This is a genomic window from Variovorax sp. UC122_21, from assembly GCF_044056785.1.
In the GTDB taxonomy this organism is placed as follows: domain Bacteria; phylum Pseudomonadota; class Gammaproteobacteria; order Burkholderiales; family Burkholderiaceae_C; genus Variovorax.
In genome coordinates, this window is the sequence record NZ_CP172004.1 from 3,374,488 (window position 1) to 3,428,045 (window position 53,558).

The following is a 53,558-nucleotide window of genomic DNA, read 5'->3' on the forward strand; positions in this document are numbered from 1 at the left end:
GCATCGCGCGCACGGCCGAGGAAGCGCTCGACCTGCTGCAGCAGCGACTGGGCTGACCAGCGGCCGCCCGCGGCGGTCGTGATCATGCGCTCCATCAGCGCGAGCAGCGGCTGCTCCATCATCGGCAGCACCAGCGCGATGCCGGCCAGGCCCGCGGTCAGCGTGACCGGGAAGCCGATGGCGTAGATGTTCATCTGCGGCGCCACGCGCGAGACGATGCCCAGCGTGAAGTTGACGAACAGCAGGAGCCCGATCATCGGCAGCGCGATCCACATCGCGCTCGCGAACAGCTCGGTGCCCAGCTCGTGCATGCGCGTGCGCGCCAGCGCCTGCAGCAGGCTGCCGCCGACCGGGAAGGCCTCGAAGCTGCGGATCACCGCCATCAGCACCGTGAGGTGGCCGTTGATCACGACGAAGAACAGCACCGCGATGTTGCCGAAGAAGCGCGACACGGCGCTGGTCTGGCCGCTGCTCACGGGGTCGAAGAAGGAGGCGAAGTTCAGCCCCATCTGCAGTCCGACCAGTTCGCCCGCGAACTCCACCGCCGCGAACACCATGCGCACCGAGAAGCCGATCGCCATGCCGATGCCCACCTGCTGCACCAGCGTGCCGAGCATCGCGGCGTCGTTGAGGCCGATCATCGGCGGCGTGTCGAGCGTGGCCTGCGCGCACAGCGCGATCATGAAGGCCAGCCCGATGCGCGCGCGCACCGGAAAGGCACGCGAGGAGAAGACCGGCGCGGTGGTGAACACGCCCAGCACGCGCAGGAAGGGCCACAGCACGGGCGTGACCCAGGCCATGAGCTGGGCTTCGGTGAAGGTCAGCACGGCAGGCGGGGAAGGCGCGCTACAGCACCATCTGCGGAATCGACTCGATCACGCGGCGGATGTAGTCGACCAGCGTGGCGAGCATCCACGGCCCGGCCAGCGCCAGCACCGCCACGGCCGCCACCAGCTTGGGCACGAAGGCCAGCGTGGCCTCGTTGATCTGCGTGATGGCCTGGAAGATGCTCACGACCAGCCCCACGACCAGCACCACCAGCAGCACGGGCAGCGACACGGTCAGGAGCATGACCAGCGCCTCCTGCCCCATGGTCAGGACCATCTGCGCGTTCATGTGGCGAAGCTCGCGGCGAGCGAGCCGATCAGCAGGTTCCAGCCGTCCGCGAGCACGAACAGCATGAGCTTGAACGGCAGCGCGACCAGCACCGGCGACAGCATCATCATGCCGAGCGACATCAGCACGCTCGAGACCACGATGTCGATCACCAGGAACGGGATGAAGATCATGAAGCCGATCTGGAACGCCGACTTGAGCTCGCTGGTCGCGAAGGCCGGGATCAGCACGCGCATCGGCGCGGTCTCGGCCTTGACGTCGGCCGGCAGCTTGGCCAGCCGCGCGAACAGCGCGAAGTCGCTCTGGCGCGTCTGCTTGAGCATGAACTGGCGCATCGGCGTCTCGGCGCGCTTGAGCGCCTCCTCGAAGCCGATGGCATTGGTGCTGTAGGGCTTGTAGGCCTCGTCGTAGACGCGGTCCAGCGTCGGCCCCATCACGAACACCGTGAGGAACAGCGACAGGCCGATGATCACCTGGTTGGGCGGCGCCGACTGCGTGCCCAGCGCCTGGCGCAGCAGCGACAGCACGATCACGATGCGCGTGAAGCCCGTCATCATCAGCACGATGGCCGGCAAGAACGACAGCGCGGTGAAGAACAGCAAGGTCTGCACCGGCACCGAGAAGCTGGTGCCGCCGCTGCCCGAGCCCACCAGCAGCGGCAGCTGGCCGCCGGCCTCCTGCGCGAAGGCGAATGCGGGCGCGGCCAGCAGCGCGACGGCCGCGAGCCCCTTAGCGCGGCAGCTGCGCATGCGGCACCTCGGAAGACGCGGCCGGCAGCGTGTGCAGGCAGGTGATCGACTGGCCCGTCACGCCCAGCACCAGCCAGGTCCGCGCGCCCTCGGGGCCGACCTCGACCGTCACCACGCGCTGCTGCGGCCCGACCGCCACCGCCGACAGCAGGCGCGAGGCCGAACCGCCCGCGCCGGCCGCGCCGAGCCCTCGGCGCTGCTGCAGGCGGCGCAGCACGAAAGGCACGGCGCAGATCAGGCCGATGAAGACGACGATGGTGAGCAGGCTCTGCGTCATGAAGGCAAACGGAGGAAAAGCCGCCTCAGACCCGGTTGAGCCGGCGCAGCCGCTCGGCCGGCGCGACCACGTCGGTCAGCCGGATGCCGAACTTGTTGTTGACCACCACCACCTCGCCCTGGGCGACGAGGTAGCCGTTGACCAGCACGTCCATCGGCTCGCTCGCGAGCGTGTCGAGCTCCACGATCGAGCCCTGGCCCAGTTGCAGGATCTGCTTGATCGGCACCTTCTTGCGGCCCAGCTCCACCGAGAGCTGCACCGGGATGTCGAGCACGCGCTGGATGTCCTGCAGCGGTGCCGCGCCCGAAGCGGCGGCGCCCGCGGGCACTTCCTCGAGCGCCTCGGCCCAGCCGCCGGCGGCGTTGTCGGGAGTGGCTTGATCAGTGGACATGTGAACCTCCAAGCCAGTGCGGGTCGTCGCCGCGCAGGCATTCGTCGATGCGCAAGGCGTAGCGCGCGTTGTGGGTGCCGTAGTGGCAGATGAAGACGGGAGCGCCCTCGACCGAGGCCACCAGCTGTGGCAGGCGGTCGAACTGGATGAAGTCGCCGGGCTTCATGCTCATGAGCTGCGCCACCGTGACCTCGGGATGCGCCAGCTCGGCCACCAGCGTGACCTCGGCGGCCTGGATCTCGCGCGTGAGCATGGTCACCCAGCGCCGGTCCTCGGCCATCTCGCGCGCCTGCTGCGCGCCGTAGAGCACCGAGCGGATCGGCTCGAGCGAGGCATAGGGCAGGCACACGTGGATGTGGCCGGTGACGCCCGCCACGCTGACCTTGATCAGGTTGACCAGCACCGTGTCGCCGGGCGCGGCCACGTCGACGAACTGCACGTGCGTCTCGGAACGGTCGGGCACCAGCTTGAGCGGGTACACGTCCTGCCAGGCGGTGTTGTAGGCGTTGCAGACCACGCCGAGCGCGCGCTGGATCACGCGCTGCTCGGTCGGCGAGAAGTCGCGGCCCTCGATCGGCGCATGCACCGTGCCCGAGCCGCCGTACAGCGCATCGACCAGCGCCGAGATCAGCGTGGCCTCGCAGACCACCAGCGCGCGGCCGCGCAGCGGCGGCATCGCCACGATGTTGAAGTTGGACGGCAGCGGCAAGGCGCCGAGGAAATCGGAGAAGCGCAGCAGCTGCACCGGCTCGATCGCGATGTCGGCGCTGCGGCTCACGAGCTGGAACAGGCCCTGGCGCAGGTTGCGCGCGAAGCGGTCGTGCACCACGTCGAGCGTGGGCATGGGGCGGCGCACCAGCCGCTCCTCGCCGGCCGTGATGTCGTAGTCGCGCGCGGCCGCGTCGGCCAGGCGCTCGGCGCTGTCGGCGGGGGCGGCCTCGGGCGCGGTCGCGGTGTCCTGTTCGCTGCTGCTCATGGGCGCTTCGGCTCACTGCACGATGAAGCTGGAGAACAGCACGCCGCGCACCGGGCCGTTGGCGCGCGGCTTCCTGCGGCGCGGCGCCTCGTCGTCGTCGCCGCGTGCCGATTCGGGGTTGAGCACGCGCGTCACCTCGATCATCACGTCCTCGGCCAGCTTCTCCTTGCCGTCGCGCTTGAGCAGTTCCTCGGAGGTGCGCTGCGACACCAGCATCAGCATCCGGCTGCGCACCACGGGCATCAAGGTCTTCAGGCGCGCGGCGGTCTTCTCGTCCTTCACGTCGAGCGTCATGCCGATCTGGGCCACGCGCTCGCCGCCCGGGTCGGCCAGGTTCACGATCAGGTTCTCGAGCGCCAGGTAGGTGGCGTCGGCATGCTTGGCATCGGGCTCGGGCTCCGACTCGGCGGCGGCGGCCGGCGCAGCGGCGCCGTTCTTGTGGAGGAAGAACCAGGTGCCGCCCGCGGCCGCGCCGCCGGCCAGCAGCACGGCGACGACGATGCCCAGGACGAGCTTCATCCTGCCCTTGGGCGGCGGCGCGGCATTGGCCATGGCGGGGTCGGCGGCTTTGGCGGACACGGTGGATTTCCTTCGGGGCACGGACGGCGGCCATCGCCATCCTCGTGCGGTCGATTATTCGATCGCGAGGGCCGCGGGAAGGGGCGGATAAAAAGGGGGGAAAACCGCTCAGACGTACAGATCGAGCGCGCGCCCCGCCGGCAGCGGCGCGCGCACGACCGCCGGCGCGGGGGCCGAGGCGGAGGCCGCGCCGAGCCGCGCGACGCCGCGCACCACGCCGCGCGCATCGGAACGCCCTTCGCCCTCGCCGCGCTGCTGCGTGCCCGCGGACTGCGCATCCACGGTCACGCCCGACAGCAGCAGCCCTTCCTGCCCGAACAGGTCCTTGAGCTGCGCCGCGGCCTGGCCCAGCATCTGGCGCACCTCGGGCTGGTCGCTGCGGAAGGCGATCTGCGCCTCGTTGCCCTGCACCTGCACGCTGAACGACACGGTCTGGCCCGGCGCGAGCTCGAGCGAGACATCGGCGCCCTGCGACTTCTGCGCGAGCCACCAGCTGACCTGCTCGGTCATTCGATCGGCGAGCACGGCGCCGCCGGCCGAGGCCGCGGCGGACGCGGGATCGACGGGGGCCATCCAGGCCGACGATGCCGAGGCGGAGGAAGACGTGCCCGCCGTCGCGCTGCCGGGATCGACGAGCGTGCCCGTGGCGCTGCCGCGCTCGGTGCTTTTCTCGGCACGGCGCGGCGCGGCCACGGTGGCGACGGTTTCCGTCACCGCGGCCTGGATCGTTCGCGCCTGCGCGGAGAGCGAGGCGGCGGCGAGTTCTTCCTTCGGCGGCAGGGCCTGCGATGGTGCGGTGCGTGAGGGCGCTGCCGCGCCATCGGCCGCCGCGAGGTTGGCCAGGCGCTGCGCCATGCTGCGCGCGGTCGCCGCGCCATTCGACTTGGCGGGAGGCGCGGCGGGCGCATCGGCGGCGGCATCCCGCGCGGTGCCAGGCGTGGAAACCGCCGGCGGCGCGGGCATGCCCTTGGCCGGCTTCGGTCCCGCGCCGCCGCCGTTCACGGCATCGACCGCGACCTCACTCGTTGCAACGGGCGCATACCCCGCCTTGCCCTCGCGACTCACGAAAGCGCCCTGCGCCAACAGCATCCAGGGCTCGACGGCCGGCTGGGTGGGCGCGATCGCGGTTGCGCCGGGCGTTGCCTCGTCGGCCTTCTCGTCCTCTTTCACGGCCCCCGCGGCCGGCGTCTTCGCCGGCACGCAAGCGCCCTCCTCGTCCGCGGCTTCCGCCGCCTCCGAGGCTTGCGATTCATTCGCGCCCTCGAGCGCCCGATCGAAGGCATCGGCCGCGCCACCACGCTCGCGCGCGGTCGGCGCGCGCACGGGCATCAACGGATCGGCACTCGCCCGCGCGACTTCGACGCTCATCGCCATTCCTCCGACCGTTCGCCGTGCCGCCGGTGCTGCAAGGCCGCCTGTTCGTCCGTCTGCTTCTGCGCGCGCCGGTCGGCCTGCAGCTGCAGCTCGCGTTCGCGCGAGCGCACCAGCTGGCGCAGGCTCTCGAGCCGCGCCTCGGCCTCGCGCACCGGCACGGCCGCGCGCTCCACGCCCTGGCCGAGCTCGCGCACGATGCCGGTCTGCAGCGCGATCGCGTGGTCGAGCCGCTCCATGAACTGGTAGTGGTGGCGCATCAGCTCGGGCGTGCAGTTGAGCGAGCGCGTGGCCCAGCGCGCGGTGCATTCCTGCGCGTAGCTCTCGAGCTGGTCGAGCTGCACCTGGCCCGCGAGCCACTTCTGGCGCGCCTGCGCGAGCACCTGCACCGCGGCATCGCGTCGATCACGCGCCATGTCGGCCGCGATCTCGAGGCCGCTCATGATTGGCGTCCCTCGAGCACGTCCGCCATGCCGCCGAGGCTGACATCGAAGGGTGCGCTCTCGTGCATGCGCTGCTGCAGGAACGCGGTCATCGCGGGCTGCAGCCGGATCGCCTGGTCGAGCGCCGGGTCGCTGCCCGCGGCATAGGCGCCCACGCGCACCAGGTCACGGCTCTTGCGGTAGCGCGAGTAGATGGCGCGGAAGTGGCGCGCGCATTCGAGGTGGCCGGCCGAGGCCACGTTGTGCATCACGCGCGAGGCCGACTGCTCGATGTCGATGGCCGGGAAATGCGCCTCCTCGGCCAGCGCGCGCGACAGCACGATGTGGCCGTCGAGGATGGCGCGCGCGGCGTCGGCGATCGGGTCCTGCTGGTCGTCGCCCTCCGACAGCACGGTGTAGAAAGCGGTGATCGAGCCCACGCCGTTGAGGCCGTTGCCGCTGCGCTCCACCAGTCGCGGCAGCTTGGCGAAGCACGAGGGCGGATAGCCCTTGGTGGCCGGCGCCTCGCCGATCGCCAGTGCGATCTCGCGCTGCGCCATCGCATAGCGCGTGAGCGAGTCCATCAGCAGCAGCACGTGCAGCCCCTGGTCGCGGAAATGCTCGGCCACCGCGGTCGCGTAGCTCGCGCCCTGCATGCGCAGCAGCGGCGGCGAATCGGCCGGCGCCGCCACCACCACCGAGCGCGCGCGGCCCTCGGGACCGAGGATGTCCTCGATGAATTCCTTCACCTCGCGGCCGCGCTCGCCGATCAGGCCGACCACGATCACGTCGGCCGCGGTGTAGCGCGCCATCATCCCGAGCAGCACGCTCTTGCCCACGCCCGAGCCGGCGAACAGGCCGATGCGCTGGCCGCGCCCGACGGTCAGCAAGGCATTGATCGCGCGCACGCCGGTATCGAGCGGCTCGCGCACCGGGTCGCGGTCCATGGCGTTGATCGGCGCGCGGTCCAGCGGCTCGGCGCTGACCTCGGTCAAAGGGCCCAGGTCGTCGAGCACATGGCCCTGCGGATCGACCACCCGGCCCAGCAGGCCGTCGCCCAGCGGCAGGCGCAGCGCGCCCACGCGCGGCGCGATGCCGGGATCGGCCTCGCCGAGCCGCGGCACCGGCACATAGGGCGCGGCGGGCACCACGCTGGCGCCGCTCGACAGGCCCTGCACCTCGCCGGCCGGCATCAGGAAGGCGCGGTCGTTCGAGAAGCCCACCACCTCGGCCAGCACCGCGGGCTGGCTGCCCATGCGCACCAGGCACTGCGAGCCCACGGGCGCTCGGATGCCCGAGGCCTCGAGCACCAGGCCGGTCAGCCGGGTCAGCGTGCCGCGCGCCTCGAGGCCGGCGTCGTGCGCCAGCCGCGCCTGCGCGTCGGCCATGAACTGGCGCCAGTCGAGCGGGTCAGCCAGCCGCATCCGGGTCCTTCGGCGCGGCGTCGTCGTGCCACGGCATCGCCAGGCCCAGCGCCGCGACCGCACGCGACCAGCGCGTGGCCACGCCGCCGTCTATGACGGTGCCGGCCGACTCGACCAGGCAGTCGCCGGGCGCGATCCCGGCGTCGGCCACCACGCTCACGGGCTGGCTCTCGAACTCGGCGCGCAGCGCGACGCCCAGCCGCTCGAAATCGGTGGGCGACAGCCGCACGGTGCTGGCCTTGCCATCGACCGCGAGCATGGCGAGCGCCTCGCGCACCACCGGCTCGAGCACGGCCGGCCGGGTCGCGATCTCCTGGCGCAGCACCTGGCGCGCGAGCGCGCAGGCGATCTCGAGCGTGCCGCGCGCGAGTTCCTGCTGCACCTCGGCCAGCTGCGCCTCGGCGCGCGCGAGCAAGTCGGCCACGCGCTGCGCGGCCTCCAGGCCCTCATTGGCCTGGTAGGCCTCCATCTGTTCGCGCGCCTCGGCCTGCGCGGCGGCGCGGCCGGCCGCATAGCCCTCGTCGCGGCCCTGCTGGCGCGCCTCTTCGATCGCCTCGGGATCGACCACGCCGCCGAGCACGTTGCCCTCGGCGCCGACGGCTGCGAACTGCCAGCGCGCGAAGCGCGCGACGTCCTCGCCGCGGATGAAGGCGCCGCGGCTCATCGGCTCGCTCCGGTCGGTTCAGCGACGGCCATGCGCGCGCCCATCAGACGAACCCGCCATCGCCGCCGCCCAGCATGATCTGGCCTTCGTCGGCGAGCCGGCGCAGCGCCTTGAGGATTTCCTTCTGCTGCGCCTCGACCTCCGACAGCCGCAGCGGACCGCGCGCCTCGAGGTCCTCGCGCAGCGCCTCGGCCGCGCGCGAGGACATGTTCGAGAGGAACTTATCGCGCAGCGGCGGCGCCGCGCCCTTGAGCGCGACGATCAGCGTCTCGGACGCGATCTCCTTCATCACCAGCTGCAGCGACTTGTCGTCGAGCTTCATCACGTCGTCGAAGACGAAGGTCAGGTCGGCGATCTGCTGCGCCAGCTCGGCATCGTGGTTGCGGATCGCCGCGATGGCCTGCGCATCGGCGCCGCTGCCCAGCAGGTTGATCATGCCGGCCGCGGTGCGCGGGCCGCCCAGCGAGGGCTTGCGCACCTTGGCGCCGCCCGAGAGCACGCGGAACATCACCTCGTTGAGGTCTTCGAGCGCGGCCGGCTGGATGCCCTCGAGCGTGGCCACGCGCAGCAGCACCTCGGCGCGCTGCAGGTCGGGCAGTTGCAGCAGGATCGCTGAGGCATGCTCGGGCTCCAGGTGCACCAGGATCGCGGCCACGATCTGCGGATGCTCGAGCTTGAGCACCTCGGCCACCGAGGGCGCGTCCATCCACTTGAGGTTCTCGATGCCGCTGAGGTCGGCGGTCTGCAGGATGCGGTCGACCAGGATCGAGGCTTTCTCCTCGCCGAGGGCGTGGCGCATCACCGAGCGCACGTAGTCGCCGGTGTCGGCCGCGAACAGGCTCTGGCCCGCGGTGGCGGTGATGAAGCGGTCCGCCACCTCGCCGAGCCGCTCGCGCGACACCGCGCGGGTCTTGGCGATGGTCTCGCCGATCTTCTGCACCTCGCGCGGCGACAGGTGCCGCAGCACCTCGCCGGCTTCGTGTTCGCCGAGCGACATCAAAAGAATCGCCGCGTCGTTGAGTCCCTGTTCGTCCATGTGCCTGGTTTCCGCTCAGCCGTGGACCCAGGTCTTGACGATGTTCGCCACCGCCACCGGGTTCTGCCGCGCCATCTGGCGCGCGCCCTCCAGGCGCATCTGCTCGGGCACCTGCTCCTGCGGCGAGGGCACGGCCACCGCCTCGGGCGCGCCGAGCGCGGGACGCTCGGGCGTGTCGGCCACCATCGCGTTGAGCTGGCCGCCGGCGGCGGGACCGCCGAGCGCCGGCGTGATGCTGCCGGGCAGCGGCTTGGCCGCGGCCATGGCCTTGAGGCCGGGGCGCACCATGCCCAGCAGCACGATCGCGCCGATCAGCACCAGCCCCACGGGCCAGGCGAAGCTGCGCGCCAGCTCCAGGATCTCGGGGCGCTTCCACAGCGGCAGCTCGACCTGCACCGGCGCGTCGACCAGGAACGGCGTGTTCATCAGGTTCACCGAGTCGCCGCGCTCCTTGTTGAAGCCGATGCTCTCGCGCACCAGCGCCGTCATCTGCTCGACCTGCTGCGCCGACAGCGCGGTCGGCACCACCTTGCCCGCGGCGTCGGCCACGCCCTGGTAGTTGACGACCACCGCCGCGCTGAGCCGGCGGATCTGGCCGGTGGCGCTGCGCACGGTCTTCACGGTCTTGTCGACCTCGTAGTTGATGGTGGACTCGCGCTTGCCCGGCGGGCGCTGGGCGGCCGCGCCCGCGGCACCCGCCGCGGCGCCGGCGGGCGCGAGCGCCGCGGCCGGTCCGTTGACCGGGGCCGACGAGGCGCCGGGCGGCTGGTTCGAGGTCGCGCCCGGCACGCCCGCGGGCGGCGTGGCGCCGGCCGCACCGGGGCCGGTGGTCTCCACCGTCTGCTGGCTGCGCACGGCGCCGGCCTCGGCCGCCTGGTTCGGGCGGTGCTCCTCCATGGTCGCCTCGCTCTGCGAGAAGTCCACGTCGGCCGTGACCTGCGCCTTCACGTTCTGGCGCCCCACCACCGGCTCGAGGATGTCGAGGATGCGGCGCATGTACTGCTGCTCGATCTGCTGCACGTACTGGAGCTGCTGGCCCTCGCCGGCACCCGCGCCGCCCGCGGCGCCGTCGCCGGTCTGCGACAGCAGCTTGCCGCTGTCGTCGACCACGCTCACGGCCGAGGGCGCGAGCTCGGGCACGCTGGAGGCCACCAGGTGCACGATGCCCGCGATCTGGTTGCGCTCGAGCGTGCGGCCCGGGTGCAAGGTCAGCAGCACCGAGGCCGAGGGCTTCTGCTGCTCGCGGAAGAAGCCGTTCTGGTTCGGCAGCGCCAGGTGCACGCGCGCGCTCTGCACCGAGGCCAGGCCCTGGATCGAGCGCGTGAGCTCGCCCTCGAGGCCGCGCTGGAAGCTCAGCTTCTCCTGGAACTGCGTCATGCCGAAGCGGTTGTTCTCCATCAGCTCGAAGCCGGCCACCGAGCCCTTGGGCAGGCCCAGCGAGGCCAGGCGCAGGCGCACGTCGTGCACCTTGTCGGCCGGCACCATCACAGCGCCGCCGCCCTCGGTGTACTTGTAGGGCACGTTCATCTGGGCGAGCTGGGCGACGATCGCGCCGCCGTCCTTGTCGCCGAGGTTGGCGTAGAGGACGCGCCAGTCGGCCTGGCGGCCCATCACGATGGCGGCCACGGCCAGCGCCACCAGCAGCGCGGCGCCGATCGCCAGCCGCAGGCGCTGGCGCCGGTCGAGCGACGCGAGGCGGCCCTGCCAGGCCGGGGCGGCAAGGGACGCGGGCTGGGCGGCGGGAAGTTCGGCGACGGCGGTGGACATGGGCTCGGCGGTGCGGGTCGGTTCGCACGGCGCGGAAGGCGCTTCGTGCTCGCTGCGATTATTCGGGCCGACCCCGTCCCACATAAGCCCGATAAAGGGCTGCTTTCCTGCCCATTTCCCCGCGATCGCGCTCGGCCGAGCGCCCGTAGCATCGGTGCCCATGGACCTCCGACTCGCACCGCTGACTTCGCCCACCCCGGCGCAGGCTTTCGCGCGCACGGCGCGCACCGCGCCCTCGGCCGCCGAGGGCAGCGGCGGCGGCTTCGCCGGCGCGCTCTCGGGCGCGCTGCAGTCGGTGAGCGCGGCCCAGAACCAGGCCGGCGCGCTGCAGCGCGAGGTTCAGCTCGAGAACCCGAACGTCAGCCTGGAGCAGACCATGGTCGCGATCCAGAAGGCGCAGATCGGCTTCCAGGCCACGATGCACGTGCGCAACCGCATGGTGCAGGCCTACAGCGACATCATGAACATGCAGGTGTGAGGCGGATCGCTTCGATCCGCGAGAACCGTTCGGCTCCCCGATCCTCGACAACCGCTCGGCCTCCGGGTCTTCGTCCACCGTTCGGCCTCCGGGTCTTCGTCCACCGTTCGGGCTAAGCCTGTCGAAGCCTTGCGCGGCGCTTCGACAAGCTCAGCGTGAACGGTTTTTTGTTCTTCCAACGGCTTTTTGTTCTTCCGCCGGCCGGCGCCTTCGCGCCCCAGCCTCAGTGGATCAGCTGCAGCCGCGAATCGAACAGATGGTCGAGGTCGGCGATCCACGGCTCGGCCAGGAGCCGGATCTCGGCGTCGTTGCGCAGGATGCGCTGCATCACGCGGGTCTTCTCGGCGCGGTCGGTGCGCGGCAGCTCGAGCGAGGTGGCCTTGAAGCGCAGCTGTTCGATCAGCACGGCACAGGCGCCTTCGCAGCGCACCACGCCTTCCCAGTCTTCCATGCGGGCGGCCTCGAGCATCTGCTTGCTCGCGGCTTCGATCGCTTTGTAGTAGTCGAGCAGTCGCTCTTGCATGAAGGACTCCAAGGACGCCTCAGGCGGCCTGCGCGGGCTGGGAGGGCCCGATCTGTTTCCAGCTCTGTGCGACCGGTGCGATCAGCGAGGCCACTTCCGCCAGGGCCGCCCCGTCGTTGCGGAGGTTGGCGACCGTCAGGCGATTGATGCAATAGTCGTACAACGCGCGGAGTGTAACCGCGAGTTCTCCACCCCGGGCCTCGTCGAGCCCACCCTTGAGGCCCTCCTCGAGGAATCGCACCGCCCGCATGATCTGCTGGCCCTTGGCCGCGATGTCGCCGCGCGCCAGCGCGCCGCTGGCGGCGTGGATCGACTGCAGCAGGCCGTCGAACAGCAGCTCGATGAGCCGGTGCGGGGAGGTCGAGGCGTCCACGCCCGATTCGGCGCCCACTCTGGAGTAGGCCTGGGCGGCGCGGGCTGCGGGCGAGGTGTACATGGTGCGGCTTCCTGTTCCGGTGTCTATGCCTTCTTTATCGGCATTCCGGTGCGGAAGTTGAGGCCCGCGGGCCCGGCGCGGGCCCGAAAACCGGCGCCTCAGCTGGTGGACTTGTTCCACTGCGCCACCTGCTGGGGTGATGTACGTGTTGAGCGCGGTCAGCGAGGCCATCTTCGTGTCCAGCGCCGTGTACTGCGCGCGCAGCCGCTTCTCGGTCAGGGTCAGCCGGTCGTTGAGGTTGTCCTGGCTCTTGTCGTTGTCCTTGCGCTGGTCCTTGAGCGACTGGGTGCGGGTGTCGAGCGTGCCGTCGGTGGCGATCGCGGCCTGGGTGAAGGCCGACAGCCGGGTGGCGAAGCCGGTCGCGCTGGAGTCCATGGTGTTCTGCGCCGCGGCGAAGAACTGCTGCACCGCGGCCGGGTTCTTGAGCGCCGCGTCGAGCTTGGCGGTGTCGACCGCGAGGTTGCCGGCGCCGTCCTTGGCGACCGTGATGCCGAGGTCGCTCAGGCGCTGGATCGCGCCGCCGCCCGAGGGCGAGCCGACCAGGCTGCGCAGCGCGTTCTGCAGGCTCACGGCCGTGGAATCGCCCTGCAGCAGCGCCGCCGTCTTGCTCGCCGCGTCGTAGGCGGTGGCCGAGTTCAGCGTCTGGTTCATCGTGTTGTAGGCGGTCACGAAGGCCTGGATCGTGCCGCGCAGGCCCGAGGTGTCGGTGGTCACGGCGACCTCGACCGGCGAGGTCGTCACCTGCGACAGCGTGAGGCTCACGCCCGGCACGGTGTCGGCCAGCACGTTGGTGGCCGAGCGGATCGTCACGCCGTTGATGGTGGCCTCGGCATTGCGTGCGTACTGCACCGGGTTGGCGCCCATGCCCTGCCCCGCGCCATCGAAGGCGAGCAGGCCGAGGTCGGCGCCGTCGCCCGAGCCCAGCGGCGTGGCCGTGACGCGAAAGCCCGCGGCCTCGCCGGTGCTGCTGGAGCGCAGCATCAGCCGTTCGCCCGAGAGGTCCTTGAGCACGGTGGCGCTCACGCCCGCGCCGGCCGCGTTGATCTTGGAGGCGATGGTCGAGAGACTGTCGCCCTCGTTCACGCTGATGTCGATGGCGGCCTTGTCGCCGGCCACGAAGTTCGGGCCGCCGGTGTCGGTGTCGTTCCAGTCGCCGAGCTGGATGCTCAGGGTGCCGAGGCCGAAGCCGGTGCCCGTGGCCACCGCGTTCGAGGACACGGCCTGGGCGCGCGCGAGCTGCGACACCTGCATGGTGAAGCTGCTGGCCACGGCGTCGCCGGCGTTGGTGACGCTGGCGCTCAGCGCGGTCGCGTTCGAGCTCGAGGCGGTCTTGGCGTTCCAGGTCGCGGCGGCCGCCAGCTTGGTGGCCGCGTCGGACAGTGCCGAGAGCTGCGACTTGAGCGTGCCGAAGGCCGAGATCTTGTTGTCGAGCGTGCTCGCCGTGGTCTGCAGCGCGGTCAGCGGCTTCTTCTCGATCGCCATCAGCTGCGTGATGATGGATTCGACGTCGAGCTGGCTGCCGATGCCCGTCGATGTGATGCTGGCCATGTCTTTTCTCCGATGCTGGAATCGCCTCGCGCCCACGGAAAAAACACGGGGCGGCGAACGGAATTGTCCGTTCGCCGCCCCGCGATGAAGCGTGCAGGAGGCCGGCCTTCGGCCCCCTGTTCCTGCCTTAGCCGCGCAGCAGCGACAGCACCGTCTGCGGCAGCTGGTTGGCCTGGGCCACCATCGCCGTGCCGGCCTGTTGCAGCACCTGGGCGCGCGACAGGTTGGCGGTTTCGGCCGCGAAGTCCGCGTCCTGGATGCGGCTGCGCGAAGCGGTCAGGTTCTCGGCCGAGGTCGACAGGTTCGAGACCACCGATTCGAAGCGGTTCTGGATCGCGCCGAGGTCGGCGCGCGAGGAGTTCACGGCCTTCAGCGCGGCGTCCATCGCGAGGATCGCGTTGTCGGCGCCGTCCACCGTGTCGACCGTCAGGTTGTTGAAGCCGGTCTGCGCGCTGCCCGCGGCGGTGACGGTCGCGGCCGTCTGGCCGGCGGTCAGGCCGGTGTTGGTCACCGTGCCGCCGATGTTGATGGCGTTGCTGCCGCTCGAGGTCAGCGTGATGGCGCCGCTGGCGGCGGCCGTCGCGACCACGCCGGTCTCGCTGGACTTCTTGTTGATGGCGGCCGCCACATTGGCGCCCTGCGTGGCCGCGTCGGTGCCGGCATTGACCGCGCCGATGCCCACGCCGTTGATCGTGAAGGCGTTGGCGGTGATGCCGCCGAAGCCCGCGGGCACGCCGCCGGTCACCGTGGCCGAGTAGGTGTCGACGCTGTTCCAGCTGCCCAGCGCGGTGATGCTGGCGTTGGCGATCGAGTCGATCGAGATCGTCTCGCCCTGGTTGGCGCCGACCTGGAACGACTGGGCGTTGAAGCTGCCGTCGAGCAGCTTGGTGCCGTTGAACGAGGTCTGCTTGGCGACGCGGTCGATCTCGCTCTTGAGCTGCGTGACTTCCTTCTGCAGCGAGGCGCGGTCCTCGGTCGAGTTGGTGGCGTTGCGCGACTGCACGGCCAGTTCGCGGATGCGCTGCAGGTTGTTGCCGATGGTGCTCAGCGCGCCTTCGGCCGTCTGCGCCAGCGAGATGCCGTCGTTGGCGTTGCGGCCGGCTTGCGTCAGGCCGCGGATCTGGGCCGTCATGCGCTCGGAGATCGCGAGGCCGGCGGCGTCGTCCTTGGCGCTGTTGATGCGCAGGCCCGAGGACAGGCGCTGCATCGAGGTCGCCAGCGAGGATTGGCTGCCCGAGAGGTTGCGCTGCGCGGTGAGCGAACTGATGTTGGTGTTGATGATCGAGGCCATGAGAGCTCCTTCAAACTGATAAGTCGGGCATCGCTGCCAAAGTCGCGCCAGCGAAGCGCTGGCTGCCTGACGAACCCTGGTGCAAGGCCCGTTGCACTGGTTTTCGGTGGGTCCCAGCCAGCTCTTTAGCGATTTATTTTTGCGATCGCACCCTCAAGATTTCCGAGCGGATGCAGAGGGGTGCGGCGGCGATTGCGCCGCGGGGGCCACCATGTTCCGCGTGTTACCCCCACGGAAACCCGTAGTTTCCCCACCACGCAAGACAACTTTGCCCCCACGGGATTTCGTGGTCTGTGCACCACATCAGGTCACACTCGTTAACAGCTTGTAAACCGCGAAACGGAAGCCATGGATGTCCGACTCTCGATAGATTTATCTATGACTGTCGAAATAAGACTTTCACTCGGAGTGCCTTAGTATTCATTTGAGATAACCAAGTCACGTTTCTGGGGCGCGATGGTTGCAAGCACTCACCATCGAGGCATCCCGGGGCAAAGTTTTTTTGTAGGAATCCGCCTACTGCGGTACATTTTTAACAAATGTTTACTGAGTCTGACATTTGTGATTAAACTGAAAGTACACGGTCGCCAAGGGCACTTTTGCCCGCCTAGGAGGAGGCACTCATGACCAATGAACAGCTGCTCGCCGAGATCAAGGAAGCCAACCTCACCTACCTGATGCTGGCGCAGAGCCTCATCCGGGAAGACAAGGCGCAGGCCCTGTTCCGGCTCGGCATTTCCGAGGAATCCGCGGACCTCATCGACACGCTGTCGCCGGCGCAGATCATGAAGCTGGCCTCCAGCAACATGCTGCTGTGCCGCTTCCGTGCCACCGACGACATGGTCTGGGGCCTGCTCACCAACCACAACGTGCGCACCCGCACGGCCAACGACGAGACGCTGAAGCTGCACGCCAACATCGTCATGTCGAGCCGTTTCGCGGAAACCTCGTACTGAGGCGCCGCGCATTCCGCGAGCTGACAAGGCATGGCCAATCCGAAGAGCGTGCTGGGCGAGTCCCGGCAGATCGAGCGCGCGGTCCATCTGATCGAGATGGGCGCGCGCCTGCAGGTGCTGGAGAGCGAGACCGAGCTGTCGTACGAACGGCTGCTGCGCCTCTACAAGGAAGTGGCGGGCAAGTCGCCGTCGAAGGGCCAGCTGCCCTTCTCGACCGACTGGTTCCTGACCTGGCAGCCGAACATCCACGCTTCGCTGTTCCACAACATCTACACCTACCTCAACAAGACCAGCGAGCTCGAGCCGGTCGACGCGCTGATCAAGGCCTACGGCCTGTACACCGAGCAGACCGGTGCCTGCGGCCTCGAGCCGCAGCTGTCGATCACGCGCGCCTGGCGGCTGGTGCGCTTCATGGAGAACCAGATGCTCGCCATGACGCCCTGCTCGCGCTGCGGCGGCCACTTCGTGACCGAGCCCTACGAGAACGCGCAGCACTTCGTCTGCGGCCTGTGCGAACCGCCGGCGCGCGCCGGCAAGGGCTCGGGCGCGGGCGGCATCCAGCTGCAGTGAGCGCGGCGAATGCCGCGAGCCAGCCGGCAAACAGAAGATAAGGGCCCCCGCAGGGCCCTTTTTTCATGGAATGCGCGGGGCGGCTCCGAGGCCCAATAGGGGTTCCAGGAACTCGTATCGCCCCATGTCCGTCATCCTCGGTTACCTCGTCGCGCTGGGCTGCATCTTCGGCGGCTACATCATCCATGGCGGCAACATCGGGGTGGTGCTGCATGCGCTGCCGATCGAGCTGATGGTGATCGGCGGCGGCGCGCTCGGCGCCTTCGTGGTGAACAACCAGCGCAAGGTGCTGATGGCCACGCTGAAGGCGCTGCCGACGGCGCTCAAGGGTTCCAAGTACACCAAGGCGCGCTACCTCGAGCTGATGGCGCTGCTCTACGACATCCTGCAGAAGGCGCGCAAGGAAGGCCTGATGTCGATCGAGAAGGACATCGAGGCGCCGCAGGATTCGCCGCTGTTCCAGAAGCACCCGAACGTGGCCAAGGACCACCACGTGGTCGAGTTCACCACCGACTACCTGCGCATGATGGCCTCGGGCAACCTCAACAGCCACGAGATCGAGTCGCTGATGGACAGCGAGATCGAGACCCACCACCAGGAATCGCATGCGCCCGTGGCCGCCATCGCGCGGCTGGCCGGCGGCCTGCCGGCCTTCGGCATCGTGGCCGCGGTGCTCGGCGTGGTGAACACCATGGGCTCGGTCGGCCAGCCGCCGGCGGTGCTCGGCGCCATGATCGGCTCGGCGCTGGTCGGCACCTTCCTGGGCATCCTGCTGGCCTACGCCATCGTCGAGCCGCTGGGCGGCCTGCTCGAGCAGAAGGCCGAGGAAGGCACCAAGGAACTGCAGTGCATCAAGACCACCCTGCTGGCGAGCATGCAGGGCTACAACCCCACGACCGCGATCGAGTTCGGCCGCAAGGTGCTGTTCTCGACCGACCGGCCGAGCTTCACCGAGCTCGAGACCCACGTGAAGAAGAAGTAGAGCGCCCAGCGCAAGAGGCAACGCCATGGCCACCACGCCCGGGACCCGCAAGCTCCAGCCGATCATCATCAAGCGGGTCAAGAAGACCACGCATGCGCACCACGGCGGCGCCTGGAAGATCGCCTACGCCGACTTCGTGACGGCCATGATGGCCTTCTTCCTCCTGATGTGGCTGCTGGGCTCGACCGCCAAGGGCGACCTGCAGGGCATCGCCTCCTACTTCAACTCGCCGATGAAGGTCGAGATGGCCGGCGGCTCGGGCGCGGGCAGCGCCTCGAGCGTGGTGCCCGGCGGCGGGCGCGACCTCACGCGCACCACCGGCGAGGTGCGCCGCACCGACGGCAGCACCATGGACCCGAAGAAGATCGGCCAGGACAACAGCCTCAAGCTCGAGCAGGCGCGCCAGGACGCGCGCCGCATGGCGGCCCTGCGCGCGCGCATCGAGGAGATGATCGAGAGCAACCCCAAGCTGCGCGAATTCCGCTCGCAGATCAAGCTCGAGGTGACCTCCGACGGCCTCGAGATCCAGATCGTCGACGCGCAGAACCGCCCGATGTTCGACACCGGCAGCGCGATCGTGAAGCCCTACATGCACGACATCCTGCGCGCGGTGGGCGGCGCGCTCAACGGCATCGAGAACCGCGTGAGCCTGGCCGGCCACACCGATGCCGCGCCCTACGGCAACGGCGACCGCGGCTACGGCAACTGGGAGCTGTCGGCCGACCGCGCCAATGCCTCGCGCCGCGAGCTGGTGGCCGCCGGCATGCCCGACGACAAGCTGGTGCGCGTGGTCGGCCTGGCCGCGAGCGACCTGCTCGACAAGAAGAACGCGCTGGCGCCGCTGAACCGCCGCATCAGCATCGTGGTGCTCACGCGCGACGCCGAGTCGCGCCTGTTCGGCAACGCGCGCCTCGAGGGCAACGACGCGGTGAAGGCCATCGCCACCGAGCTCGCCAGGGAGCAGAAGAAGCCCGAGGGCGCCGATGCGCCGGCCGCTCCCGCCGGCGCGGCACCCGCCGCCACCCCGGGCCGCGCCCAGCCCTGAGCGAGCGCCACCGCCATGGAATCGAACAGCCAGGACCGCCAGCTCCCCGCCTCGCAGCGCAAGATCGACCAGGCGCGCCGCGACGGCCAGGTGCCGCGCTCGAAGGACCTGTCGCACCTCGCGGTGATGGGCACCGGCGCGGTCGCGCTGCTGCTGCTCGCGCCCACCGCCTTCGAGCAGATGCGCGGCACGCTCGCGCAGGCGCTGGTCTTCAACGCGGCCAGCGTGCAGGACCCGGCCGACATGCTGTCGCGGCTGTCGACCTTCGCCGGCCTGGGCCTGGTGGCCTGCGTGGTGTTCGCCGCCATCGTGCTGAGCGCGGCGGTCGCGGGCAGCCTCGCGGTCGGCGGCTGGGTCTCGAGCACCAAGGCGATCACGCCCGACCTCTCGCGCCTGAGCCCGTTCAAGGGCCTGGGCAACCTGTTCACGCGCCAGCAGGTGGCGCAGGTGGCCAAGCTGGTGCTGCTGTCGGCCATCCTCGGCGCGATCGGCTGGTACTACGTCGCCGGCTCGATCGGCGAGGTGGTGCGCGTGGTGCTGCAGCCCTCCCCCTCGGCGCTGCGCGCGCTCGGCGACTGGCTCGCCACCGGCGTGGGCCTGCTGCTGCTGGTGGTGTTCGCCACCGCGGTGATCGACGTGCCGCTGCAGCGCTTCTTCCACCTGTCGAAGCTCAAGATGTCGCACCAGGAGCTCAAGCAGGAGCACAAGGAATCCGACGGCGACCCGCATACCAAGGGCAGGCAGCGCAGCGCGGCGCGCGCGATCTCGCAGCGCGCCAGCATCACCGCGGTGCCGCGCGCCGACTTCGTGCTGATGAACCCGACCCACTACGCGGTGGCGCTGCGCTACGACGAGGCCACCATGAACGCGCCGCAGGTGGTGGCCAAGGGCGTCGACCTGCTCGCGATGAAGATCCGCGAGATCGCCAACGCCAACGGCATCCCGGTGGTGCAGTCGCCGATGCTCGCGCGCGCGCTGTTCGCCCATGCCGAGATCGACCAGCCCATTCCCTCGAGCCTGTTCACCGCCGTGGCCCAGGTGCTGGCCTACGTCTACCGCATGAAGGCCGCGCTGCGCGGCGAGGGCCCGATGCCGCAGGGCGTGCCCGATCCCTACGTGGCGCCCGAGCTCGATCCGCACCGCAAGCCGGCGGCGACGACCGCCGCCGAACCCGTCGCCGGAGTGCGCCCATGAACCCGCTCGCCCTGCGCCAGTGGCTCGGCGAGCGCGGCGGCATGTTCCAGCGCGCGGCCGCGCCGCTGCTGGTGGTGGCCATCCTCGCGCTGATGGTGCTGCCGATCCCGCCCTGGCTGCTCGACGGCTTCTTCACGCTCAACATCGCGGTCGCGCTGATGGTGATGATGGTGGCGGCCTACATGGTGCGCCCGCTCGACTTCGCGGCCTTTCCCTCGGTGCTGCTCTTGACCACGCTGATGCGGCTGTCGCTCAACGTGGCCTCCACGCGCGTGGTGCTGCTCGAAGGCCACACCGGCCCGGGCGCCGCGGGCGCGGTGATCGAGTCCTTCGGCCACTTCCTGATCGGCGGCAACTTCGCGGTCGGCCTGATCGTGTTCGCGATCCTGGTGGTGATCAACTTCGTGGTGGTGACCAAGGGCGCCGAGCGCATCGCCGAGGTGTCGGCGCGCTTCACGCTCGACGCCATGCCCGGCAAGCAGATGGCGGTCGACGCCGACCTCAACGCCGGCGTGATCGACGAGAAGGAGGCCCGCCGCCGCCGCGCCGAGGTGGCCGAGGAAGCGAACTTCTTCGGCTCGATGGACGGCGCCTCCAAGTTCGTGCGCGGCGATGCGATCGCCGGCATCCTGATCCTGGTCATCAGCATCGTCGGCGGCTTCGCCATCGGCGTGCTGCAGCACGGCCTGTCGGCCGGCAAGGCGGCCGACACCTACGTGCTGCTCGCGGTCGGCGACGCGCTGGTGGCGCAGGTGCCGGGCCTGCTGATCTCGGTCGCCGCGGCGATGGTGATCTCGCGCGTGGGCCGCGAGGAGGACGTGGGCCGCCAGATCGTCGACCAGCTGCTGACCTCGCCGCGCGTGCTGGGCCTCACCGCCGGCATCCTGGGCCTGCTGGGCGTGATCCCGGGCATGCCGCACGTGGTGTTCCTCTCGATCGCCTCGCTGCTGGCCTGGGGCGCCTGGCGGCTGTCGCGCCGCCCGCCGCCGGCCGCGCCCGCGCCGCCGGCACCGCCCGCGCCCGATGCCGAGGCCAGCTGGGACGATCTGCAGCCGGTGGACCTGCTGGGCCTGGAGCTCGGCTACCGCCTGATCGCGCTGGTCGACAAGAGCCGCCAGGGCGACCTGCTCACGCGCATCAAGGGCGTGCGCCGCAAGTTCGCGCAGGAGGTGGGCTTCCTGCCGCCCGCGGTGCACGTGCGCGACAACCTCGAGCTCAAGCCCAGCAGCTACCGCGTCACCCTGCGCGGCGTGGTGGTGGCCGAGGGCGAGGCCCATCCGGGCATGTACCTGGCGATCAATCCGGGCGGCATCACCACCCCGCTGATCGGCACGCCCACCACCGACCCGGCCTTCGGCCTGCCCGCGCACTGGATCGAGGAACGGCAGCGGGAAGCCGCGCAAATGAGCGGTTTCACCGTCGTTGATTCGGAGACCGTGATGGCCACCCACCTGTCACATTTGATGCAGGTGCAGGCCGCGCGGCTGCTCAGCCGCACCGAAACCCAACAACTGGTCGAACACGTGAACAAACTGGCGCCCAAGCTGATCGAGGAAGTCGTGCCCAAGCTGGTGCCGCTGTCCACGTTCCAGAAGGTGCTGCAACTGCTGCTGGAAGAGTCGGTGCACATCCGCGACATCCGCACCATCGTCGAGACGCTGGCCGAGCATGCCGGCAGCACCACCGACCCGGCCGAACTCGCGCGCCGCGTGCGCGTGGCGCTGGCGCCGGCCATCGTGCAGCAGATCTACGGCCCGGTGAAGGAGCTCGACGTGATCGCCATCGAGCCGGCCTTCGAGCGCCTGCTGATGCAGGCCCTGGGCAATTCCCAGGCGCCCGCGCTCGATCCGGGCGTGGTCGAGATCTTCACGCGCACCGCCGCCGAGGTCGCGCTCAAGCAGGAAGAGCAAGGCGTGCCGGCCTGCCTGCTGGTGCCCGACGCGATCCGCAACGCCATCGCGCGCATGGTGCGCCGCGCCGCGCCGCGCATGCAGGTGCTCGGCCACAGCGAAATTCCTGAAACCCACACGATCCCGCATCGGCCCGATCCTGCGAGGAGCCTCCGCATGAACATCCAACGTTTCACCGCACCGACCGCACGCGAAGCGATGGCGCTGGCGCGCAATGTCTTCGGCGACGGCACGCTGATCCTCTCGAACCGCCAGCTCGACGACGGCGTGGAAGTGGTGGCCGCGGCCGAGGACAGCCTGAGCGCGCTCGAGGCCGGCCGCGCGATCCTGCAGGGCACGCAAGGCACGCTGTCGGCGCCCGCGTGGACGCCGCCGAAGCCGGTGCCCGCGCCCGCGCCGGCCATCGCGCAACCGCAACCCGCCGCACCAGCGCCGGCCCCGCTCGCCAGCGCCGAATCGCGCGCCATCGTCGAGGCCGACGTGGCCGAGCTCGGCATGAGCACGCTGTCGTTCCAGGACTACGTGCGCGAGCGCATGCTGCGGCGCCAGCAGGAGGCCGCCTCGCCGACCCCCGCACCCGCCGCGCCATTGGCCGCACCGGTCCGCGCGGCCTTCGCGCCCACCGCCGCACCCGCCACCGTCGAAACGCCCCGCCCCGCCCCCATCGCCGCGCCCGCTCCCGCGATCGACACCGCGAGCGAAACGCAACAGGCGCTGATGGCCGAGCTGCAGGCCATGCGCACGCTGATGGAGAGCCGCTTCAACGCCCTCGCCTGGCTCGGCCCGGCGCGGCAGAACCCGGTGCATTCGAACCTGATGCTCAAGCTGCTGCGCGCCGGCTACTCGCCCGCGCTCGCGCGCGAACGTGCTCGAATCGATCGCGCTCGACAACGACGCGGCCGGCGCGGTGCGCCGCATGATGGCCGCGCTCGAAGGCATGCTCGGCCTCGACCCCGCCGCGCCCACGCTGGCCGAGGAAGGCGGCGTCTATGCGCTGGTCGGCGCCACCGGCGTCGGCAAGACCACCACCGCCGCCAAGATCGCGGCCCAGTGCGCGCGGCTGCATGGCCCGGCCAGCGTCGGCCTGATCACGCTCGACATGCACCGCGCGGGCGCGCACGAACAGCTGCGCGCCCACGGCCGCGCCATGGGCGTGGTGGCGCATCTCGCGCACGACCGTGCCGCGCTGCAGGAGCTGCTCGCGCTGTTCCACGGCAAGCGCATGGTGCTGATCGACACCGCCGGCCTCGCGCCGCGCGATCCGCGCCGGCGCGACCTGCTGGACCTCCTCGACCTGCCCGGCATCGCGCGCCTGATGGTGCTCAACGCCGGCGCGCACGGCGACACGCTCGACGAGATGGCCGCCAGCTTCAAGATCGGCGGCGCGCGCCAGGCCGTGCTGAGCAAGACCGACGAGGCCGTGAAGCTGGGCCCGGCGCTCGACACGCTGATCCGCCACCAGCTGGTGCTGCGCGGCGTGGCCCATGGCCCGCGCACCTCGCAGGACTGGAAGCCGGCGCTGGCCGCCGAGCTGGTGCGCGACTCGATGCGCGCGGCGCAGCGCTCGCCCTTCGATCCGCAGCCGGCCGACCTCGAGCTGTTCTTCTCGCCCGGCGCGGGCGAACTCTGAGGAGCGCACCCGCCCCCGACACGACATGCAGGCCGCTTCCCCGCTCTCCCAGATGTACACGCCCAAGGGCCGGCTCGACCGCGATGCGCTGATCCGCCAGCACGTGCCGCTGGTGCGCCGGCTGGCGCATCACATGATCGCCAAGCTGCCGCCCAACGTCGAGCTCGACGACCTGATCCAGGTCGGCATGATCGGCCTGGCCGATGCGCTGTCGCGCTACGAGGCCAGCCAGGGCGTGCAGTTCGAGACCTTCGCCACCCAGCGCATCCGCGGCGCCATGCTCGACGAGCTGCGCGACGGCGACTGGCTCTCGCGCGGCTCGCGCAAGAGCCAGAAGCAGATCGAGCAGGCGGTGCGCGCGCTCGAGCAGAAGCTGGGCCGCGCGCCCGCCGAATCCGAGATCGCCGACGCGCTCGAGATGCCGCTGGCCGACTACCAGAGCCTGCTGGGCCGCGTGCGCGGCACCCAGCTCGTGTACCTGGAAGACATGGGCGGCGGCACCGACGCCGAGGGCGAGTCGGGCTTCCTCGACCGCCACCTGGCCGATGCCGACGCCGACCCGATGAGCCTGCTCAAGGACCAGCGGCTGCGCCAGGCGCTGGTGGGCGCCATCGACAGCCTGCCCGAGCGCGAGCGCCACATCATGGGCATGTACTACGAGCAGGACATGAACCTCAAGGAGATCGCGGCCGTGCTCGGCGTGACCGAGTCGCGCGTGTCGCAACTGCACAGCCAGTCGATCGCGCGGTTGCGCGCGAAGATGCGCTCGCACTGACGCTCACAGGCACCGCGCCGCGGTGCTTTTTTCATCGCGCGCCGAGGATCGCGGCGAGCTGGCTTTCGAGGCTCGTGCCGGCCGCCGGAAAGCGCCCGTCGAGCGCCGCCGTGCCCACCGTGAAGCCCGCGGCGCCGCTGGCGCGGATCGCCGCGATGCGCTCCGGCGTGTCGATCGACCCCGCCACGATCACCGGCTTGCCCGCGGCCTCACAGACCGCGCGCATCAGCCGCGGCACGTCGAGCGCGGCGCGGTAGGCCAGCAGGTCCAGCCCCGCCACGCCGGGCCGGCTCGCGATCGCGCGGGCGCTGGCCACGATCTGCTCGATGGAACCGCCGAGCACGCTCGGATGCCCCGAGACCCGGCCCGCGAACGGGTAGTAGCGGATGCCCGTGCCCTCGAGCAGCGGCAGCACCTCGTCGACATGCGTGCCGCCGAGCAGGTGGTCGACGCCGAGCCGGCACGCCATCTCGACCGAGGCGATCTCGCTGTCGCGGTCGAGCGAGACCACCTCGAGGTAGCTCGAGGCGCCGTGGTCGCGGATGCTTCGGTGCAGGCCCTCGAGCGCGGCCATCGGCAGCCCGATGTCCTTGAAGCCGATGTGGCGCACGCCGGCCGCGAGCGCCGTCGCCACATGGCGCGCGGCGTCGGCCACGGTACGGTCGTGGCGCGTGAGCATGAAGATGAATTCGAAGCCGCTCATGGTCGGGCCTTTCCGGGGATTCGTTTGGCGGCCGCCAGGCGCGCGGCCATGTCGAGCGCGGCCCCGAAGCTGGCGGCGTCGGCGCTGCCGCGCCCCGCGATGTCGAAGGCGGTGCCGTGATCGGGGCTGGTGCGCACGAACGGCAGGCCGAGCGTGATGTTCACGCCCTGGTCGACCCCGAGGTACTTGACCGGGATCAGCCCCTGGTCGTGGTACTGCGCCACCACCACGTCGAAGCGGCCCTGGCGCGCCTGCATGAACACCGTGTCGCCGGGCCAGGGTCCGCTGGCATCGATGCCCTCGCGCCGCGCGGCGGCGATCGCGGGCGCGATGGTGCGCTGTTCCTCGTCGCCGAACAGCCCGCCCTCGCCCGCGTGCGGATTGAGCCCGGCCACCGCAATGCGCGGCGCCGCGATGCCGAAGGCCCGGGCGCCCTGGTGCGCGAGCCGGATCGCCGACATCTGCGCCGCGAAGTCCGCGCGCTCGATGGCCTCGCGCAACGCGCAATGGACCGTCACGAGCACGGTGCGCAGTTCGTCGTTGGCCAGCATCATCGCGACCTTGCAGCCGGTGCGCTCGGCCAGGATCTCGGTGTGGCCCGGATAGCGCAGGCCGGCGGCCGCCAGCGCTTCCTTGTGGATCGGCGCGGTGACGATGCCCGCGACGCGGCCCGCTTGCGCGAGGGCTATCGCGGCCGCGATCGCCTCGAAGGCGGCCCGGCCGCTGGCCGCATGCACGGCGCCCACGGGCGGCAGCGCCTCGAGCCGCGACGCGGCCAGCAGGTTCACCATGCCCACCTCGTGCGCCATGTCGTCGATCGACGCCGCCACGCGCAGCCTCGCGCCCGCGCCCAGGGCCTCGAAGGCCCGGCGCATCACGCGCGGATCGCCGATCAGCACGCAGCGCCGGGCCCACTCGGCATTCAGCAAGGTGCGCGCAACGATCTCGGGGCCGATGCCCGATGGATCGCCCATCGTCAGCGCGAGCCGCTCGGGCGGCACGGACTGGGTGAGTTGGGCTGACAGTTCTTGCATGAGGGAATATCGAGGACGGCGGGGCCGGACGCTCTAATCTATGCAGATGCCCGCCCCCGGACAAACGATGATTGCTGACACCAACGGTGAGCCTGGTTCACAGAAGAACCCCTCGCGCCTGCCCTCGCTGATGGCGCTGCGCTGCTTCGCGGCCGCGGCCCGGACCCAGAACTTCAGCCAGGCGGCCGACAACCTGCACCTGACCCATGGCGCGGTCAGTCGCGCCGTACGCATGCTCGAGGACGACCTGGGCCTGGCGCTGTTCGAACGGCGCAACCGCGGCGTCTTCCTCACCGAGGCCGGGCGCCGGCTGCAGCGCGCGGTGGACGAGGGCTTCGGCCTGATCGAGGACGCGACGCGCGCGCTGCGGCGCTCGGCGCGCGAGGCACCGCTGGTGCTGTCGTGCGAGCCGACCCTGCTGATGCGCTGGCTGATTCCGCGCTGGCCCGATTTCCAGGCGCGCCATCCCGAGGCCGCGGTGCACCTGGTGGCGGGCGGCGGGCCACTCTCCTTCGACGGCGGCATCGACCTCGCGATCCGCCGCAACGACTTCGAATGGCCCGCGAGCGTGCAGGCGCAGCCGCTGTTCGAGGAGAAGATCGGGCCCGTGTGCAGCCCGCACCGGATCGGCGATTTCTTCGACAACGCCGGCGCGAGTCCGTCGCTGCGCAGCGACGCGGTGCGGCTGCACACGCGCACGCGGCCGCAGGCCTGGCCGTCGTGGACGCAGCTGCGGGGCGCCTCGACCGACACCGGCGGCAGGGAACAGGTCTTCGAGCATTTCTATTTCAGCCTGCAGGCGGCGGTCGCCGGGCTCGGGGTGGCGATCGGGCCCTGGCACCTGGTCTGCGACGACCTCGCGAGCGGCGTGCTGGCGGCGCCGCTGGGTTTCGTCGCGGACGGCTCGGGCTACTTCCTGCTGTCGCCGCAGACGCCGGCCTCGGGCCGGCAGCGCCAGTTGCTCGAGTGGCTGCTCTCGGTGGTCTGAACGCTAGACTGCGCCCGCATGATCCGCGCCCGCTCCCGCAAGACCCTGTTCCTGGCCCTCGTGCTCGCATTCGCCGTGGCCTTCGCCTGGTACTTCAAGGTGCTCGCGCTCGGCTACTACTGGCTCGGCACCACGCTGGGCGCCGCGCAATGGGCCGGCAAGTCGCTGTGGCTGCCGGACTACCGGGTGGCGGTCGAGGGCCTGCCGATCCAGGGCCTGACGCGCAACGCCTCGGGCCTGACCTTCAACACCGAGACCGGCACCCTCTTCACGGTCATCAACCGCCCGCCGCAGATTGCCGAGCTCGACACCGAGGGCCGGCTGCTGCGCGTGATCGGGCTCGAGGGCGTGAAGGACCCCGAGGGCATCACCTACGTGCAGGGCGAGAGCTACGTGATCTCCGACGAGGACAGCCACCGCATGTACTGGGTGCGGATCGGGCGCGACACCCAGCGGGTGTCGGTGGCCGGCCGGCCGAGCCTGGGCATCGGCATCGACCGGCTGCACAACAGCAGCTTCGAGGGCATCTCCTGGGACGGCGTGCACAAGCGGCTGTACGTGGTGCGCGAGAAGCTGCCGATGCGCGTGCTGATGGTGACCGGGCTCGATCCCGACACGCCCTCCGCGAGCGGCTTCAACATCGACATCAGCGAATGGAAGTCCTCGCGTGCGGGCTCGCTGTTCATGAGCGACCTGTCCTCGGTCACGCTGCACGACCCGACCGGCCACCTGCTGCTGCTGAGCGACGAGTCGGCGCTGGTGGTGGAGTACGCGAGCGACGGGCGCCCGGTCAGCATGCTGCCGCTGTGGCGCGGCTTCGGCGGCCTGCGGCGCAAGGTGCCGCAGCCCGAGGGCGTGGCGGTCGGTCCCGACGGGCGGCTCTACCTGCTGTCGGAACCCAATCTGTTCTACCGCTTCGAGCGCGTGCCGAAGCCGTCGTAGTCAGTGCGCCGGCATCGAGGCCGAGCGCAGCCCCGCGAACACCCTGCGCTCGCCGGGCATGGTGTAGGTGGCGTCGGGCGCGGCCCAAGCAGCGAGGCCAGGCTGCGGTCGACGATGACGGTGCGACGCGCGACGCTGTCGCGCTGGTTCGACAGCCGCTGGGCCACGGCCTCGACGCGGCGGCGGAATTCGGCGTCGAGCGCCTCGGCCGACAGCGCGGCCTCGAGGGCGCGCGCGAAACCGGTGGCGCAGCGGCGCAGCTCGCCGCTGGCCTGCAGCAGGTCCGAGGGCTCGGCGCGGCGCAGGCCGGCATCGACCAGGTCGAGCTGGTCCTCGACTTCGCTCAGCAGCATCTCGGCGGAAGCACGGGTATCGGGCATGGCATCAGTTCCTTGCGCGGCTCAGGAATTCCTGGGCGTTGGCCAGGAGCTTGTCGGCGATGGCGCCGGAATCGACCTTGAAGCTGCCGTTGGCGATGGCGGCGCGCACCGCCGCCACCTTCGCCTCGTCGATGCCGTTGCCGGCCGTGGCGGCGGCCTCCAGCGTGCGGGCCGAGGCCGACACGCTGACCGGCGTGCCGGTGGCGTCGCCGGCATCGGCCACCGCGGGCGTGGCGCCCCGGCCGGTCTTCGCGGCCGCGGTCACGCCGGTGGCGGCCGCGACGGCGGGATCTTGCAACGGGTTGATCTTCATGGCGGCTCCTGGCCCCGGGCGGGGGCTTCGTCCCCAGGATTTCGACCGCCGTTCGACGGACTTGAGGACTTTTTCGAAGTTTTTTGCGCCGCGCCGCTCACATCGACAGGCGCACGGTGCGCGGATCCTGCACCACGCCGGTGGTGATGCGGCCATTTTCCATGCGGATGCGCACCATCTGGCCGACCACGCCCGGCGTCAGCGCCTGGGCCTCGGTGGCGATCTCGAAACCCTGGCCCTGGGCCACCACGCGCACCTGGGTGCCGGCGGCGAAAGCCTGGGCCGGCTTCACCATCGACTGGCGCAGCGGCTGGCCGGCCTGCAGCGAGCGCGAGGCGACCTGCCCCACCCACTGGGCGGCATCGGCCATCACCGGCGAGGGCTCGGCGGCCCAGTCGGCCTCGGCCTCGACCGCGTCGGCCGCGCTCAGCACGGTGCCGGGCAGCACGTTGTCGCGCAGCACCCAGGCCGGGCCGAAGGCCTTGATGGTGACCGGCAGGAAGACGTTCCAGCGCGCGCCGCCCTCGACGCAGCGCAGTCCGAGCCGGGTGCGGCCCCACAGGCGCAGGCCGGTCGGGATGTAGGGCTCGACGCGGCTGCAGGGTGCCAGGCGCAGCCGGTTGTCGAGCGCGCCGATGGCGACCTCCATGCGCAGCGGCGCGGGATTGGCCGACTGGGCCTGGGCCACGGCGTCGTCGAGCCACTGGCGGGTGCTGGCGGCGAAGGCCTCGCCGGCTTCGGCGCCTTCGGACGGCGCCTGCTGGGCGAAGGCGCTGAAGGCGGTGCAGGCGGCGAGCAGCAGCGCGCCGGCGGCGAGATGGAATGCGGGGATGGCCATGGGCTCCTCCGGGGTGTGCAGGGACGGAAATGCGGAACGCGCGTGCCTCGGCCCACCGCAGCGCGACCCGCACTGTAGGCAGTCCGCCCCGACCCCAAAGCCGCGATAAGGCCGAAAAAGCCGCCTTTCATCCGCGCTTCCGAAATCGGCGCGGCTCCCACAATTTCCGCACGGGCGCTCACGCCCACACCCTTCGCGAGGACCCTGGCCCATGCTCGACAAACTGACGAACTCACTGGATTTCCAGGCGAAAGCGCTGGTGCTGCGTGCCGACCGCCAGCGCGACATCGCGAGCAACATCGCCAACGCCGACACGCCCGGCTACGCGGCGCGCGACTTCAGCTTCGCCGACGCGATGCGCGAGGCCACGGGCGGCGGCACGCCGCGCGCCGCCTCGGGTGCCAGCGCCGATGGGCGCACCGACGCGCGCCACATCCCGCTGACCTCGGGCGGCGGAACCGGCGGCAGCGGCGCCAGTGGCGCCACTGGTGGTTACGCGGTCCAGACCCAGCCCTCGCTCGACGGCAACAGCGTCGATCTCGACCGCGAGCGCGCCGCCTTCGCCGACAACGCGGTGCGCTACGAGGCCACGCTGCGCTTCATCAACGGCCAGGGCAAGACGCTGCTCGCGGCCATCCAGGGGCAATAAGCCATGTCGATGTTCTCGATCTTCGGCATCTCCGGCAGCGCGGTCAGCGCGCAGTCGCAGCGCCTGAACGTGGTGGCCAGCAACCTGGCCAATGCCGACGCGGTGGCCGGCCCCGACGGCCAGCCCTACAAGGCGCGCCAGGTGGTGTTCCAGACCGTGGCGCTCGACGGCGAGACCGGCGCCGGCGTGCGCGTGGACTCGGTGACCGAGAACCAGACGCCCGGTCGCAAGGTGCACGAGCCCGCCAACCCGATGGCCGACGCCCAGGGCTACGTGACCCATTCGAACGTGAACGCGGTGGAGGAGATGGTCAACATGATCTCGGCCTCGCGCTCCTACCAGAACAACGTCGAGGTGATGAACACGGCCAAGAACCTGCTGCTCAAGACGCTGCAGATCGGCCAGTGATCGCCACCCCTCCGCACATCCTTCTTCCGGACGCCCGCGCATGACCTCCACCGCCGCCACCTCCAACCTCACCGGCACCACCTACGTGCCGAGCTCGAGCGCGGACAGCAAGTCGATCTCCGCCAGCGGCACCGCCGAGGCGCAGGACCGCTTCCTCAAGCTGCTGGTCGCCCAGCTCGCGAACCAGGATCCGATGAATCCGATGGACAACGCGCAGATGACCTCGCAGATCGCGCAGATCAACACGGTCACGGGCATCCAGCAGCTCAACGACACGATGAAGAACATGAACACCCAGATGTCGGCCATGCAGGTGCTGCAGGCCGGCAACCTGGTGGGCCATGGCGTGCTGACCGAGGGCAACCAGCTGGCCTTCGACACCACGGCCAAGACCGCGGTCGGTGCGATCGAGCTGCCGGCCAAGGCCAGCAACGTGAAGATCCAGGTCACCACGGCCGGCGGCCAGATCATCGACACCGTCTCGCTCGGCGAGCTCGACGCGGGCCAGCACGGCTTCACGCTCGATTCCTCCAAGTACCCGGCCGACACGCCGCTGCAGTTCAAGGTCATCGCCACCAACGGCAGCGAGAAGGTCGATGCCGTGGCGCTGATGCGCGACAAGGTGGTGGCCGTGGGCAGCGACGCCAGCGGCGGCCTCACGCTCACGCTGCTGACCGCGGGCAAGACGCCCTACGCCAACGTGCACGCCGTTCTCTGACAGACACCCCTTCCCATCCAGCACACAGGAGCCACTCCATGAGCTTTCAACAGGCACTCTCGGGTCTCAACGCCGCCAGCCGCAGCCTCGACGTGATCGGCCACAACATCGCCAACGCGGGCACCACCGGCATGAAGTCCTCGCGCGCCGAGTTCGCCGAGATCTACGCCAGCTCGGCCGGCGCCATCGGCGGCACCAACGTGGGCCTGGGCGTGGGCGTGGCCGACGTCTCGCAGCAGTTCTCGCAGGGCTCGCTGTCGATCACCGGCAACGACCTCGACGTGGCCATCAACGGCGGCGGCTTCTTCCAGGTGAAGGCGCCCGACGGCTCCACCGCCTACACCCGCGCCGGCAACTTCGAGCAGGACAAGCAGGGCAACATCATCACCAACAGCGGCGCGCAGGTGATGGGCTATGCCACCGACGCCAACGGCGTGCGCCAGAGCTACGACGCGATCCCGCTGAAGCTGCCCACCGGCGCGCCCATTCCGGCGAAGCAGACCACCAAGATGGCGGCCGAGATCACGCTCGACGCCAGCGCCGTGGTGGCTTCCACCGCCACGCCGCCGACGCCGATCCGCACCTACGGCACCTCGCTGACCGCCTACGACGCCCAGGGCCTCGAGGTGCCGGTCGGCCTGTACTTCCAGAAGGCCGCCAACAACAGCTGGAACGTCTACACCAGCGTCAACGGCAGCGACCCCGCCGCCTCCACGCCGTTCCAGCTCAACTTCAACGCCGACGGCAGCCTCAACACCACCACCTCGACGGTGCCGGCGATCACGCTGTCCTCGCCCAACGACCCGACGCGCACCTTCACCGCCTCGCTCGACCTCGGCAACATGACCCAGGTCAACGCGCGCTTCGCGGTGTCGGACCTGACGCAGGACGGCTACACCGCCGGCCAGCTCACCGGCATCAAGATCGAGGACACCGGCGTCATCACCGCCACCTACTCGAACGGCCAGACCCAGGCCGCGGGCCAAGTCGCGCTGGTGAGCTTCCGCAATGCCCAGGGCCTGGCGCCCAGCGGCTCGGGCTACTGGGTCGAGACCGCGTCCTCGGGCCAGCCGGTGCGCGGCGCGCCCGGCGAAGGCACCTTCGGCCAGCTGCGCTCGGGCGCGCTGGAGGAATCGAACGTCGACCTCACGGCCGAGCTGGTCAACATGATGAGCACGCAGCGCGCCTACCAGGCCAATGCGCAGACCATCAAGACGCAGGACCAGGTCATGTCCACGCTGATCAACCTGCGCTGATCGAACGCACCGGGAGCGACGGCGCGATGGACCGCCTGATCTACACCGCCATGAGCGGCGCGAGCGCCGCGGCGCAGCGCCAGAGCGTGCTCGCCAACAACCTGGCGAATGCCTCGACCCCAGGGCTTTCGCGCCGAGCTCTCGACCTTCCGCGCGGTGCCGCTGCGCGGCGACGGCGCCAGCACGCGCGTGTTCGCGATGGAAGCCACCTCGGGCCACGACGACAAGCCCGGCGCGATCCAGCGCACCGGCCGCGCGCTCGACATGGTGGCGCAGGGCCGCAGCTGGTTCGCGGTGCAGGGCCTCGACGGCACCGAGGCCTACACCCGCGCCGGCGCCTTCCAGGTCTCGCCCGAAGGCACGCTGATGACCAGCTCGGGCCTGCCGCTTCTGTCCGACGGCGGCGCGCCGATCGACGTGCCGCCGGGCTCGACGCTGTCGGTGGGCAGCGACGGCACGGTCAGCGCCAAGACCGGCGACCAGCCCTCTTCCACCCTGGGCCGCCTCAAGCTCGCCACGCCCACGGCCGACGACCCGCTGCGCCGCGGCGAGGACGGCCTGTTCCGCACCGCCTCGCAGGAGCCGCTGCCATCGGACGCGACCGCGCGCGTGGAGACCGGCGCGCTCGAGGGCTCGAACGTGAACCCGATCGAGACCATGGTCGGGATGATCGCCGCCGCGCGCCAGTTCGACAGCCAGCTGCGCCTGCTGCAGTCCGCGCAGGACTCCGACAAGTCGGCCGCGCAGTTGCTCAACGTCCAGGGCTGATGCCCGCCGCAAGAGAAGAAAGACCCTCGCCATGATCAATTCGCTCTGGATCTCCAAGACCGGCATGGAAGCCCAGCAGACCCAGCTGGACGTGATTTCGCACAACCTCGCCAACGTCTCGACCACGGGCTACAAGCGCGCCAACGCGGTGTTCGAGGACCTGATGTACCAGAACCTGCGCCAGGTCGGCGCCAACAGCACCGAGCAGTCGCAGCTGCCCACCGGCCTGCAGCTGGGCCTGGGCGTGCGCACGGTCGCCCCACCAGCCGGCTCGTTCTCGCAGGGCAGCATGCAGCAGACCAACAACCAGTTCGACCTGGCGATCAAGGGCAATGGCTTCTTCCAGGTCACGCAGCCCGACGGCACCATCGGCTACACGCGCGACGGCTCGTTCCAGGTCGACGCGCAGGGCCGGCTGGTCACCTCCTCCGGCCTGCCGGTGGCCAACGGCATCACGGTGCCCGCCACCGCGACCAGCGTCAGCATCTCGAGCGACGGCACGGTCTCGGCCACGCTGTCGGGCAATGCCACGCCGCAGAACATCGGCTCGCTCGCGATCGTCAACTTCATCAATCCGGCCGGCCTCGAGCCGCTGGGCGAGAACCTCTATGCCGAGACCGCCGCCTCGGGCCAGCCCAACGGCGGCACCGCGGGCACCAACGGCCTGGGCACGGTGATGCAGGGCTTCCTCGAGACCTCGAACGTGAACGTGGTGCAGGAGCTGGTCTCGATGATCCAGACGCAGCGCGCCTACGAGATGAACTCGAAGGCCATTCAAACCAGCGACCAGATGCTGCAGAAGCTGGGGCAGCTGTGAGACTTTCCCTGTTCCGCGCGGCCTTCGCCGCCCTCGCCGTCGTCGTGGCCAGCGGCTGCACCACGCTGGCCAACACGCCGCAGGTCGAGATGCCCTCGACCGCGCCGCCGCCCGTGAGCGCCTCGCCGATGGCGGCCGTGCCGCGCCAGGCCACGGGCAGCCTGTTCCGCAGCGCGAGCTACCGGCCGCTGTTCGAGGACCGGCGCGCGCGCATGATCGGCGACACGGTGACGATCTCGATCGTCGAGAACGTGAGCGCGAGCCAGAAGTCGACCTCGACCATCGGCAAGACCAGCAGCATCGACACCAGCATCGCGGCGCTACCCTTCTTCGCCGCCAACTCCTTCGGCCGCGCCGGCGCCAATGCCGAGTCGGCCCACAACTTCGCGGGCAAGGGCGGCACCGAGAGCGCCAACACCTTCCAGGGCTCGATCACGGCGACGGTGATCGACGTGCAGCCCAACGGCCACCTGGTGGTGACCGGCGAGAAGCAGATCGGCGTGAACCAGAACGTGGACGTGCTGCGCTTCTCGGGCACCATCGATCCGCGCTCGATCCAGGCCGGCAGCAACGTGCTGTCGACGCAGGTGGCGAACGTGCGCATCGAGTCGCGCGGCCGCGGCGCGCAGCAGGAATCGCAGGTCATGCCCTGGTTGGGCCGCTTCTTCATGAGCGTGCTGCCGTTCTGAGGATGCACGACGCCATGTCCTTCACGTCCCAGCACCGCCTGCGCCGCCGCGTTGCCGCGCTCTCCTTCGGCCTGCTCGGCATGCTGCTGCTCGCGCTCGGCCCCGCCCAGCAGGCGCATGCGCTGCGCATCAAGGAAGTCGCCGCCGTGCAAGGCGTGCGCAGCAACCAGCTCACAGGCTACGGCCTGGTGGTCGGCCTCGACGGCACCGGCGACCAGACCACGCAGATGCCCTACACCACGCAGAGCGTGGCGAACTACCTGCAGCAGCTGGGCATCACGCTGCCCGACAACCGCGCCTCGCAGCTGCAGCTCAAGAACGTGGCGGCGGTGATCGTCACCGCGCAGCTGCCGGCCTTCGCGCAGCCGGGCCAGCAGCTCGACGTCAACGTCTCCTCGATGGGCAATGCCAAGTCGCTCAAGGGCGGCACGCTGGTCGCCACGCCGCTGCGCGGCGCCGACGGCGAGATCTACGCGCTCGCGCAGGGCAACATGGTGGTGGGCGGCGCCGGCGCCGCGGCCGCGGGCAGCAAGGTGCAGATCAACCACCTGAGCGCGGGCCGCGTGCCCAATGGCGCGCAGGTGGAACGCAGCGTGCCCTCGCCGCTGCTCGACGGCGACAGCGTGAACCTCGACCTCAACGCGGTCGACTTCCAGACCGCGCGCCGCGTGGCCCAGGCCATCGACCGCCGGCTCGGCACCGGCACCGCGCGCGCCATGGACGGCCGCACGGTGCAGGTGCGCGCGCCCACCGACGCCAATGCGCGCGTGAACTTCATCGCCGAGCTCGAGGAGCTCACGCTCGAGGCCAGCACGCCCGCGGCCAAGGTGGTGATCAATGCGCGCACCGGCTCGATCGTGCTGAACCAGGCCGTGACGCTCGGCCCCTGCGCCATCGCGCACGGCAACCTGTCGGTCACGATCAGCTCGGCGCCGGTGATCAGCCAGCCCGCGCCGCTGTCGGGCGGGCGCACCGTGGTGGCCGAGCAGGCCTCGATCCAGATCAAGCAGGAGCCCGGCACCATGATCCAGGTGCCCGCCGCGCCGCTGCTGTCGGACGTGGTGCGCGCCCTCAACTCGCTGGGCGCCACGCCGCAGGACCTGCTCGCGATCCTGCAGGCCATCAAGGCCTCGGGCGCGCTCAACGCGGAACTCGAGGTGATCTGATGTCGATGCAGACCTCGCTGTCCGCGATGTCCATGTCGCCTTCCACCGGCCAGGGGCTGGCGGCCGACGCGCGCTCGCTCGACGCGCTCAAGCTCGCGGCCAACGGCAACGACCCGAAGGCGGTGCGCGAGGCGGCCAAGCAGTTCGAGTCGCTGTTCATGCGCGAGCTGATCAAGAGCATGCGCGAGGCGACCATGAAGTCGGCCTGCTCGACAGCGACGGCGAGAAGCTCGGCACCGACCTGCTCGACCAGCAGTTCGCGGTGCAGCTCTCGGGCCTGCCCGGCGGCCTCACCGACGCGATCACGCGCCAGCTCACGCAGCAGATGAGCGGCACCGCCAAGGCGCCGACCATCGCGCTGGGCGCCGAGGCCGCGCGCATCAAGCCGGCCGCCAACCAGCGCAGCTTCGTCGAGCAGCACGACGACGCGGCCGAGCGCGTGTCGCGCGAGACCGGCATTCCCGCCAGCTTCATGATCGGCCAGGCCGGCCACGAGACCGGCTGGGGCCGCAGCGAAATCCGCCACCGCGACGGCAGCCCCTCGCACAACCTGTTCGGCATCAAGGCCGGCGGCAGCTGGACCGGGCCCACCGTGGCCGTGACCACCACCGAATACATCGGCGGCGAGCCGCGCAAGGTGACGGCGCGTTTTCGTGCCTACGACTCCTACGAGGAGTCGTTCCGCGACTACGCGCGCCTGATCGGCAACTCGCCGCGCTACGAGAAGGCGCGCGCCAGCGTGAGCTCGGTCAGCGCCTACGCGAGCGAACTGCACCGCGCCGGCTATGCCACCGACCCGGCCTACGCGGCCAAGCTCAGCCGCGCGATCCACACCACGCTGAAGATCCAGCGCACCTGAAGCGCCGAGAAAGATCCCGCCATGAGTCTGCTCAACGTCGGCGCCCGCGCCCTGCTCGCGAACCAGGTCGCGCTGTCGACCACCGGCCACAACATCGCCAACGCCAGCACCGTCGGCTATTCGCGCCAGACCGCCGTGATGGGCCAGGTCGCGGGCCAATACACCGGCAGCGGCTACATCGGCAAGGGCGTCGAGGTCACGACCATCGAGCGCGCCCACAACGAGTTCCTCACGCGCCAGGCCGCGGCCGCGCAGTCGGTGCAGGCCATGGACGAGACGCGCGCGGCGCGCCTGTCCTCGCTCGAGGACATCTTCAAGGGCGGCAAGACCGGCCTGGGCGCGGCCGTGTCGGACCTGCTCAACGCCTTCTCCGACATCGCGAGCGCGCCGACCGACGTGACGGCGCGCAACGTGGTGATCACGCGCGCCGACGAGATGGCCGCGCGCATGCGCGACGCCCAGACCCGGCTCGACGACCTGCAGAAGGGCGTGAACTCGCAGCTCGGCGACGCGGTGCGCAGCATCAACGGCCTGGCCGGGCGGCTGGCCACGCTCAACGAGCAGATCGCGCGCGCCAGCGGCGGCGGCCAGAGCCCGAACGACCTGCTCGACCAGCGCGACCAGCTGCTGCGCGAGCTCAACCAGCAGGTGCAGACCACCACGGTGCAGGCCGACGACGGCTCGCTCAGCGTGTTCGTGGGCAGCCAGGCGCTGGTGCTGGGCAACAAGGCGGCGCAGGTCGCGATGAGCACCGACGACGCCAACCAGAGCAAGCTGACGCTGATGCGCAACGGCCTCGCGACCACCATCGACGAGGCCACGCTGGGCGGCGGCGCGGTCGCGGGCCTGCTGCGCTTCCAGAACAGCGACCTGGCCGAGGCGCGCGACGGCCTGGGCCGCATGGCGCTCACCTTGACGACCGAGATCAATGCCCAGCACCGGCTCGGCGTGGACCTCGACGGCAAGGTCGGCGGCGATTTCTTCAAGCCGATCGCGATCCCCGATGCCATGGGCGCCGCGAGCAACACCGGCAACGCGGTGATCGGCGCCACGGTGTCCAACACCTCGGCGCTCGCGGCCTCGAGCTACCAGGTCAAGTTCGGCGCGGGCGGCAGCATCGAAGTGCAGCGCCTGTCGGACGGCAAGACCACCAGCTTCGCGGGACCGATGCCGATCGAGATCGACGGGCTCAAGCTCGACCTGAAGTCGGGCAGCGCGGCCGAGGGCGACAGCTTCGTGCTCAAGCCCTATGCCTCGGCCGCCGGCGACATGGCCACCGTGCTGCGCTCGGCGCGCGGGCTGGCCGCGGGCAGCCCGGTCGAGGCGCGCGTGGGCACCGGCAACACCGGCGGCATGGCGGTCGGCAGCCTGGCCGCGACCTCGGCCAATGCCAACCTCAACCAGCCGGTCACGCTGACCTTCAACGGCGCGGGCGGCTTCGACGTGTCGGGCAACGGCACCGGCAACCCGACCAGCGTGCCCTACGTGGCGGGCCAGCCGATCAGCTACAACGGCTGGACCCTCGTGCTGTCGGGCACGCCCAAGGCCGGCGACACCATCACCGTCCAGGCCGCCACCACCGCCTACGGCGGCAGCAACGCCGGCAATGCGCAGGCGCTGCTGGCGCTGCGCGACAAGACGGTGTTCGACGGCGCCGCCATGACCGACGGCTATGCCGCGCTGATGGCGCAGGTCGGCGTGCGCTCGCAGAGCGCGCAGTACGCGGCCGAGATCTCGAGCTCGATCGCCACCTCGCTCGAGACCGACCGCACCAGCCAGGCCGGCGTGAACCTCGACGAGGAGGCCGCCAAGCTGCTGCAGTACCAGCAGGCCTACCAGGCCTCGTCCAAGATGATCCAGATCGCGCAGAGCATCTTCGATTCGCTGCTGCAGAACATGAACTGATCGGGAGACAGGAAGAACCATGACAGCCACCCGCCTCGCCAGCGCCACCACCTACGACAACGCGGTGCGCCAGCTCACCACGCGCCAGTCCCAGCTCTCGAAGCTGCAGGAGCAGCTCAGCGCCAGCAAGAAGGTGCTGCGCCCGAGCGACGACCCGACCGGCGCGGCGCAGGCCGAACGCGCCATCACGCGCATGGCGCGCGTCAGCACCGACCAGCGCGCGCTCGAGCTGCAGCGCAACGCGGTCTCGACGGCCGAGTCGACCCTGGGGCAGCGCGACCGCGGCCATGGCCGAGTTCCGCACGCTGGTGGTGAACGCCGGCAACGCCACGCTGTCGGCAGCCGACCGCGCCACCATCGCGCAGCGCCTGACCACTTTGCGCGGGCAACTGCTCGGCTATGCCAACGCGCAGGACAGCAACGGCCAGTCGCTGTTCGGCGGCCTGGGCAGCACCGCGGCGCCCTTCGTCGACAACGGCAGCGGCGTGCGCTTCGACGGCATCGCGGGCCAGGCCGGCGCGGCCAGCGACACCGCCATCCCCTCGATGCTCGACGGCCACGCCACCTGGATGGACGTGCCCACCGGCAACGGCGTGTTCACCGTGAGCCAGGCGGCCGGCACGCGCAACGTCTACAGCGACGCCGGCAAGGTGGTCGATCCCTCGGCGCTGACCGGCCACGGCTACCGCGTCGCCTTCAGCGTCGCCAACGGCGTGACCACCTACGACGTGATCGACACCACGACGCAGGCCACGCTCAAGTCGGGCCAGCCCTACACCGCGGGCCAGGCGATCGAGTTCGCCGGGATCTCGCTCACGGCCAGCGGCGTGCCGGCCGACGGCAACGCGCTGAGCATCGCGCCCAGCGGCAAGACCAGCCTGTTCGGCGTGCTCGACCAGGCGATCGCGGGCGTGAAGGACGGCAACAACAGCAGCGGCCAGCTGGCGCAGAACGTGGCGCAGTCGCTGGTGCAGATCGATGCCGCGAGCGCGCGGCTGTCGGCCTCGCGCGGCCGCGCGGGCGACCTGCTGAATCAGGTCGACAGCATCTCCGACCGCCAGTCCTCGCGCAGCCTGCAGCTCGAGGCCGACCGCTCGCGCGCCGAGGACCTCGACACGATCCAGGCGCTGTCCGACTTCAAGACCCAGCAGACCGCCTACTCCGCGGCCCTCGGCTCCTATGCCGAAATCCAGAAGCTGTCGCTGTTCAACTTCATCGGCTGAGGCGGCGTGACCGCCCTTTCGTTCGTTCTCTCCTTCTCGTCTTCATGTCTCAATCGGTACTCGGCAGCCTGACCCTCGGCTACCGCCCGTTCTGGAACCGGCCGCGCGCACTCGCGGGAGTCCAGCTCTTCGTCCACGAGGACCGCCAACGCATCGACGGGCGCCACCTGCTGCGCACCCTCGCCGAGACCTGGAACGCCGATTCGCCGACGCTCCTGCTGTCGATCCAGACGCCCGAGTTCCTGCGCGACATCGCGAGCAACGCCGAGGCGGCCGGGCCGATGCTCGAGATCCCGCTCGGCTGGATGCAGGACGCCGGCCTGCGCCCCGCCGTGCGCGCCGCCGCCCGGCGCGGCGTGCGCATGGTCGCCAGCGGCGTGCCGACCCAGATCCCCGACGCCGAGGCCGCGCCGTGGTTCGAGCGCCGGCTGCTGCGGCTCGCGCCCGAGGACGCGATGGACGCGCTGCGCCTGGCGCAGGTGACGCGCGACACCACGGTGTTCGACCGCAGCATGGCGCACCCCGGCGACGAAAGCCCGGTGCGCCCCGAGGCGCTGATCGACGGCGTGGCCAGCCGCGCGCTGGCCGAGCATGCGCTCGACCAGCAGAACGCCTGGGCCGTGGCCGGCTGGCCCAGCGAGGACGTGCTGCACGGCTACGGCGGCCAGCCGCTGCCGCCGACGCGGCGCGCCATCGTGCGCGTGATGAACGCGATCGACGCCGAGGAGTCGCTCGAGCGCATCGACCAGTTCGTGAGCCGCGAGGCCGCGCTGGTCTACGCGCTGATGCTCTACCTGAACTCGCCGGGCCTGGGGCTGCCGAACCGCGTGGCCTCGCTGCGCCACGGCTTCATGATGATCGGCTTCCAGCGCCTGAGCACCTGGCTGTCGCAGCAGCTGCCGACCGCCAGCGAGGACGCCAACCTGCGCCCGCTCAACACCTCGATGGCGATGCGCGGCCACCTGGTCGCGCACCTGATGGACGCCGGCATCGAGGACGACCTCAAGCGCGAGGTCTACCTGTGCGGCCTGTTCTCGCAGCTCGACCTGGTGATGGGCGAGCCGCTGCGCACCAGCTTCGGCCGCATCCCGCTGACCGACCGCATCGTGGCCGCGACCATCGCGCAGAACGGCCCGTACGCGCCGGCGCTGCAGCTCGCGATCGCGCTCGAATCGAGCAACCCGACCGCGCTGCGCAACCTGCGCCGCACGCATGCGGTCGATGCCGAGGAAGTCAACCGCGCGCTGCTGCGGATGATCGCGGCGGGCGGCTTCTAGGCCGAGGCTCCTCCATTGGGAGGAGCCGCCTCTTTTTTTGCCCGCCGGGCCCTTTTTTCTCCTCAAGTCTTGCGCCGCCGCGCCGAAAAAGCGGACATGCGGCCCCGCGTGGCCGCGCCCAGGAACCGGAGAACACCATGTCGGGCATCCCGCAACGACTTTTCATCCACGGCCCCCGGGTCTGAAGGCCATCCGTGTCCAGCCTGGCACCCTTGGCCCGCGAATTCAACGCCCGTCCGCCGGGCTACTGCAGCGCCGCGCGCGCGCTGACCATCAACCGCCTCCAGCAGCCGGCCACCCAGGCCAGCAACGATGCCTCGGCCGTGCCCGACTTCGCCGCGAGCTGCCCCGCCTTCACCATGGCCTTCCAGCCCATCGTCGACGTCGACAAGGGCGAGGTCTATGCGCACGAGGCGCTGGTGCGCGGCATCCACGGCGAAGGCGCCGGCCACATCCTCGGGCTGGTGCATGCGCGCCACCGCGTCGAGTTCGACCGCGCCTGCCGCGCCAAGGCGATCGAGCTCGCGGCCGGGCTGCGCATGGCCTCGCGGCTGAGCCTCAACGTGATGCCCAACGACGCCGGGCGCCAGGGCGAATGCTTCCAGAGCGCGGTCGAGACCGCCGAGCGCTTCGGCTTCCCGAAGGAGCGGCTGATCTTCGAGGTGACCGAGTCGGAGCGCGTCGAGGACCTGCCGCACCTGGTGCAGGCCTTCGAGATGCACCAGCAGCACGGTTTCTCCTCGGCCATCGACGACTTCGGCGCCGGCTTCGCGGGCTTCGAGCTGTTCGTCGCGCTCAGGCCGCACATCGTCAAGCTCGACATGGAGCTGATCCGCAACATCCACACCGACGGCGTGCGCCGCGCCGTGGTCAAGGGCTTCGTCTCGACCTGCGGCGAACTCGGCATCCACGTGGTGGCCGAGGGCGTGGAGGTCATGGAAGAGGCGATGGCGCTGCGCGAGCTCGGCATCCGGCTGTTCCAGGGCTACCTGTTCGCGCGGCCGGTGGTCGAGACGCTGCCGGCGGTGAACTGGGAGTGGGAGAAGCGTTTCGACTAGGGCATGCCGGCCGCGAACCAGTCGCGCGCCGAGCGGCCCTGGTCGGGCCCGAGCATTGAAAAGCCGCCGTCGACCGGAATGTCGGCGCCGGTCACGAAGCGTGCCGCATCCGAGCACAGGAACAGCACCACCTGCGCCACGTCGTCGCCATCGCCCGCGCGGCCCAGCGGATGCAGCGGCGCGGCCATGCGGTCGGCCCTGGCGCGGTCGCCGCCGGCCATGCGCGAGAGCGCGTCCGACCAGGTCCAGCCCGGCGACACCGAGTTCACGCGGATGCGCCGCGGCGCCAGGGTCGCGGCCTGGTTGCGCGTGAGCTGGAGGATCGCCGCCTTGGCCGCGGGATAGAGCGCGCGGTCGGCGGTGCCGAACTTGCCGCCCACGCTGCCCATGTTGACGATGGCCCCGCCCTGCGCGGCCAGCGCCTCGGTCGCCTTGTGTACGAGCAGCGCGCCCGAGACCAGGTTGACGTCGAGCGCGGCCAGCCATTCGGCGCGCTTCGCGCCCATGCCGCCGTCGTTGTAGACCACGGCGTTGTTGACCAGGCAGTCGATGCGGCCCTCGATGCGCAGCGCATCGGCCACCAGCGCGTCGAGGGCTTCGTCGTTCGCGATGTCGCAGGCGGCGAAGCGGCAGGCCGCGCCGAGTTCGGCGGCCAGCGCCTGGCCGCGCGCCGCGTCGATGTCGACCGCGACCACGCGCGCGCCGGCCTGCGCCAGCGTGCGCACGATGGCGCTGCCCAGCATCGCGGCGGCGCCGGTGACGATGGCGACCTTGCCTTGCATGTTCATGAGATGTCCTTCATCGGTTCAGGGGCCCATCTGGGCGAGCGCGTCCTCGACGCCGATCACCTGCGCGAGCATCGACAGATTCTCCAGGCTCGCGGCATGCAGGTGCGGCTGCGCCGTGTTGCAGGCATCGGCCACCACCGCCACGTCGTAGCCCAGGTCGCTCGCATGGCGCGCGCCGTGCTCGACCACGTGGTTGGTCGCGATGCCCGCCACGTAGAGCCGGTCGGCCCCGGTGGCGCGCACCGCCTGCTCGAGCCCGCTGGCCCAGAAGGGGTTGTTGCGCTTGTGCGTGACCACGGCCTCGCCCGGCAGCGGCGCGAGCTCGTCGTAGAACTCGGCGCCCCAGCTGCCCTCCTGCACCGCGCCGCTCTGCGCGACCCGGCGGAACAGCGTGCAGTTGTCGAGGCAGTCGACGTAGCCGGGCGCGAAGGCGATGCGCACGAAGATCACCGGCACGCCGGCGGCGCGCGCGCCCGCAATCAGCCGGCCGGCCGAGGCGATCAGGCGCGGGCGGGCCGGATCGTCGGCCGCGACGCCCACGCGCACCTTGCCGTCGGCGTGCAGCACGTCGTTCTGATAGTGCATCGCGAGCAGCGCGGCCTTCACACGAACACCTGCAGCGCTTCGTGCGCGGCGTCGCAGTTGACCAGCTCGACGCGCTTGAGGTGGATGCGCAGCTCGCCCTCGTGGCGGCGCAGCGTGTGCAGCACGCTGCCGCCGAACATGCGCTGCTCGGTCTTGCGCCATTCGAGCAGCACGAAGGTGGAGCGCACGGTGAGACCGGCCTGGTCGCCCTCATTGCCCTCCTCCCGCCCCTCGATGCCGATGTTGCCCACCACGTGCACCGTGCGCGTGGGCGGCTGCTGCGAATAGGCGCGCGCCTGCTCGAGCCGGCGCGCACGCATCGAACGCAGCAGCGCGTCCTCGCAGAACAGCGAGGCATGGTTGAGGTGGTCGGCCTGGCCGTGCACCAGCGGCACCCAGTACAGGCCGTCGGGCGTGAACAGGCGCTGCCATTCGTCCCAGCGGTGCTCGTCGAGCAGCCGCGCCTCATGGTGCAGGAACTGCGTGATCTCCTGCTGTTCGTTCCAGTCGAGGAAGTTCATGCGGCGCTCCCGGTGTCCACGCCCATGTATCTGGCCCAGGCGCCGAACATGTTGCGCGCCGGCATCTCGCTGTTGCCGTTGGAGGCGCGCCCGCCGGGCAGCGGCTGGTCGCGCCCGACGGCGCGGTGCATGCTGACCCAGTCGCCGCCGTCCGAACCCAGGCCCTCCTGCACCCGGTTGTAGGCCTCGAGGTCGTCGGGCATCACGTTCGACGAGGGCGAGTTGACGATGTTGGTGTACTTGAGCGTGCGCTGGAAGGTGGCCTCGGGCGCGCCCTTGAGCCGGAAGCTGAAGATCTCGACCAGCGTGCGGTCGACCGACAGCGGCCGGATCACGCGGATCTGCTGGAACGAGGTGTGGGGCGAGCAGCTCGGGTAGACGATGGTGTTGTGGCGGTTCACGCGCAGGATCTGGTCGGCGCGCTCGGCGCCCTGCGCCGCCTCGAGCGCGGCCACGTAAGCCAGGCTCACCGGGTCGGTCGGCGGCACGAAGATGCCTTCCATGAAGCCGTGGCCGTTGTCGTAGCCCTTGAGCTCGAGCTTCTCCCAGAACTCCAGCGGCTCGCCGTTGCCGTCGACGATCACCACCTCGAAGGGCTTTTGCGTGCCGGCGGGCATGGCCTCGAACTCCTCCTTGGCCGCGCGCCACGACGACTCGTGCGTGGCCACCGCGTGGATGGTGTCGTGCAGGTTCTCGAAGAAGATCTTCCAGTTGTTGCGCTGGATCACGCGCTGCACGCCGCCGGCCACCTCGACCTCGCCCTCGGGCGCGCGGTCGCAGAAGTTGTCGAGCGAGGTCGCGACGCCACCGAGGAACTCCTTGAGCTCGGGGCCTTCCTTCGACAGGCTCGCGAACACGAAGCCGCGGTGCGTGGCGACGCGCGCCACGTTGCGCACGCCGTACTGCGGGTCCTTGAGGTCGAGCCCCGTGTCCTCGTAACCGCTGCGCAGCGGCACCGACAGCAGGCTGCCGTCGCACTTGAAGGTCCAGCCGTGATAGAGGCAGCGCAGGAACTTGCCGGCGCTGCCGCTGCCGTCGGGCACGATCTTGGCGCCCTTGTGCGGGCAGCGGTTGAACATCACGTGGATCTGGCCGTCGGTGTGGCGCACCATCACCACGGGCTCGCGGCCGAGCCGGGTGGTGAAGTAGTCGCCGGGCTTGGGCACCTGGCTCTCGTGGCCGACGTAGAGCCAGGCCTGGCCGAACACGCGGTCCATCTCGAGCTCGAAGATCGCGGGGTCGGTGTAGACGCGCTTGTGGACGCGGTCGGGCTGCACGAGGGACTGCAGGTCGATGGTCATGGATGGGTCTCCTGGAATCGTGGGATCAGATGTCGAGCACCAGCCGCGGCGTCCGGGCGCGCGACACGCAGGTGCAGATGGTGCGCCCGTCGGCTTTCTCGCGCGGGCTCAGGTTGTGGTCGCGGTGGTCGGGCACGCCCTCGACCACGTCGACGGCGCACACGCCGCAGTCGCCCTGGCGGCAATCGTAGAGCGGGTCGAGCCCCGCGGCGATCAGCACGTCGAGCAGGCTCCGGCCCGGCGGCACCGTCAGCACATGGCCCGAGCGCAAGGTGCGCACCTCGAAGGCCGCGTCGCCGGCCTGCGCGAGCGCGCCCGCGAACAGTTCGAAGTGCACATGGTCGTCGCTCCAGCCCTGGGCACGCGCGGTGTCGACCACCGCCTGCACCAGGCCGCGCGGGCCGCAGACATGCAGATGACGCCCGGGCACCGGCGCGGCCAGCAGCGCGCGCAGGTCGAGTCCGCGCGCGGGATCGCCGCCGTCGTGCACCACGCGGCCGCCGAGCGCGCGCACCTCGTCGAGGTAGGCGGTGGCCTCGGGGCTGCGCGTGGCGTAGTGGAACTCGAAGGCCTGGCCCTCGGCCGCGAGCGCGCGCGCCATGCACAGGAGCGGCGTGATGCCGATGCCGCCCGCGATCAGCAGCGGCGCGGCCTCGCCCTGGCGCAGCGCGAAGTCGTTGCGCGGTGCCTGCGCGAGCACCCGCGCGCCCTCGGCCAGGCCATGCATCCAGGCCGAGCCGCCCGCGCCGTCGGGCTCGTGCAGCACGGCGATCTCGTAGCGGTCCGGCGCGCCATGGGGTTGCGCCAGCGAGTACGCGCGCTGGCCGGCCTGCCCGTTGGACTGCATCACCTGCACGCCCAGGTGCGCGCCGGGCGCGAACGCGGGCAGCGCCTCGCCGTTCGCACTGCGCAGCACGAAGGCCTTGATGGCCGGCGTGAGCGCGCTGGCCGAGGCCACCACCAGCTCGAGCATGGAAGGCGCGGCGTTCATCCGAGCGGCAGCGCCGGGTCGGCGATGGTCAGCGCGGTGGACTTGGCCCAGCGCGGCATGAGCGTGTTCGAAGGCAGCTGCTCGTCGACCAGCTTGCGCGCGGTCTCCACGCCGGCCACCGGCAGGCCCTTCACGTCGAGCAGACCGATCTGCGCGAGCACGCTGGCCTGGTCCCAGTAGATGTGCTCGTGATAGAGCTTGTCGCCACGGAACTTGACGATGGCCACCAGCGGAATCTCCACCGGCCTGCCCGTGGGCGCGATCCCGGGCAGCATCCAGTCGATCTCGACCGTGTGGGTGAAGCAGAACAGCATCTCGTCGACGATCTGCGTGGCGCCCACGGTGCGCGAGATCGGGGTGAGCCGCGTATCGGGCGGCGTGGTGGGAATGAAGTGGTGCTTGTAGAAGCGCGACAGCTCCTTCGCGCCCACGCCGCCGGTCATGGTGGGGATGTGGTTGACGTAGGGCTCGGCGACCATGGTGCCCATGGTGGCGACCACGTCGCGCGTGGCGAACTCGTACTCGCAGTGCTTGTCCCACAGCGCCGACAGGTCGTAGACCGGACCGATCGCCTCCTTGAACAGCGCCATGGAACGCTGGTGCGCCATCAACGTCGAGGGCTTGTCGAAATGGTCGCCGCCGGTGCGCGCGAAGGCATGGTCGACGCCGGGGTAGACGTACATCTGCGCGCCGGGCCGGCCCGCGAAGGCCTCGAGCACCCGGGCGCGCGCCTCGGGCGGGCAGAACTTGTCGAGCTCGGCGAAGTGCAGCGCGATCGGGCATGCGATCTTGGGCACCAGCTCGAGCGCGCCCTCGATGCCGACGCCGTAGTAGCCGACCGCCGCGTCCACGCCCGAATGCGCGGCCGCGAGGTAGGCCAGCTTGCCGCCGAGGCAGAAGCCCAGCGCGCCGACCTTGCCGGTGCAGGCCGGGTGCGCGCGCAGCGCCTGCACGCTGGCGGTCACGTCGGCGATGCCGGCCTCGATGTCGAACTGCTGGAAGAAGCCGAACGCGCGCTGCCAGTCCTCGGGCGAGTAGCCGAGCTCGACGCCGGGCTCCATGCGCCAGAACAGGTCGGGCGCGAGCACCACATAGCCCTCCTCGGCATAGAGGTCGGCCACCTCGCGCACGTAGTCGTTGATGCCGAAGATCTCCTGGCACAGCACGATGCCGGGGCCGCGGCCCGAGGCCGGCAGGGCCAGGTAGCCGCGGAAGCTCTGCGCGCCGTCGCCGGCCGGGATGTCGATGTAGTGGCTCATCGGGGTGTCTCTCTCGAAGGGGTGGATCGGGATGGCGGCGATTCTGGAGACGACGCGTGGCGGCTGTCTGTCCATTTCGTGCAGCAGGCCGCGCTGCACGAAACGGATAGCCGCGGCGCGCGGCGCTGCCAGACTGCGGCCTGCGACCATTCGCCCGGTCTCATTCAGCCACCCGCTTCCCACCCACGTTCGGCGTATCCATCGCCAGAGGAGTTTCTCGATGCCGCTCAGCCGCCCGCGCACGGCGACCGTCCCCTCGGTCCTTGCCCTCGCCGCCTTCTCCGCCCTGCTGGCCCTGTCGCCGCGCGCCGAGGCGCAGACCGTCAAGGTCGGCCTCGCAATGGACCTGTCGGGGCCCTTCGCGGTCGGCGGCGCCGAGTCGAAGGCCGGCTTCGCGGTCGCGATCAAGCAGCTGGGCGGCAAGCTCGGCGGCGTGCCGGTCGAGTTCGTCGAGGCCGACACCGCGGGCAACCCCGAGACCGCGCGCCAGGTGGTCGAGCGCATGCTGATGCGCGACAAGATCGACCTGTTCACCGGACCGGTCGGCTCGTCGGTGGCGCTGGCGGTGGCGCCGCCGCTGTTCGCGGCCAAGGTGCCCTACCTGTCGAGCAACACCGGGCCGAGCGACCTCTCGGGCGCGCGCTGCAATCCCTATTTCTTCGGCGCCTCGTACCCCGAACGATGCGTACCACGAGGCGGCCGGCAAGTTCGCGGGCGACAAGGGCTTCAAGAAGGTGGCGCTGATCGCGCCCAGCTACCCCGGCGGCAAGGACGCCATCACCGGCTTCAAGCGCACCTACAAGGGCGGCACGGGCGACGAGCTCTACACCAAGCTGGGCCAGCTCGACTACTCGGCCGAGCTCGCGCAGATCCGCGCCTCGAAGCCCGACGCGCTCTACTTCTTCCTGCCGGGCGCGATGGGCGTGGCCTTCATCAAGCAGTTCGTGGGCGCGGGCCTGTCGAAGGACGTGGCGCTGATCTCCACCGCCTTCTCGGCCGACGAGGACATGATCCCCGCGGTCGGCGAGCCGATGCTCGGGCTGTTCAATACCGCGCACTGGTCCTTCGACCTCGACAACCCGGCCAACCAGCGCTTCGTGGCCGCGTTCCGGCAGCAGAACAACGGCCGCAACCCCTCGTTCTACGCGGGCCAGGCCTACGACGTGCTGATGGCGATGGACGCGGCGGTGCGCGACGTCGGCGGCAAGGTGGCCGACAAGGCCGCGCTGCTGAAGGCGATCAAGGCCGCCAACTACAAGTCGGTGCGCGGCGACTTCCGCTATGGCGCCAACAACTTCCCGATCCAGAACTACTACCTGCGCGTGATCGCCAAGGACGGCAGCGGCCGCATCGCCAACAAGGTGATCGGCACCGTGCTGACGAACCACCAGGACACGACCGCGGCGCAGTGCGCGATGAAGCCGTCCTGATCCGGTGCCTCAATGCCGCGCGGTCTCGCGCGGCAGGTGGCCGAAGCGCTCGCGGTAGCAGGCCGCGAAGCGGCTCAGGTGCGAGAAGCCGCAATTGAACGCCACCTCGGTCACGCTGGCACCGTCGTGGCGCGCGAGCTGCGCATGGGCGGCATCGAGCCGCATGTTGCGCAGCACCTCGCCGGGCGAGAGCTCGCGGTAGCGCCGGAACAGCAGCGCCAGCCCGCGCCGCGTGAGGCCGGCGGCGCGCGCCACCTCCTCGAGCGACAGCGGGGTGTCGAGCCGCTGGTGCATGAACTCCTCGGCGCGCCGCAGCTGGCGCAGGCTCGCGGCCTCCGAACCGTGCCGCGCCTCGTCGTGCCGCTCGCGCACCGAGTTCGGCCGGTGGCACAGCAGGTAGAGCATCAGGTTGTCCTCGCAGTGCGAGAGCCAGCGCGCGTCGTAGCCGGCATCGCCCGCCGCGGGCAGCAGCGAGGCGAGGCTCGCCACCATGCGGCGCCATTGCGTGCCCGCCGTGTCGTCGAGCCGGAACGGCATCTCGAAGTCGATCTCGCCCACCGCATCGGCACCACGCAGCGGGAAGGCATGGCGCGCCACCTCCTGCAGCCGGCTCAACTCGATCTTGAGCATCAGCTGTTCGCAGTCGGCATGCCAGCGCAGCCGCACCGGCCTGTGGGCCGAGATCACCGCGCCCTGCCCCGGATGGATCTGCAGGCTGCCGCCCGCATGATGGATGTCGGCATGGCCGCGCAGCGGCATCTGCACCAGCACGAAGTTGCCGAGCGCATCGGGCTCGATGTCGACGTCGCAGCCGTAGCGCAGGATGCACAGCGAGAGTGCGCTGAGCTCGGCGCGGCAGAAGATCGCATCGACGTCGCCGCGATGCCAGACGCTGCGGTGCGGCTTCAGCTCGCAGGCGATGCGCGCATGGGTTTCGTCCGCCGCGCGGGAACGGAAGACCTCGCGCCCGTACAGCGGCGAGAGTTGCTGGCTCGACCATGCTTCCACGGACACTCCTGCGATTTCAAGGTGGGAATCGGACGCTTGTTGTGCGCGCCAATCTACGGGCAATCGGCGCCAGCCGCCATGGCGGTTGCCCGGGGGGCGGGCGGCCCTGGTGCCGTGCAAGAAGCCTGCCCGAGTGGCCCGTTCGCATAATGGCCGCCCGTTCATATGCAGGGAGATCGCCGAATGAGGAAGTCCACCGCCGTCCTGATGCTCGCGGCGTTGCTGCAGGCCGCCATGCCGGCCGCGGCGCAGGCGCCCGGCGATCCGGGCACCTCGAGGAAAGAGGCGCAGCAGCCTCTCTACGACCTGAGGGTGTCGACCGAGAAGCTGGCGTTCCGCGTGGACGTCAACGACCTGCCGATCTCGGTCCTGCCCACCCGACGCATCGGCTCGATCGGCATGCCGCTCAACCCGGCGATCCTGCGCAGCGGTCCGCAGAAGCTCACGATCCTCCTCCTGCCCGCGGCCGGGCAGGAGCGCTTGCCCGACACGGACCACCTCAAGGTGGAATTGGTCGTGCGCAGCAAGACCGAGCCGCCGCGCAGCACCACGCTCTACGAATTGCCCCCGCTGCGCGACGGCCGGCAGGCGCTGTTCACCGACCCGAAGGGCTTCAGCCAGACCGTGCAGTTCGAGGCCCAGGTGCCCTACGGCCTGGCCGGCTGGGAACGCAGCGTGCCGCTCGATGCGGCCGATCCGAAGCTCGAGGCCGAGGCGGTCGAGGTCTATCGCCGGCTGATCGACGACATCGGGAACAGGAAGGGCGAGGCCTTCATCGGCGCGCTGGCCAAGGCCCAGCGGCTGCTCTATCCGACCATCTACCTGTCGGCCAGCGAGGCACGGGAGCGGGATGGCGAATGGGTGCGCTTCGTCGACAAGGGCACCGGCACCGTCGCGCCGCTCGAGCACCACGCGCTCGAGATCCGCGGCGACGGCACGCTGGTGCGGCTCAGGCGCACCGATCCGGCCAGCGTCGACGAAGGCGTGGTGCGCATCGCGTACAAGCGGGGGCCGCAGCCACGGACGATCGTCTACGACATCTACCTGCACCGGCCGGCGCCGGGCGCGAAGCTGGAGCCGATCTGGTATTTCATGACCGACTTCAATTGAAGGCGCCCACGGAGACCGGTGGCAATAAAACGAGAACCAAGGTACTATTTCCTGGCTTCGCAGGCCTCTCGTGCCTACGCTCGCCACCCATGCAATCAGCTCACATCTCCGTCGACCTCCAGGATGGCTGGAACGGCTCGTTCTTCTGCAAGGAGACGGCGCGCGGCAGCTATTCGGGCGTGGCCCGGATCACCTGGCGCGGCATTCCCAAGGGCGACCTCGTCGTGATGCGCCAGCCCTCGCTCGAAGCGGCCATCGAACGCGTGCGGCTGCGCGGCGGCCAGTTCATCAAGGCACGCACCCAGCCCTGAGCCCGGCCCGTCGTTCGCTCAGCCCAGGCTCGAGCGCTTGCAGTTGAACACCGTGCCGCCGTCCGCATTGCGCAGCACGGGCACCTTGCCCATGAAGCTCAGCGTGGCGCTGGTCAGCCGCCATTCACCAGCCTTGAACAGCTTGAACAGCGTGGTGGTCTCGACCTCGGAGGTCGGGATCGAATTGAAGACGTAGACCGGCTCGCCCGACGACTCGTCCATGCCGACCAGGTCGGCGCGCATCTTCCCCAGCGTCTCGGTCTCGCGCGTCTTCGACCGCACCACGTCGAGGTTGACCGTGCGCGAGAACTCGTCGATCGCGATCCTGCGCACCGCGTTGAACGGCGCATTGCCCGCGGCGGGCCCCGGCGTGCAGACGATGGTGGCGGCCGAAGCGGCCGTGCAGCAGGCCGCCAGTGCCAGCAGCACGCAGGCCGGGCGGCTTCTTCGGGTGGTCATGGTTCGTCCCTGCTCTGTGGTTCCGGAGGTCGACCACTGTAGCGCGCAGCCAATCCCCCGCTCTTCGTACGCCCGCGCCGCTCGCCTCTCGCTGTGAATACGACGATCTTCGTAACTTCCATTCGACGACGTCTTCTGACCCAATCGCTCTCCACCCATGCGCAAGCCATGGGCCGCGCGATGCCATCCCGCATCCGCGAGAACAAGCAGGATGCGCCGCGCATCCGCACCACGAGGAGATTCAGCATGCAGCTTCATCGGATGTTCCGCCGATTCACATGGGCCCTGGCCGCCGCATTCGTGCTCGGCCTCGCCGCTTGCGGCGGTGGTGGCGGAGGCGGTGGCGGCGGTGGGTTGCCGCTGCTCCCGCCCGCGAGCAACGACCCGCCGCCCGCGCCGCCGCCCTCGAGCACCAGCCGCGTGATCAACGCCACGCTCAAGTCCAACGCGAACGGCGACACCTATCCGATCCAGATCTACCTGCCCGCCGCCTACGATGGCGGGAGCGCGAGCTATCCCGCGATGTACCTGACGGATGGCGATGCGAGCTTCAACCTCGGCGTGTCGCGCTTCAAGAACTTCGTCGACATCCTCGAACGCCAGGGCAAGAAGGCCATCGTCGTCGGCATCGGCGGCACCGCGCACCGCAACACCGACTACCTGCCGCCGGGCTCCACCGCGTATCACACCTTCGTCACGCGCGAGCTCGTGCCCTACGTCGAATCGAACTACCGCGCCAACCCGGCCAGGCGCATGCTCTCGGGCCTGTCGAACGGCGGCATCTTCGTCGCGAGCGCCTTCTTCATGGAGGGCTCGGGGCAATTCACCTTCCAGTACTTCTTCTCTTCCGAAGCGCCCTTCAACGGACCCGTCGCCGCGCAGGTCGATCAGCTCGAGAAGCAGATGTATGCCGACGCCGCCACGCGCGACGTTCCCGTCACGCTGCTGCTCGCCTACGCCCTCAACAACACCGGCGGCCCGACGATCACCGCGATGCACGACAAGATCGCGAGCCGCAACTACAAGGGTCTGAAGTTGAGTCTGAAGGGCTACGCCGGTGGGCACACGCAGATGGATCTGCCTTCGCTCGAGGACATCGCGGCGCGATTCATCGAATAGCCGGGCGCTGCTTCGCGCGCCGCTTTCTCTCTTCCTCCCAACGGAGGAGAGATCGAACTCCACCGCAGGCACAGAATCGCTGGCCTGCGAAAAAGGAGTCATCGATGCTCGAGAACAAGACGCTGGTCACCGCCTGCCTTGCAAGGGTCAGCGCGGGCGCGTGGCCCGAGGTCGAAGGACATCACCTCGAGGCGCTGCAGACGGCGGGGCTGATCGTGCCGGTCGATACGCCGTCGGTGCGGATTCAGACGAGGCCTGCGCGGCGGTTTGCCTATCAGTTGACGCCGGCGGGGAAGGATGTGCTCTGGCCGCGGAAGAGTTAGCGCGGCGACCTGCCTCTCGAACACACCGCATCCCGCCTGCCCGCGGATTCCGGTAGTTGCCCATGTCGGCCGCCTTTCTGAGAATCACAGCGACCGGCCGCAGCTCCTGCTGCACGCTTTGCAGCCAACTGGAGCGAATGAATGGCATCGTTCTTCATCGAAATGGGTCAGGGCATTCTGGCTCCCGGATACGACCCGGCGAAGAAAACAGGTGAGTTGCGTGTGACGACTTCGGACCTGTGGTCGTGTGCG

57 protein-coding genes and 5 pseudogenes (2 of these 62 only partly in view) are annotated in these 53,558 nt (G+C 70.3%); 31 read left to right on the forward strand and 31 right to left on the reverse strand.

Annotated features, from left to right (window positions below; genetic code table 11):
* Positions 1-56 carry the end of a nucleoside 2-deoxyribosyltransferase gene (locus ACHMXE_RS28215; RefSeq protein WP_209544969.1) on the forward strand. Its footprint begins 472 nt before the window's first position, so 56 of the gene's 528 nt are visible here — the last part of the coding sequence; its start codon lies off the left edge, out of view; its stop codon occupies positions 54-56.
* A 3-nt stretch (positions 57-59) separates the two neighbouring features.
* Here the strand turns inward: ACHMXE_RS28215 and fliR are convergent.
* The 13 genes and pseudogenes from fliR to fliF all read right to left on the reverse strand — a co-directional run.
* Positions 60-827: pseudogene (gene fliR, locus ACHMXE_RS28220) on the reverse strand (flagellar biosynthetic protein FliR); the annotation flags it as partial.
* Between the two features lie 19 nt (positions 828-846).
* Positions 847-1,116, reverse strand: coding sequence for a flagellar biosynthesis protein FliQ (gene fliQ, locus ACHMXE_RS28225; protein ID WP_203205919.1), 270 nt, complete (start codon positions 1,114-1,116; stop codon positions 847-849).
* Positions 1,113-1,865 (reverse strand): flagellar type III secretion system pore protein FliP, encoded by a 753-nt coding sequence (fliP, locus tag ACHMXE_RS28230; RefSeq protein WP_395347519.1) that lies wholly within the window; start codon positions 1,863-1,865, stop codon positions 1,113-1,115. The genes fliQ and fliP overlap by 4 nt, the downstream gene beginning before the upstream one ends.
* Positions 1,846-2,142: a flagellar biosynthetic protein FliO gene (locus tag ACHMXE_RS28235; protein ID WP_057591756.1), complete on the reverse strand. Its 297-nt coding sequence runs from the start codon at positions 2,140-2,142 to the stop codon at positions 1,846-1,848. Before ACHMXE_RS28235 ends, fliP begins: the two co-directional genes overlap by 20 nt.
* Positions 2,143-2,167: 25 nt before the next feature.
* Complete coding sequence (fliN, locus tag ACHMXE_RS28240; protein WP_093341686.1) at positions 2,168-2,533, reverse strand: flagellar motor switch protein FliN; 366 nt, start codon at positions 2,531-2,533, stop codon at positions 2,168-2,170.
* On the reverse strand, positions 2,523-3,509 hold the full coding sequence (fliM, locus tag ACHMXE_RS28245; protein WP_395347521.1) for a flagellar motor switch protein FliM: 987 nt from the start codon (positions 3,507-3,509) through the stop codon (positions 2,523-2,525). The genes fliN and fliM overlap by 11 nt, the downstream gene beginning before the upstream one ends.
* 12 nt (positions 3,510-3,521) lie before the next feature.
* Positions 3,522-4,088, reverse strand: a complete 567-nt coding sequence (gene fliL, locus ACHMXE_RS28250) for a flagellar basal body-associated FliL family protein (protein WP_281081289.1) — start codon at positions 4,086-4,088, stop codon at positions 3,522-3,524.
* 108 nt (positions 4,089-4,196) lie between these two features.
* Positions 4,197-5,456: a flagellar hook-length control protein FliK gene (locus ACHMXE_RS28255; protein ID WP_395347524.1), complete on the reverse strand. Its 1,260-nt coding sequence runs from the start codon at positions 5,454-5,456 to the stop codon at positions 4,197-4,199.
* Positions 5,453-5,902, reverse strand: a complete 450-nt coding sequence (locus ACHMXE_RS28260; protein WP_395347526.1) for a flagellar export protein FliJ — start codon at positions 5,900-5,902, stop codon at positions 5,453-5,455. The genes ACHMXE_RS28255 and ACHMXE_RS28260 overlap by 4 nt, the downstream gene beginning before the upstream one ends.
* Positions 5,899-7,305, reverse strand: a complete 1,407-nt coding sequence (fliI, locus tag ACHMXE_RS28265) for a flagellar protein export ATPase FliI (RefSeq protein ID WP_395347529.1) — start codon at positions 7,303-7,305, stop codon at positions 5,899-5,901. The genes ACHMXE_RS28260 and fliI overlap by 4 nt, the downstream gene beginning before the upstream one ends.
* The gene (locus ACHMXE_RS28270; RefSeq protein WP_395347531.1) at positions 7,292-7,969 is read right to left on the reverse strand and encodes a FliH/SctL family protein; all 678 of its coding nucleotides are present in this window, start codon (positions 7,967-7,969) and stop codon (positions 7,292-7,294) included. The genes fliI and ACHMXE_RS28270 overlap by 14 nt, the downstream gene beginning before the upstream one ends.
* A 43-nt stretch (positions 7,970-8,012) precedes the next feature.
* Entirely contained in the window at positions 8,013-9,005 is a 993-nt protein-coding gene (gene fliG, locus ACHMXE_RS28275; protein ID WP_395347534.1) for a flagellar motor switch protein FliG, read from the reverse strand.
* Between the two features lie 15 nt (positions 9,006-9,020).
* On the reverse strand, positions 9,021-10,772 hold the full coding sequence (gene fliF / locus ACHMXE_RS28280; protein WP_395347536.1) for a flagellar basal-body MS-ring/collar protein FliF: 1,752 nt from the start codon (positions 10,770-10,772) through the stop codon (positions 9,021-9,023).
* Positions 10,773-10,932: 160 nt separating this feature from the next.
* Between fliF and fliE the strand changes: the two genes are divergently transcribed.
* Positions 10,933-11,250, forward strand: a complete 318-nt coding sequence (gene fliE, locus ACHMXE_RS28285; protein ID WP_093341675.1) for a flagellar hook-basal body complex protein FliE — start codon at positions 10,933-10,935, stop codon at positions 11,248-11,250.
* Positions 11,251-11,473: 223 nt separating this feature from the next.
* Here the strand turns inward: fliE and ACHMXE_RS28290 are convergent, their stop codons facing one another.
* The 3 genes from ACHMXE_RS28290 to ACHMXE_RS28300 all read right to left on the reverse strand — a co-directional run bounded on the left by ACHMXE_RS28290 (position 11,474) and on the right by ACHMXE_RS28300 (position 15,048).
* Positions 11,474-11,773, reverse strand: coding sequence for a flagellar protein FliT (locus ACHMXE_RS28290; RefSeq protein ID WP_057591767.1), 300 nt, complete (start codon positions 11,771-11,773; stop codon positions 11,474-11,476).
* A gap of 19 nt (positions 11,774-11,792) precedes the next feature.
* Positions 11,793-13,757: a flagellar filament capping protein FliD gene (gene fliD, locus ACHMXE_RS28295; RefSeq protein WP_395347538.1), complete on the reverse strand. Its 1,965-nt coding sequence runs from the start codon at positions 13,755-13,757 to the stop codon at positions 11,793-11,795.
* Between the two features lie 127 nt (positions 13,758-13,884).
* Positions 13,885-15,048 (reverse strand): flagellin, encoded by a 1,164-nt coding sequence (locus ACHMXE_RS28300; protein WP_395347539.1) that lies wholly within the window; start codon positions 15,046-15,048, stop codon positions 13,885-13,887.
* Positions 15,049-15,671: 623 nt separating this feature from the next.
* Between ACHMXE_RS28300 and flhD the strand changes: the two genes are divergently transcribed.
* The 6 genes and pseudogenes from flhD (at position 15,672) to flhA (ending at position 21,865) form a co-directional block, all read left to right on the forward strand.
* Positions 15,672-16,004 (forward strand): flagellar transcriptional regulator FlhD, encoded by a 333-nt coding sequence (gene flhD / locus ACHMXE_RS28305; protein ID WP_057591771.1) that lies wholly within the window; start codon positions 15,672-15,674, stop codon positions 16,002-16,004.
* 30 nt (positions 16,005-16,034) lie between these two features.
* Positions 16,035-16,574, forward strand: a complete 540-nt coding sequence (flhC, locus tag ACHMXE_RS28310) for a flagellar transcriptional regulator FlhC (protein WP_203205908.1) — start codon at positions 16,035-16,037, stop codon at positions 16,572-16,574.
* Between the two features lie 124 nt (positions 16,575-16,698).
* The gene (motA, locus tag ACHMXE_RS28315) at positions 16,699-17,556 is read left to right on the forward strand and encodes a flagellar motor stator protein MotA (protein WP_057591773.1); all 858 of its coding nucleotides are present in this window, start codon (positions 16,699-16,701) and stop codon (positions 17,554-17,556) included.
* A gap of 25 nt (positions 17,557-17,581) precedes the next feature.
* Positions 17,582-18,601, forward strand: a complete 1,020-nt coding sequence (gene motB / locus ACHMXE_RS28320; RefSeq protein WP_203205907.1) for a flagellar motor protein MotB — start codon at positions 17,582-17,584, stop codon at positions 18,599-18,601.
* A gap of 15 nt (positions 18,602-18,616) precedes the next feature.
* A complete protein-coding gene (locus ACHMXE_RS28325; RefSeq protein WP_395347542.1) occupies positions 18,617-19,795 on the forward strand; it encodes a flagellar biosynthesis protein FlhB in 1,179 nt (392 codons plus the stop codon).
* A pseudogene (gene flhA, locus ACHMXE_RS28330) lies at positions 19,792-21,865 on the forward strand (flagellar biosynthesis protein FlhA). Before ACHMXE_RS28325 ends, flhA begins: the two are co-directional and overlap by 4 nt.
* A 358-nt stretch (positions 21,866-22,223) precedes the next feature.
* Here the strand turns inward: flhA and ACHMXE_RS28335 are convergent.
* Complete coding sequence (locus tag ACHMXE_RS28335) at positions 22,224-22,469, reverse strand: hypothetical protein (protein ID WP_395347543.1); 246 nt, start codon at positions 22,467-22,469, stop codon at positions 22,224-22,226.
* A gap of 173 nt (positions 22,470-22,642) precedes the next feature.
* Between ACHMXE_RS28335 and ACHMXE_RS28340 the strand changes: the two genes are divergently transcribed.
* Positions 22,643-23,335 (forward strand): hypothetical protein, encoded by a 693-nt coding sequence (locus ACHMXE_RS28340; RefSeq protein WP_395352843.1) that lies wholly within the window; start codon positions 22,643-22,645, stop codon positions 23,333-23,335.
* A 52-nt stretch (positions 23,336-23,387) separates the two neighbouring features.
* A complete protein-coding gene (locus ACHMXE_RS28345; RefSeq protein ID WP_093341659.1) occupies positions 23,388-24,110 on the forward strand; it encodes an RNA polymerase sigma factor FliA in 723 nt (240 codons plus the stop codon).
* Between the two features lie 31 nt (positions 24,111-24,141).
* On the opposite strand, the gene ACHMXE_RS28350 is transcribed toward ACHMXE_RS28345, so the two are convergent.
* Positions 24,142-24,813, reverse strand: a complete 672-nt coding sequence (locus tag ACHMXE_RS28350) for a 4-hydroxythreonine-4-phosphate dehydrogenase (protein WP_395347544.1) — start codon at positions 24,811-24,813, stop codon at positions 24,142-24,144.
* A complete protein-coding gene (gene pdxA / locus ACHMXE_RS28355) occupies positions 24,810-25,847 on the reverse strand; it encodes a 4-hydroxythreonine-4-phosphate dehydrogenase PdxA (RefSeq protein WP_395347545.1) in 1,038 nt (345 codons plus the stop codon). Before pdxA ends, ACHMXE_RS28350 begins: the two co-directional genes overlap by 4 nt.
* 67 nt (positions 25,848-25,914) lie before the next feature.
* Here pdxA and ACHMXE_RS28360 point away from each other — a divergent pair, with 67 nt between their 5' ends.
* Complete coding sequence (locus tag ACHMXE_RS28360; protein WP_203205902.1) at positions 25,915-26,835, forward strand: LysR family transcriptional regulator; 921 nt, start codon at positions 25,915-25,917, stop codon at positions 26,833-26,835.
* A gap of 18 nt (positions 26,836-26,853) precedes the next feature.
* Positions 26,854-27,777: an SdiA-regulated domain-containing protein gene (locus ACHMXE_RS28365; protein ID WP_203205901.1), complete on the forward strand. Its 924-nt coding sequence runs from the start codon at positions 26,854-26,856 to the stop codon at positions 27,775-27,777.
* On the opposite strand, the gene ACHMXE_RS28370 is transcribed toward ACHMXE_RS28365, so the two are convergent.
* From ACHMXE_RS28370 to flgA, 3 genes are all read right to left on the reverse strand, one after another.
* A complete protein-coding gene (locus tag ACHMXE_RS28370; RefSeq protein ID WP_395347546.1) occupies positions 27,744-28,157 on the reverse strand; it encodes a hypothetical protein in 414 nt (137 codons plus the stop codon). The genes ACHMXE_RS28365 and ACHMXE_RS28370 overlap by 34 nt on opposite strands.
* Positions 28,158-28,161: 4 nt before the next feature.
* Positions 28,162-28,470 (reverse strand): flagellar biosynthesis anti-sigma factor FlgM, encoded by a 309-nt coding sequence (flgM, locus tag ACHMXE_RS28375; protein WP_209544937.1) that lies wholly within the window; start codon positions 28,468-28,470, stop codon positions 28,162-28,164.
* Between the two features lie 97 nt (positions 28,471-28,567).
* Positions 28,568-29,308, reverse strand: coding sequence for a flagellar basal body P-ring formation chaperone FlgA (gene flgA, locus ACHMXE_RS28380; RefSeq protein ID WP_395347547.1), 741 nt, complete (start codon positions 29,306-29,308; stop codon positions 28,568-28,570).
* Between the two features lie 211 nt (positions 29,309-29,519).
* Here flgA and flgB point away from each other — a divergent pair, with 211 nt between their 5' ends.
* The 10 genes and pseudogenes from flgB (at position 29,520) to flgK (ending at position 38,543) form a co-directional block, all read left to right on the forward strand.
* Positions 29,520-29,957, forward strand: coding sequence for a flagellar basal body rod protein FlgB (flgB, locus tag ACHMXE_RS28385; RefSeq protein ID WP_203205897.1), 438 nt, complete (start codon positions 29,520-29,522; stop codon positions 29,955-29,957).
* 3 nt (positions 29,958-29,960) lie between these two features.
* Entirely contained in the window at positions 29,961-30,365 is a 405-nt protein-coding gene (gene flgC, locus ACHMXE_RS28390; protein WP_057595352.1) for a flagellar basal body rod protein FlgC, read from the forward strand.
* 40 nt (positions 30,366-30,405) lie between these two features.
* Complete coding sequence (locus ACHMXE_RS28395; RefSeq protein WP_395347548.1) at positions 30,406-31,083, forward strand: flagellar hook assembly protein FlgD; 678 nt, start codon at positions 30,406-30,408, stop codon at positions 31,081-31,083.
* A 38-nt stretch (positions 31,084-31,121) separates the two neighbouring features.
* Complete coding sequence (gene flgE / locus ACHMXE_RS28400; protein ID WP_395347549.1) at positions 31,122-32,339, forward strand: flagellar hook protein FlgE; 1,218 nt, start codon at positions 31,122-31,124, stop codon at positions 32,337-32,339.
* A 26-nt stretch (positions 32,340-32,365) separates the two neighbouring features.
* Positions 32,366-33,107 (forward strand): annotated as a pseudogene (gene flgF / locus ACHMXE_RS28405) (flagellar basal-body rod protein FlgF).
* A 31-nt stretch (positions 33,108-33,138) separates the two neighbouring features.
* Positions 33,139-33,924: a flagellar basal-body rod protein FlgG gene (flgG, locus tag ACHMXE_RS28410; RefSeq protein ID WP_395347550.1), complete on the forward strand. Its 786-nt coding sequence runs from the start codon at positions 33,139-33,141 to the stop codon at positions 33,922-33,924.
* Positions 33,921-34,613 carry a flagellar basal body L-ring protein FlgH gene (locus ACHMXE_RS28415; RefSeq protein WP_395347552.1) on the forward strand — a complete coding sequence of 231 codons (693 nt, stop codon included), beginning with the start codon at positions 33,921-33,923 and terminating at the stop codon, positions 34,611-34,613. Before flgG ends, ACHMXE_RS28415 begins: the two co-directional genes overlap by 4 nt.
* A gap of 14 nt (positions 34,614-34,627) precedes the next feature.
* A complete protein-coding gene (locus ACHMXE_RS28420) occupies positions 34,628-35,779 on the forward strand; it encodes a flagellar basal body P-ring protein FlgI (protein ID WP_203205893.1) in 1,152 nt (383 codons plus the stop codon).
* Positions 35,780-35,784: 5 nt separating this feature from the next.
* Positions 35,785-36,638: pseudogene (gene flgJ / locus ACHMXE_RS28425) on the forward strand (flagellar assembly peptidoglycan hydrolase FlgJ).
* 21 nt (positions 36,639-36,659) lie between these two features.
* Complete coding sequence (gene flgK, locus ACHMXE_RS28430; RefSeq protein WP_395347553.1) at positions 36,660-38,543, forward strand: flagellar hook-associated protein FlgK; 1,884 nt, start codon at positions 36,660-36,662, stop codon at positions 38,541-38,543.
* 51 nt (positions 38,544-38,594) lie between these two features.
* Here flgK and ACHMXE_RS28435 read toward each other — a convergent pair whose 3' ends face one another.
* Positions 38,595-38,783: a hypothetical protein gene (locus tag ACHMXE_RS28435; RefSeq protein ID WP_395347554.1), complete on the reverse strand. Its 189-nt coding sequence runs from the start codon at positions 38,781-38,783 to the stop codon at positions 38,595-38,597.
* A 47-nt stretch (positions 38,784-38,830) separates the two neighbouring features.
* On the opposite strand from ACHMXE_RS28435, the gene flgL reads away from it, so the two are divergent.
* The 3 genes from flgL to ACHMXE_RS28450 all read left to right on the forward strand — a co-directional run bounded on the left by flgL (position 38,831) and on the right by ACHMXE_RS28450 (position 42,101).
* Positions 38,831-39,766 carry a flagellar hook-associated protein FlgL gene (gene flgL, locus ACHMXE_RS28440; RefSeq protein ID WP_395347555.1) on the forward strand — a complete coding sequence of 312 codons (936 nt, stop codon included), beginning with the start codon at positions 38,831-38,833 and terminating at the stop codon, positions 39,764-39,766.
* Positions 39,767-39,810: 44 nt separating this feature from the next.
* Entirely contained in the window at positions 39,811-41,043 is a 1,233-nt protein-coding gene (locus ACHMXE_RS28445; RefSeq protein ID WP_395347556.1) for an HDOD domain-containing protein, read from the forward strand.
* A 194-nt stretch (positions 41,044-41,237) separates the two neighbouring features.
* Positions 41,238-42,101, forward strand: a complete 864-nt coding sequence (locus tag ACHMXE_RS28450) for an EAL domain-containing protein (RefSeq protein WP_395347557.1) — start codon at positions 41,238-41,240, stop codon at positions 42,099-42,101.
* On the opposite strand, the gene ACHMXE_RS28455 is transcribed toward ACHMXE_RS28450, so the two are convergent.
* Genes ACHMXE_RS28455 through ACHMXE_RS28480 form a run of 6 tightly spaced genes read right to left on the reverse strand, consistent with a single transcriptional unit; the run spans position 42,098 to position 47,546 of the window.
* Complete coding sequence (locus ACHMXE_RS28455) at positions 42,098-42,889, reverse strand: SDR family oxidoreductase (RefSeq protein WP_395347558.1); 792 nt, start codon at positions 42,887-42,889, stop codon at positions 42,098-42,100. The two genes, ACHMXE_RS28450 and ACHMXE_RS28455, sit on opposite strands and share 4 nt — an antisense overlap.
* An 18-nt stretch (positions 42,890-42,907) precedes the next feature.
* Complete coding sequence (locus ACHMXE_RS28460; protein ID WP_057595342.1) at positions 42,908-43,495, reverse strand: cysteine hydrolase family protein; 588 nt, start codon at positions 43,493-43,495, stop codon at positions 42,908-42,910.
* Complete coding sequence (locus tag ACHMXE_RS28465; RefSeq protein ID WP_395347559.1) at positions 43,492-43,995, reverse strand: aromatic-ring-hydroxylating dioxygenase subunit beta; 504 nt, start codon at positions 43,993-43,995, stop codon at positions 43,492-43,494. The genes ACHMXE_RS28460 and ACHMXE_RS28465 overlap by 4 nt, the downstream gene beginning before the upstream one ends.
* Complete coding sequence (locus tag ACHMXE_RS28470) at positions 43,992-45,296, reverse strand: aromatic ring-hydroxylating dioxygenase subunit alpha (protein WP_296787747.1); 1,305 nt, start codon at positions 45,294-45,296, stop codon at positions 43,992-43,994. Before ACHMXE_RS28470 ends, ACHMXE_RS28465 begins: the two co-directional genes overlap by 4 nt.
* A 25-nt stretch (positions 45,297-45,321) precedes the next feature.
* Positions 45,322-46,269, reverse strand: coding sequence for a PDR/VanB family oxidoreductase (locus ACHMXE_RS28475; RefSeq protein WP_395347560.1), 948 nt, complete (start codon positions 46,267-46,269; stop codon positions 45,322-45,324).
* A gap of 14 nt (positions 46,270-46,283) precedes the next feature.
* On the reverse strand, positions 46,284-47,546 hold the full coding sequence (locus tag ACHMXE_RS28480; protein ID WP_395347561.1) for a dienelactone hydrolase family protein: 1,263 nt from the start codon (positions 47,544-47,546) through the stop codon (positions 46,284-46,286).
* 220 nt (positions 47,547-47,766) lie between these two features.
* Between ACHMXE_RS28480 and ACHMXE_RS28485 the strand changes: the two are divergent.
* Positions 47,767-48,976: pseudogene (locus ACHMXE_RS28485) on the forward strand (ABC transporter substrate-binding protein).
* A 9-nt stretch (positions 48,977-48,985) separates the two neighbouring features.
* Here the strand turns inward: ACHMXE_RS28485 and ACHMXE_RS28490 are convergent.
* Positions 48,986-49,984, reverse strand: coding sequence for an AraC family transcriptional regulator (locus tag ACHMXE_RS28490; protein ID WP_395347562.1), 999 nt, complete (start codon positions 49,982-49,984; stop codon positions 48,986-48,988).
* A 183-nt stretch (positions 49,985-50,167) separates the two neighbouring features.
* Between ACHMXE_RS28490 and ACHMXE_RS28495 the strand changes: the two genes are divergently transcribed.
* Positions 50,168-51,094 (forward strand): hypothetical protein, encoded by a 927-nt coding sequence (locus tag ACHMXE_RS28495; protein ID WP_395347563.1) that lies wholly within the window; start codon positions 50,168-50,170, stop codon positions 51,092-51,094.
* Between the two features lie 89 nt (positions 51,095-51,183).
* Positions 51,184-51,405, forward strand: coding sequence for a hypothetical protein (locus tag ACHMXE_RS28500; protein WP_203205882.1), 222 nt, complete (start codon positions 51,184-51,186; stop codon positions 51,403-51,405).
* Between the two features lie 18 nt (positions 51,406-51,423).
* Here the strand turns inward: ACHMXE_RS28500 and ACHMXE_RS28505 are convergent, their stop codons facing one another.
* Entirely contained in the window at positions 51,424-51,864 is a 441-nt protein-coding gene (locus ACHMXE_RS28505) for a hypothetical protein (RefSeq protein WP_395347565.1), read from the reverse strand.
* Between the two features lie 180 nt (positions 51,865-52,044).
* Between ACHMXE_RS28505 and ACHMXE_RS28510 the strand changes: the two genes are divergently transcribed.
* From ACHMXE_RS28510 to ACHMXE_RS28520, 3 genes are all read left to right on the forward strand, one after another.
* A complete protein-coding gene (locus ACHMXE_RS28510) occupies positions 52,045-52,983 on the forward strand; it encodes an alpha/beta hydrolase (protein WP_395347567.1) in 939 nt (312 codons plus the stop codon).
* A gap of 104 nt (positions 52,984-53,087) precedes the next feature.
* Complete coding sequence (locus ACHMXE_RS28515; RefSeq protein ID WP_203205879.1) at positions 53,088-53,306, forward strand: hypothetical protein; 219 nt, start codon at positions 53,088-53,090, stop codon at positions 53,304-53,306.
* A gap of 141 nt (positions 53,307-53,447) precedes the next feature.
* Positions 53,448-53,558 carry the start of a hypothetical protein gene (locus ACHMXE_RS28520; RefSeq protein WP_209544917.1) on the forward strand. 594 nt of this gene lie beyond the right edge of the window, so the window shows 111 of its 705 coding nt (coding positions 1-111); its start codon is at positions 53,448-53,450; its stop codon lies off the right edge, out of view.

What these genes read in the sequence shown, in the direction of transcription:
- fliQ (WP_203205919.1), bottom strand. Translation starts at nt 1,116, where the DNA reads ATGAACGCGCAGATGGTCCTGACCATGGGGCAGGAGGCGCTGGTCATG.
- fliP (WP_395347519.1), bottom strand. Translation starts at nt 1,865, where the DNA reads ATGCGCAGCTGCCGCGCTAAGGGGCTCGCGGCCGTCGCGCTGCTGGCC.
- ACHMXE_RS28235 (WP_057591756.1), bottom strand. Translation starts at nt 2,142, where the DNA reads ATGACGCAGAGCCTGCTCACCATCGTCGTCTTCATCGGCCTGATCTGC.
- fliN (WP_093341686.1), bottom strand. Translation starts at nt 2,533, where the DNA reads ATGTCCACTGATCAAGCCACTCCCGACAACGCCGCCGGCGGCTGGGCC.
- fliM (WP_395347521.1), bottom strand. Translation starts at nt 3,509, where the DNA reads ATGAGCAGCAGCGAACAGGACACCGCGACCGCGCCCGAGGCCGCCCCC.
- ACHMXE_RS28255 (WP_395347524.1), bottom strand. Translation starts at nt 5,456, where the DNA reads ATGAGCGTCGAAGTCGCGCGGGCGAGTGCCGATCCGTTGATGCCCGTG.
- ACHMXE_RS28260 (WP_395347526.1), bottom strand. Translation starts at nt 5,902, where the DNA reads ATGAGCGGCCTCGAGATCGCGGCCGACATGGCGCGTGATCGACGCGAT.
- fliI (WP_395347529.1), bottom strand. Translation starts at nt 7,305, where the DNA reads ATGCGGCTGGCTGACCCGCTCGACTGGCGCCAGTTCATGGCCGACGCG.
- ACHMXE_RS28270 (WP_395347531.1), bottom strand. Translation starts at nt 7,969, where the DNA reads ATGAGCCGCGGCGCCTTCATCCGCGGCGAGGACGTCGCGCGCTTCGCG.
- fliG (WP_395347534.1), bottom strand. Translation starts at nt 9,005, where the DNA reads ATGGACGAACAGGGACTCAACGACGCGGCGATTCTTTTGATGTCGCTC.
- fliF (WP_395347536.1), bottom strand. Translation starts at nt 10,772, where the DNA reads ATGTCCACCGCCGTCGCCGAACTTCCCGCCGCCCAGCCCGCGTCCCTT.
- fliE (WP_093341675.1), top strand. Translation starts at nt 10,933, where the DNA reads ATGGACCTCCGACTCGCACCGCTGACTTCGCCCACCCCGGCGCAGGCT.
- ACHMXE_RS28290 (WP_057591767.1), bottom strand. Translation starts at nt 11,773, where the DNA reads ATGCAAGAGCGACTGCTCGACTACTACAAAGCGATCGAAGCCGCGAGC.
- fliD (WP_395347538.1), bottom strand. Translation starts at nt 13,757, where the DNA reads ATGGCCAGCATCACATCGACGGGCATCGGCAGCCAGCTCGACGTCGAA.
- ACHMXE_RS28300 (WP_395347539.1), bottom strand. Translation starts at nt 15,048, where the DNA reads ATGGCCTCGATCATCAACACCAACATCAGTTCGCTCACCGCGCAGCGC.
- flhD (WP_057591771.1), top strand. Translation starts at nt 15,672, where the DNA reads ATGACCAATGAACAGCTGCTCGCCGAGATCAAGGAAGCCAACCTCACC.
- flhC (WP_203205908.1), top strand. Translation starts at nt 16,035, where the DNA reads ATGGCCAATCCGAAGAGCGTGCTGGGCGAGTCCCGGCAGATCGAGCGC.
- motA (WP_057591773.1), top strand. Translation starts at nt 16,699, where the DNA reads ATGTCCGTCATCCTCGGTTACCTCGTCGCGCTGGGCTGCATCTTCGGC.
- motB (WP_203205907.1), top strand. Translation starts at nt 17,582, where the DNA reads ATGGCCACCACGCCCGGGACCCGCAAGCTCCAGCCGATCATCATCAAG.
- ACHMXE_RS28325 (WP_395347542.1), top strand. Translation starts at nt 18,617, where the DNA reads ATGGAATCGAACAGCCAGGACCGCCAGCTCCCCGCCTCGCAGCGCAAG.
- ACHMXE_RS28340 (WP_395352843.1), top strand. Translation starts at nt 22,643, where the DNA reads ATGCTCGGCCTCGACCCCGCCGCGCCCACGCTGGCCGAGGAAGGCGGC.
- ACHMXE_RS28345 (WP_093341659.1), top strand. Translation starts at nt 23,388, where the DNA reads ATGTACACGCCCAAGGGCCGGCTCGACCGCGATGCGCTGATCCGCCAG.
- ACHMXE_RS28350 (WP_395347544.1), bottom strand. Translation starts at nt 24,813, where the DNA reads ATGAGCGGCTTCGAATTCATCTTCATGCTCACGCGCCACGACCGTACC.
- pdxA (WP_395347545.1), bottom strand. Translation starts at nt 25,847, where the DNA reads ATGCAAGAACTGTCAGCCCAACTCACCCAGTCCGTGCCGCCCGAGCGG.
- ACHMXE_RS28360 (WP_203205902.1), top strand. Translation starts at nt 25,915, where the DNA reads ATGATTGCTGACACCAACGGTGAGCCTGGTTCACAGAAGAACCCCTCG.
- ACHMXE_RS28365 (WP_203205901.1), top strand. Translation starts at nt 26,854, where the DNA reads ATGATCCGCGCCCGCTCCCGCAAGACCCTGTTCCTGGCCCTCGTGCTC.
- ACHMXE_RS28370 (WP_395347546.1), bottom strand. Translation starts at nt 28,157, where the DNA reads ATGCCCGATACCCGTGCTTCCGCCGAGATGCTGCTGAGCGAAGTCGAG.
- flgM (WP_209544937.1), bottom strand. Translation starts at nt 28,470, where the DNA reads ATGAAGATCAACCCGTTGCAAGATCCCGCCGTCGCGGCCGCCACCGGC.
- flgA (WP_395347547.1), bottom strand. Translation starts at nt 29,308, where the DNA reads ATGGCCATCCCCGCATTCCATCTCGCCGCCGGCGCGCTGCTGCTCGCC.
- flgB (WP_203205897.1), top strand. Translation starts at nt 29,520, where the DNA reads ATGCTCGACAAACTGACGAACTCACTGGATTTCCAGGCGAAAGCGCTG.
- flgC (WP_057595352.1), top strand. Translation starts at nt 29,961, where the DNA reads ATGTCGATGTTCTCGATCTTCGGCATCTCCGGCAGCGCGGTCAGCGCG.
- ACHMXE_RS28395 (WP_395347548.1), top strand. Translation starts at nt 30,406, where the DNA reads ATGACCTCCACCGCCGCCACCTCCAACCTCACCGGCACCACCTACGTG.
- flgE (WP_395347549.1), top strand. Translation starts at nt 31,122, where the DNA reads ATGAGCTTTCAACAGGCACTCTCGGGTCTCAACGCCGCCAGCCGCAGC.
- flgG (WP_395347550.1), top strand. Translation starts at nt 33,139, where the DNA reads ATGATCAATTCGCTCTGGATCTCCAAGACCGGCATGGAAGCCCAGCAG.
- ACHMXE_RS28420 (WP_203205893.1), top strand. Translation starts at nt 34,628, where the DNA reads ATGTCCTTCACGTCCCAGCACCGCCTGCGCCGCCGCGTTGCCGCGCTC.
- flgK (WP_395347553.1), top strand. Translation starts at nt 36,660, where the DNA reads ATGAGTCTGCTCAACGTCGGCGCCCGCGCCCTGCTCGCGAACCAGGTC.
- flgL (WP_395347555.1), top strand. Translation starts at nt 38,831, where the DNA reads ATGGCCGAGTTCCGCACGCTGGTGGTGAACGCCGGCAACGCCACGCTG.
- ACHMXE_RS28445 (WP_395347556.1), top strand. Translation starts at nt 39,811, where the DNA reads ATGTCTCAATCGGTACTCGGCAGCCTGACCCTCGGCTACCGCCCGTTC.
- ACHMXE_RS28455 (WP_395347558.1), bottom strand. Translation starts at nt 42,889, where the DNA reads ATGAACATGCAAGGCAAGGTCGCCATCGTCACCGGCGCCGCCGCGATG.
- ACHMXE_RS28465 (WP_395347559.1), bottom strand. Translation starts at nt 43,995, where the DNA reads ATGAACTTCCTCGACTGGAACGAACAGCAGGAGATCACGCAGTTCCTG.
- ACHMXE_RS28470 (WP_296787747.1), bottom strand. Translation starts at nt 45,296, where the DNA reads ATGACCATCGACCTGCAGTCCCTCGTGCAGCCCGACCGCGTCCACAAG.
- ACHMXE_RS28475 (WP_395347560.1), bottom strand. Translation starts at nt 46,269, where the DNA reads ATGCTCGAGCTGGTGGTGGCCTCGGCCAGCGCGCTCACGCCGGCCATC.
- ACHMXE_RS28480 (WP_395347561.1), bottom strand. Translation starts at nt 47,546, where the DNA reads ATGAGCCACTACATCGACATCCCGGCCGGCGACGGCGCGCAGAGCTTC.
- ACHMXE_RS28495 (WP_395347563.1), top strand. Translation starts at nt 50,168, where the DNA reads ATGAGGAAGTCCACCGCCGTCCTGATGCTCGCGGCGTTGCTGCAGGCC.
- ACHMXE_RS28500 (WP_203205882.1), top strand. Translation starts at nt 51,184, where the DNA reads ATGCAATCAGCTCACATCTCCGTCGACCTCCAGGATGGCTGGAACGGC.
- ACHMXE_RS28505 (WP_395347565.1), bottom strand. Translation starts at nt 51,864, where the DNA reads ATGACCACCCGAAGAAGCCGCCCGGCCTGCGTGCTGCTGGCACTGGCG.
- ACHMXE_RS28510 (WP_395347567.1), top strand. Translation starts at nt 52,045, where the DNA reads ATGCCATCCCGCATCCGCGAGAACAAGCAGGATGCGCCGCGCATCCGC.
- ACHMXE_RS28515 (WP_203205879.1), top strand. Translation starts at nt 53,088, where the DNA reads ATGCTCGAGAACAAGACGCTGGTCACCGCCTGCCTTGCAAGGGTCAGC.